We start from the raw sequence: 57,671 nt of genomic DNA on the forward strand, positions 1-57,671 counted from the left end.
TTCCTGATTTTTATTTATCGGCCTCTACTCGCTCTGGGCAGGTATGAGGTTTGTCATTAGTCTGAAGCCGCATACGCGGCTTTTTTTGTGGCTGAAAACGGTGCTCCATCCCTGGTTTTAACCATTCAAATTTATTGAAAATCATCATCATGGTTATCCGGCTGTTTTACCCCGGTAAACGGCGTAGTCTGGTCCACAGAATGTATTGTGACCAACCAAGGATCCTGTATGAACACCTCTCGTATGCCAGCACTTTTCCTCGGCCACGGTAGCCCGATGAACGCGCTGGAAGAAAACCGCTACACCCGTGCATGGCGTACGTTGGGTGAAACCTTGCCACGCCCGAAGGCCATCGTTGCCGTTTCAGCGCACTGGTATACTCATGGTACTGCGGTTACCGCGATGGAAAAGCCGAAAACCATCCATGACTTTGGTGGTTTCCCACAGGCGCTGTTTGATACCCAGTATCCGGCTCCTGGTTCACCTGAACTGGCCGCGCAGATCCAGCAAGTGTTGGAGCCAGTTCGCGTCAAGGCTGACGTCAGTGAATGGGGTTTGGATCACGGTACCTGGGGCGTGTTGATCAAAATGTATCCTGAGGCGGACATTCCGGTCGTGCAGCTCAGCATCGACGGCACTCAGCCGGCGGAATACCATTATGAGCTGGGCCGCAAGCTGGCGGAGCTGCGCGATCGGGGAATTATGATCGTGGCCAGCGGTAACGTGGTGCATAACCTGCGGATGGTGAAATGGCAGGGTGACGCGACGCCTTATCCGTGGGCCACGTCGTTTGACAAGTTCGTGCGGGATAACCTGAATTATCAGGGCGATAACCACCCACTGGTGAGTTTTATGCAGCATGAAGGCGCGGCGCTGTCGAACCCGACGCCGGAGCATTACCTGCCGCTGCTATACGTACTTGGCAGTTGGGACGGCAAGGAAGCGATAACCGTACCGGTTGATGGCATTGAGATGAGCTCATTGAGCATGCTGTCGGTGCAGGTCGGTTAAATAAAAAACGCCAGTCTCAGACTGGCGTTTGCATTTCAGGTCTCTGGCGAGTTTTCGTCAGCCGAGGATGATGTGCGGGTAGAAGCGCGACAGATCTTGGGTGATCAGCTCACGATCTTCACGCAGGCCGATACCGCAGGGTTGATCGTCAACCAGCCAGCTGCCGATCAACGTATAGCTGCCTTCGAACTGTGGCAGCGGGTGGAACTGCTGCACGATCATGCCTTCTTCGCCGTAAGGGCCGTCGACGCTGGCAACCTGCTGACCATTCTGCACGATCTGGATATTGGCACCTTCGCGCGAGAACAGCGGCTTGGTGACGTAGTGATCGAGCTGTGGATGATCGTCTTCTGCAAAGTACGACGCCAGCAGGTTGGGGTGATCCGGGAACATTTCCCACAGCATCGGCAACAGGGCCTTGTTGGAAATAATGCTTTTCCACGCCGGTTCCAGCCAGCGCACGCCGGCATCTTCCAGCTTGGTGGAAAACATCTCGCGCAGCATGAATTCCCACGGGTAAAGCTTGAACAGGTTACCGATGACCTGATTCTGCAGGTCGGTAAACTGGCCTTTTTCACCCAGACCAATCTCTTCCATAAACAGGAATTCGGTCGGGACTCCGGCTTCCAGCGCGCAGTCCTGCAGATATTGCACGGTGCCGCGATCTTCCTCGCTGTCCTGGCAACAGGCCAGGTGCAGCAGACCGAAACCGTGGTGTGCTTTCAGCTCGGCGAAACGCTCGATCAGTTTTTCCTGCAGACTGTTGTACTGATCGGACTCCGGGCTGAGCTTGCCGGCGTTAATCTGGTCTTCCAGCCACAGCCATTGGAAAAAGGCCGCTTCATACAGTGAGGTCGGGGTATCGGCGTTGTTCTCCAGCAGCTTGGGCGGATTGATACCGTCGTAGGCCAGATCAAGACGTGAATACAGCGACGGCTGGCTGGTCCGCCATGAACTGCGGACAAACTCCCAGGTGTGTTTCGGGATGCGGAACTTGGCCATCAGCGCATCGCTGGCGACCACTTTCTCCACCACCTGCAGGCACATCTGGTGCAGTTCGGCGGTGGCGTTTTCAATTTCTTCAATCTGCGCCAGCGTGAATTGATAATAGGCGTCCTCACACCAGTAGGGTTCGCCATACATGGTGTGGAAGCGGAAGCCGAATTCGGTGGCCTTTTCGCGCCAGTCCGGGCGTTCGGTGATCGCAACGCGTTTCATGCATTAACCGCCCATGCTGCGTGAGCTGGAGGTCGCACTGCTGCGCTGCATGCTGGTCTGTTTGGCGACGGATTCGCCAAAGCCACCACGGGTGACGGTATTGGTCACTGCCGGTTTTGGTGCCATGGCGGTTTTTGGCACCGTCATGGTGCGGCCGCCAGCGGTGGCCGGGCCGTAGCTCTTGCCAGAGGCATCAACGAATTTGCCGTTGGCCGGGCTGGCGGCGTTTTTAGAGGTGAACAGCGGCTGTTGAGCAAAGCCGGAGCCGCCCATCATGCGGCCCATCATGTAGCCTGCCATCAATGGCATCCACATGCTGCCGCTGCTCTGTGACTCGGCTGCCATACCGGCCTGTGCCGGGGCGGGTGCCTGAGTACACTGCGCTTCACCGAACTCGGCGACACAGTCTTCGCGAGTCGCGTATTTTGGCGCGGTTTTTGCGGCTTCTTTCAAGGCGTTGTTATAGGCAGTGGTGCACTGCTCGCTCATTGAAGGGTTGGTGCGCGAACAGTCGTCGGCATTTTGATACATAGAGACCGTTTCATCGCTCTTCTCGCAGCCGGCGAGCATAAAGACTGCGCTGATCGCCAAGGCTACGGGCGCAACACGGTAGTCGCGCCAGGACTTGCGGAACGTCTCTCGGTTGATGTTTTTTGTCCGTTTCATCGTTATTCATCCCATCAGTCGGGCTGTATTCGCCCATTCCCAGTAATGGCGGTAAGGATAGGGTAAAGATGGTCAAAATTAAAGCTGAAATGCCTACAGAATCCACTCTTTACGCAGCTATACGTTGGGTTGTGCGCCAGTTCGCTTTACCGGCTAAAAAAGCCTCGGCAGAGTTTCATTATGAAACGCCATGGGTAAAGTAATGTTCCATAATGAAACAAAAATGCCGGAGGTCGCAAAGCCTTCGGCAAGCCCTATAGTCAGTCCATAACAACGCGACGGCACAAGACCGACGCACCATCACCTGATATCTGAACGTTACCATCGCCAATTTCCCTACAAGGATCCGGTTATGTTGAGAATCATCCAGTCTCCAGGCAAGTACATCCAGGGCGCCAACGCATTGGCCGCCGTGGGCAAATACGCGAAAGCCCTTGCCGACCATTATTTCGTGATCGCCGACGACTTTGTGATGAAGCTGACGGGCGATACCCTGATGGGCAGCTTGCACCAGCACGGGGTGAGGCATCACGCCTGTGTGTTCAACGGCGAATGCTGCCATAAGGAAATCGACCGGCTGGGCCAGGAACTGAAGGCCCATGGCTGTCGCGGTGTGATTGGCGTCGGTGGCGGTAAAACGTTGGACACCGCCAAGGCTATCGCCCATTACCAGCATCTGCCGGTGGTGCTGATCCCGACTATTGCTTCCACCGATGCGCCCACCAGTGCGCTGTCGGTGATCTACACCGAACAGGGCGAATTTGACGAATATCTGATCCACACCAGTAATCCGGACATGGTGATAATGGACAGCGCGATTATCGCCAGGGCGCCGGTGCGGTTGCTGGTTGCAGGCATGGGCGACGCGCTTTCAACCTATTTTGAGGCGCAGGCCTGTTTCGATGCCCAGGCGACCAGCATGGCGGGCGGCAAATCCACGCTGGCGGCATTGAGCCTGGCACGGTTGTGCTATGAGACGCTGCTGGCGGAGGGCGTTAAGGCCAAGCTGGCGGTTGAGGCCGGTGTGGTGACGGAAGCGGTCGAGCGCATTATCGAGGCCAATACCTATTTGAGCGGCATCGGTTTCGAAAGCAGTGGCCTGGCGGCCGCGCACGCCATTCACAACGGTTTTACCGTGCTGGAAGAGTGTCACCACCTGTACCACGGCGAAAAAGTGGCGTTTGGCACGCTGTCACAGTTGGTGCTGCAAAACAGCAGTATGGTGCAGATCGAAACGGTGCTGGAGTTCTGCCAGCGTCTCGGCTTGCCCATCACGCTGGCGCAAATGGGCGTTAACGGCGACCCGGCAGAGAAAATTATGGCGGTGGCCGAAGCCAGCTGCGCGGCAGGCGAAACCATCCACAATATGCCGTTCGAGGTCACGCCTGCCAGCGTACAGGCGGCCATTCTGACGGCAGACCGGCTGGGCAGCGCCTGGCTGCAACAACATTCAAGCTGATACCGCAGGGGCGCAGTTTACTGGCTGCGCCCCGTTGGCCAAACGAGGAAATAACCGTGAAAAAACTGATTAACAAGGTTGAGTCGGTACTGGAAGAGCAACTGCTGGGGTTGGCAGAGGCTCATCCTGAGCTGTTGGTGCATCAGGAACCGGTGTTTGTCACCCGCGCCGATGCGCCGGTGGCGGGCAAGGTGGCGATCCTGTCCGGCGGCGGCAGCGGTCACGAGCCGATGCACTGCGGTTTTGTCGGCGAAGGCATGCTCGACGGTGCCTGCCCAGGGGAAATTTTCACCTCGCCAACGCCGGATAAAATGTACGAGTGCGGCCAGGCGATCGACGGCGGTGCCGGGGTGTTGTTGCTGATTAAAAACTACACTGGTGACGTACTGAACTTTGAAACCGCCACTGAGCTGCTGCATGACAGCGGTGTCCAGGTGGCGACGGTGCTGGTGGATGATGACGTGGCGGTTAAAGACAGCCTGTTCACCGCCGGGCGACGCGGGGTGGCCAATACCGTGCTGATGGAGAAACTGCTCGGTGCGGCAACGGCGCGTGGCGACAGCCTCGATAGCATCGTGACGCTGGGCCACAACATCAATAATCACGGGCATTCGATCGGTATCGCGCTGGGGGCCTGTACCGTACCGGCTGCCGGCAAGCCGTCATTCGTGCTGGCGGAAAACGAGATGGAATTCGGCGTCGGTATTCACGGTGAACCGGGCATTGCGCGTCGCCCATTCACCACCCTGAATGCGGCGGTGGACGACATGTTCCATACCCTGATCGACCATGGTCATTACCAGCGCACCATCCGCGTCTGGGATCGTCAACAGGGCGAATGGCGCGATGAAGTACAGACCAAACAACCGCTGACGCGTGGAGACCGGGTGATCGCACTGGTAAATAACCTGGGCGCAACGCCACTGTCCGAACTGTATGGCGTTTATCACCGATTGGCGGAGCGTTGTGCCGAAGCGGGCATGATTGTTGAGCGCAGCCTGGTGGGGTCCTATTGCACATCGCTGGATATGCAAGGGGTCTCAATCACGCTGCTGAAGGTGGATGACGAACTGTTGTCCCTGTGGGATGCGCCGGTGAAAACGCCTGCGCTGCGTTGGGGTTGCTGAGGAGGAGTCATGGCGTTAACCAAACAACAAGTGGTCGACTGGCTGATGTGTTGCGGCGACGTGTTTGCGCAGCAGCGTGATTTTCTAACCCGGCTGGATACCGAGATCGGGGATTCCGACCACGGGCTGAATATGAACCGTGGCTTCAACAAGGTGGTGGAAAAGCTGCCTTCGGTGGCGGACAAAGACATCGGTTTTATCCTGAAGAACACCGGCATGACGCTGCTGTCCAGCGTGGGGGGAGCCAGTGGTCCGCTGTTTGGCACCTTCTTCATCCGCGCTGCGCAGTCGACCAATGCCAAGCAGAGCCTGGATCTGGCGGAGCTGCATCAAATGATGCAGGAAGGCGTCGAAGGTGTGGTGATGCGCGGCAAGGCGGAGCCGGGTGATAAAACCATGTGTGATGTCTGGTGGCCAGTGGTGGAAAGCCTGGGCCAGTCGGCTCTGCAGCAGCTAAGCGTGGCGGAGGCCCTACAGCGCGCCAGTGAACGGGCGGAGCAGGCGATTGAAAGCACCATCACCATGCAGGCACGCAAAGGGCGTGCCAGTTACCTGGGTGAGCGCAGCATCGGTCATCAGGATCCGGGTGCCACCTCGGTGATGCTGATGATGAAAACGCTGGCAGCGGTCGCCGGTCAATAGCAGGAGGCGAGATGATCAATATCGTTGTAGTTTCACACAGTGCGCTGTTGGCGCGCGGAGTTGAAGAACTGGCGTTGCAGATGATGCGTGGCGATGGCTGCAAGCTGGTGCTGGCGGCAGGGGTCGATGATGCGGAACACCCGATAGGCACCGATGCGGTCAAAGTGATGGAAGCGATTGAGTCGGTGGCTGACGCAGCGGGCATTGTGGTGCTGATGGATTTGGGCAGTGCGTTGCTGAGTGCCGAAACTGCGATCGACTTGCTGGAGCCGTCGGTGGCCGCCAAAGTCCGGCTGTGTTCGGCACCGCTGGTCGAAGGGACGCTGGCTGCGGTGGTGGCTGCCAATGCCGGTGCCGGGCTGGAACAGGTACTGGCCGAGGCGCAAGGTGCGTTGCAGGCCAAACAGGCGCAGTTGGGGGAAGCCGCCGCGCCGGTTGCTCAAAGCGCTGAATTGCCGCTGGCTCAGGGGAAAAGCGTCAATTGGACGGTACAGAACCCGCATGGGTTGCACGCCCGCCCGGCCGCCCGACTAGCGGAAGCGTTGGCCCCCTTCGATGCCGAACTGGTGCTGGAAAAGCAGGGCCAGTGCGCCAATCCGCGTAGTCTTAACCAGCTTGCGCTTTTACAGGTGCGCCACGGCGATACCATTCGGCTGATTGCAGGTGGGCCGCAGGCCGAACAGGCACTGGCGGCGTTTAGCGCGCTGGCAGAGCAGCACTTTGGCGAAACGGTATCTGAGCAGAGCCTGCCCTCGCTGCACGGTATTCCGGTAGCGGAAAGCGTAACCAGTGGCCCGGTGTGGCAGGCGCTCAGCTTCTGGCCGACGGTGGTTGAGCGTACCATTGGCGCCGATGACGTGCTGAACGAACAACAGCGGTTGCGCCAGGCACTGCAGCATACGCTGAGCGAATTAAACCGGCTGGCGGAGCGCACCGGCTCATTAATTGGCAAGCCGCAGGCGGCAATCTTCGGTGCGCACAGCATGCTGCTGGATGACCCGGATTTGCAGCAGGCGGCCTATACCCGTATCGCCCGTCAGCAATGCAGCGCCGAGCAGGCCTGGCGACAAGAGATGGAAGCCATTGCCGGTGAGTATCGTGAACTGGACGATGAATACATGCGGGCGCGGGAGTTGGACGTGCGCGACATGCTGCGGCGCACTCTGAGTCATCTGCAACAGCAACCATTACCGGTGATTATGCTAACCGTGCCGTCCATTCTGGTGATGGATGAACTGATGCCGTCTGACGTGGTGATGCTCGATCGTCGTCTGGTGCTCGGCATCTGCTTGAGCGGCGGTAACGCACTGTCGCACAGCGCAATTTTGGCCAAGGCGATGGGCATACCTATGGTGGTGGGCATGAACGACTGCATGAGCAAAACCCGCAGCGGCCAGAAAGCGATGCTGGATGCGGCGCGCGGTGTGTTGCAACTCAGCCACTGACGGCGTGGCCTCAGGGGCGCAGCTTAAACTGGCGGATATCAATCTGATATTGTTTGATTTTTCGCCACAGCGTGGTGCGACCAATGCCCAGCAGCTGCGCCATTTCGTTCAATTGCCCGCGGCTGACGTTAGCCGCATGAATGATCGCCTGACGTTCCATCTCGGCCAGTGTTAATAGCGGCATGCCCGGTTGTGGTTCACTTTCCAGCAGGGGTTGGTGGCTGAGCAGGTGCTCGGGCAAATCCGCCAACTGTAGATGGTGGCCGTGGCACATCATCGCGGTACGCTCCACCACCCCCTTTAGTTCCAGATCGTTGCCGGGCCACAAATACAGACCGAGCTGGACCATCACCTCGTCATCCACCCGAAAACGGCACTGGAAATGCTGTTCCAGCGTGCGTAAGTGGTGCTTCACCAGCAGCGGAATATCGCTCAGCCGTTGGCGTAGCGCCGGGATTTGGATCTCGAATGCTTGCAGGCTGTAGAACAGCTGGCGGCGAAAGCGATTCTGCTGCACCAACAGCGGCAGATCGGCGGCACTGCTGGCGATCACCCGCACATCGACCGGGATCACCCGATTGGAATTGAGTCGCATGACTACGCCGGTTTTCAGCACCTGCAACAGTGCAGACTGCATCTCCGCCGGCAAATACTCGATTTGTTCCAGGTACAGCGTACCGCCATTGGCCAGTTCAAATTTACTGAGCTGGCCCGCTTCTTCCTCGTTGGCATCGCTGCCCAACAGTTCCCGTAGCCCCTGGGCTTCCGGCAATAGCTGGCAGTTGAGGGCGATGTACGGCCCGCTGGCGCGCTCACTGGCATTGTGGATCGCCTGGCTGAGTAGCTCCTTGCCGACACCTTCTTCGCCGCACAGCAGGATCGGGTGCTGGCCTTTCGCCGCCTGTTGGCCATAGCGAATCAGCCGCCGCATCTCCAGCGAGGAGGAAGGCATCTGTTCAAAACTGTGGCTGACACGCCCCAACTGGCTGCTGACATACTGATGCAGTCGCTCGAGGGGATGCAGCAGGGCGATAAAGCTGCAGCGCTCGCCGTCGAGGATCGGTTTAAGGGTTAACAGAGCCGCAATAAACTGCCGCTGGCGTTCGAAGGTCACTTCAACGTGTTGCAGCGGTTGCCGCTGGGCAATGGCCCGGTTGAGCAGGGCAGGCAGCGTCAGTAACTGGGACAGGGGCTTGCCTTGACTTTGTTGTTCATCCAGCTTGAGCAAGGAGGCGGCTCGTTGATTGATGTATTGCAGGTAACCGCGATGGTCCCAGGCCATAACACCGTCATCCACTCCGTCGAGCAGGCCGTAAAGCTGGTTCAGATGGCGGTTGGACTCTGCCAGCAGGCTGTCGGCGTTGAGGGAATTGCCGATCTCGCGTGCCAGCGCCAGCGTCAGTGACAAATCGCCGGCAGCACAGTCGTCAAGCAGGCAGCCTAATGCAATCGAACCGCGTTGACGGCCGCTGTTGTCGTAGACTGGCGTAGCGCAGAATGACCAGTCGTGCAGCGCCTTGCGTACATGTTCACTGCCGCGTACCTGTACCGGGTGCCCCTCCGACATGGCCAGCGCAGGTGCATTGGTGCCGATGTCACCCTCGGCCCAATAAGCGCCAGGCATAAAACCTAACTGTTGCAGATGCTCGCGCGTCGGCATATCGCCGCACATCCACAGCATGCAGCCACTTTCGTCGAGGATCATCAGCAGGCAGCGTCGCTGTTCCATGTACTCGCAAGCGTCTTCCAGTGCCGCCTGGCCGAGCGTCAGCAGATCGTTCTTACGCTGGCAGATGGAGTTAAAGGTAGCACCGAGTGCGCAGTGGGGTTTTTTCCATATCGCAGGCTGCATCAGGCTGCGGCAGCGTAGCCAGGAAGCATAGATTGCCGGTACAGGGCGCTGTGCGGGCGGCAGATCGCCATCGATCAGACGTTGCCAGCTTGGGGTGTTCTCCATCGGATCCCATCCAGACGAGATAAAACGATAACCTTGATGATACCACCCCAGGGAGGGGCAACGGCTGTGAGACGGTGGGCAGAACCGATGAGCAGGTAAAAAAACGGGGTGTGGCAGAAGCCATACCCCGTATTCAGCACAGTGCTGCAATCAATTGCGGAATGGATTACCGCTGTTGCGTACAGGCTGGCTGGTGGTGGTCGCCGGCGCGGAGGCGCGGGTGGCAACCGGTGCTGCGGTTTGCGGCGCAGGTGCGTTGCCGTTATAGCCTTCAGCATTAGCGTCTTGCGCGGTGGTCTGCGGTGCTACCACGTCTTGCGAAGTAGAAATAGGTTTGCCCAATGCGCCGTTCAGCATCATCAGGTCGTTTTCGTTCAGGGTACCGAGCGCCGACTTGATGTTCAGTTGGTTGATCAGGTAGGTATAACGCGCGCTGGAGAGCTGCTGCTTGGCGTTATACAGCGTGGTGGTGGCATCGAGCACGTCGACGATGGTGCGGGTACCTACTTGGTAACCGGCTTCCATCGCATCCAATGAACTCTGGGCAGACACTACCGCTTGTTGGTAGGCGTTGATGCTGCTGATCGAAGCGTTCACGTTGTTGAATGACGAACGCACGGTCTGCACTACGCTGCGGTGGGCGCTTTCCAGTTGCTCACTGGCGCCGACGAAGTTGTACTGCGCCTGCTGCACCTGTGAATTGGTCTGGCCGCCGCTGTACAGCGGGAGATTGAAGCTCAGCCCCACTTTGTTTTCGCCTGCATCGTTGTCCTTAGCAACGTTACTGGAGCCGCTGTACCTGTTGTTGGACACGGCGGTTGAAGCGCTGAAATCAACGGTCGGCATATAGCCGGTCTGTGCTGAACGGATTCGCTCGCGTGCCAAGTCCTGGCTCAGGCGGGCAGAAAGCAGGCTCAGGTTGCGCGCTTCGGCTTCTTTCAGCAGGTTGTTCACCGCTTCCGGACGCTGAGTACTGAAACGGTCGGTATTCAACGAGGCCAGTTCCGGGTAGAAGGTGCCGGTTACCTGGCGCAGTTTTTCCAGCGCGTTATCCAGGGTGTTGCGAGCGGTGACTTCAGCCGCCAGCACGGTGTCATAGTTGGAACGGGCGTTCTGCACGTCGGTGATCGCCACCAGGCCCACGTTAAAGCGTTGGGTGGTTTGATCCAGCGTGCGGTAAACCGCCTGTTTTTGCGCCTGCGTATAAGACAGCGAGTCGATGGCGCTCAGCACGTTGAAATAGGCGGTAGCGGTGTCGAGGATCAGCTGTTGCGACGAGGTCTGGAAGGTCACGTCGGAGATACCGGCGGTTTTTTCCTGCAGCGTCAGCGCACGCCATTTCGACATGTCGAAAATGGTTTGGGTCAGCGCCAGCGAGCCGCTGGTGGTGTTGCCGTTTTGGTCGCGGTTGTCGCGATAGCCATAGCTACGGTTATAACCCGCGCTCAAACCCAACTGCGGCAGCAGCGGGCTGCGCGCTTCGTTGATTTTTTCGAATGCGGCGTCACGGTCAGCGGCGGTTTTGCGCAGATCCGGGTTACTTTCCCTGGCCTGTTTGTAGACCTGCAGCAGGTTCTCAGCCTGGCTCATTGCACTGAAGCCGCCCAGGCTCAGTCCGATAAGAAGGGGGAGCAGTTTCTTCATTTGCATTCCTTGTTGTGCAGCAATATTGCGGAGTTAGCTGACGATAGACGAAATAATTGCCGATTCTAGCAGAGTCTGTTGTTCGCCCGAGTTGGCTGAATGTGCCATCTCGCGTAACTTTTACCTTTCAGGCTGCCTGTTTACCGTAGTTCAACTGGTCGCACACGTCACACCTGATATCATGGCTCACATTACAGGCAATGGCGGGAAACAGCCTAACATAAAGCTACGGAAGATTATCCCGCCGTTTCTGTCATCAAAACTGTTTATTTTATCGGCATACTCATGCAGGAGAATTCACTTATGAGCCACTCGCAACCGTCGCCCGTTACTCTTGATGAAAATGATGTAGAAATTATTGCACGTGAGACGCTTTACCGTGGTTTTTTTTCACTCAATTTATACCGTTTCCGCCACCGCCTGTTCAACGGTGACATGAGCCCCGAAATTAAACGCGAAATTTTCGAGCGTGGGCACGCCGCGGTGTTACTTCCCTATGACCCGGTGCGTGACGAGGTGGTGCTGATTGAACAACTGCGGATCGCCGCGGTCGATACCAGTAGCTCCCCCTGGCTACTGGAAATGGTGGCGGGTATGATCGAAACCGGCGAGAGCGTTGAAGACGTGTGCCGCCGTGAAGCGCAGGAAGAAGCCGGCGTCGAGGTCGGGCGGTGCAAGCCGGTGCTGAGCTACCTAGCCAGCCCCGGCGGTACCAGCGAGCGCTTGTCGATTATGGTGGGCGAAGTGGACGCGACTACCGCGGTTGGCATCCATGGACTGATCGAAGAGCATGAAGATATCCGTGTTCATGTGGTCAGCCGCGAACAGGCTTACCGCTGGGTTGAAGAGGGCGCGATTGATAACGCGGCATCGGTGATTGCATTGCAGTGGCTGGCGTTGCACCATGAATCGTTAAGAAAAGAGTGGGCCAATTAATGAAACAGCGCTATACCCCTGATTTCCCCGAAATGATGAGATTGTGCGAAACCAACTTCGCGCAATTGCGCCGCTTGATGCCGCGTAATGATGAAGTGGGTGAAACGGTGACTTATCAGGTGAGCGGCGCCAGTTATCGTCTGACAATTATTGAATCCACCCGTTATACCTCGCTGGTGCAAATTGAACAGACCGCTCCGGCGGTCAGCTACTGGAGCCTGCCTGCCATGACGGTGAGGCTGTATCATGACGCGATGGTTGCGGAAGTGTGTTCAAGTCAGCAGATCTATCGCTTTAAAGCGCGTTATGATTATCCCAACAAAAAGTTGCATCAACGCGACGAAAAGCATCAAATTAACCAGTTTCTTGCTGATTGGTTGCGCTACTGTTTGGCGCATGGAGCAATGGCGGTTCCGGTTTGTTAAACAGACTGAGATAACAAAGGACACCATTTGGAAAGCCTGTTTAAACCGACCGTGGCAAGTGGGGCCAGGGTCAGGATCCTGCAAATAACAGATACCCACCTTTTTGCCGGCGAAAATGAGACTTTGCTTGGCATTAATACCTATCGCAGCTACCACGCGGTGTTGGACGCTATCCTGGCGCAGCAGCGTGATTTTGATCTGGTCGTCGCCACCGGTGATTTGGCACAGGATCATTCATTGGCTGCCTACCGGCACTTTGCCGAAGGTATTGCACGACTGCCGGCACCTTGCGTTTGGCTGCCGGGCAACCATGATTTTCAGCCGGCGATGGTCGACGCACTGGCAGACGCCGGGATTGCCCCGTCAAAACAGGTACTGGTGGGTGACCACTGGCAGGTGCTGTTGCTCGATAGTCAGGTGTTTGGCGTGCCCTACGGTGAGTTGAGCGACTATCAGCTCGAGTGGATGGAGCGCTGCCTGCAAGCCTATCCCGAGCGCTATACCTTAATGCTGCTGCACCATCATCCGCTGCCTTCCGGCTGTACCTGGCTCGATCAACACAGCCTGCGCAACCCGCATATGTTGGGCGCGGTGCTGCTGCGTTACCCGAAAGTGAATACCCTGCTGTGCGGGCATATTCACCAGGAGCTGGATCTGGAGTGGCAGGGCAGGCGCCTGCTGGCCTCGCCGTCCACCTGCGTGCAGTTCAAGCCGCACTGCACCAATTTCACCATCGACGAGGTTTCACCCGGCTGGCGCTATATTGATTTATTGCCGGACGGCCGCGTCGAAACGCAGGTTTTCCGGTTGGAAAACGACGATTTCCGCCCCGATATGGATTCGGATGGGTACTGATGCCTTCGACACTGCTCTATCTGCACGGTTTTAACAGTTCGCCGTTCTCGGACAAGGCGACGTCTTTCAAGGCGTGGCTGGCCGAACATCATCCGCATATCGAGGTATTGGTACCACAGCTGCCGGTTTTCCCGGCGGAGGCTGCCGAGATGATCGAGAACATGGTGATGGAGCGCGCCGGGCAGACGATAGGCCTGGTCGGTTCCTCACTGGGCGGGTACTACGCCACCTGGCTTTCGCAGTGTTTCTCACTGCCTGCAGTAGTGGTTAACCCTGCTGTGAGGCCGTTTGAGCTGCTGATTGACTACCTCGGCAAAAACGAGAACCCCTACACCGGCCAGCAATATGTGTTAGAGTCTCGACACGTTTACGATCTGAAAACGATGCAGATCGATCCCTTGGAGTCGCCGGATTTAATCTGGTTACTGCAACAAACGGGCGATGAAATTCTCGATTATGGGCAGGCGGTGGCGTATTACACCGCATGTCGACAGACGGTGGAGTCGGGTGGAAATCACGCCTTCGTCGGTTTCGAGCATTACTTCCCCCAGATTGTGGATTTTTTAGGGCTAAACTCTGTCTGAATTAGCGATTTATACCCTATGGCTTTCAAGTCGCAGCCAGGCGCCCAGTTCGCTTATCCCCAGGCGCTTACTCTGGTAAGTTACTGGGGTGAGCGAACGCAGGTAACAACGCTGCGGCTTGAAAGACGACGGGTATCGGCACCTCCTACTAACCACGAAAAATTTCAACGATGACTCAATCCAGCTATAACGCTGATGCCATTGAAGTACTCAGCGGTCTAGAACCAGTGCGCCGTCGTCCCGGCATGTATACCGACACGACGCGCCCCAATCACCTTGGCCAAGAGGTGATAGATAACAGCGTCGATGAAGCGTTGGCCGGTCATGCCAAGCGCATCGACGTGATTTTGCACGCCGATCAGTCACTGGAAGTGATCGATGACGGCCGCGGTATGCCGGTGGATATCCACCCTGAAGAAGGTGTTCCTGCGGTTGAGTTGATCATGTGTCGTCTGCATGCGGGCGGTAAATTCTCCAATAAAAACTACCAGTTCTCCGGCGGCCTGCACGGCGTGGGGATTTCGGTGGTTAACGCCCTGTCGACCCGGGTGGAGGTCAACGTCAAGCGCGACGGCAATGTCTACAGCATTGCCTTCGAAAACGGCGACAAGGTGCAGGACCTGGCGGTGACCGGCAGTTGCGGTAAACGCAATACCGGCACCAGCATCCACTTTTGGCCTGACGAGAAGTTCTTCGACAGCCCGCGTTTCTCGGTTTCTCGCCTCAGCCACCTGCTGAAAGCCAAAGCCGTGCTGTGCCCTGGGGTAGAAATCTACTTCATCGACAAGCTGAACAATACCGAACAACGCTGGTGTTATCAGGACGGCCTGACCGATTACCTGATGGAAGCGGTTAACGGCCTGATTACCCTGCCGGAAGCGGCGTTTGTCGGCAACTTTGCCGGCGACACCGAGGCGGTAGACTGGGCACTGCTGTGGCTGCCGGAAGGCGGTGAACTGCTGACTGAAAGCTACGTGAACCTGATCCCGACCATGCAGGGCGGCACCCACGTTAACGGCCTGCGTCAGGGGTTGCTGGATGCGATGCGCGAGTTCTGCGAGTTCCGCAATATTCTGCCGCGCGGCGTGAAGCTTTCCGCTGAGGATATTTGGGATCGTTGCGCCTACGTGCTGTCGGTAAAGATGCAGGATCCGCAGTTCGCCGGGCAGACCAAAGAGCGTCTGTCGTCGCGCCAGTGTGCGGCCTTCGTATCCGGCGTGGTGAAAGACGCCTTCAGCCTGTGGCTGAACCAGAACATACAGGCGGCAGAACAGCTGGCCGAGCTGGCCATTTCCAGCGCTCAGCGCCGTCTGCGCGCCGCCAAAAAAGTGGTGCGCAAGAAGCTGACCAGCGGTCCGGCACTGCCGGGTAAACTGGCCGATTGCACCTCGCAGGATCTGAACATGACCGAATTGTTCCTGGTCGAAGGGGACTCAGCAGGCGGTTCAGCCAAGCAGGCGCGCGATCGTGAATACCAGGCGATCATGCCGTTGAAAGGTAAAATCCTCAATACTTGGGAAGTGTCTTCGGACGAAGTGCTGGCTTCGCAGGAAGTGCACGACATCTCGGTGGCGATTGGTATTGATCCGGACAGCGAAGATCTCAGCCAACTGCGCTACGGCAAAATCTGTATCCTGGCGGATGCGGACTCCGACGGTCTGCACATTGCCACGCTGCTGTGCGCGCTGTTTGTGCGTCACTTCCGTTCGCTGGTTAAGGGGGGCCACGTCTATGTGGCGATGCCGCCGTTGTACCGAATCGACCTCGGCAAAGAGGTGTTCTATGCGCTGGATGAAGAGGAAAAGGCCGGCGTGCTGGAACAGTTGAAGCGCAAAAAGGGCAAGCCTAACGTTCAGCGCTTTAAAGGGCTGGGTGAGATGAACCCGCCACAGCTGCGTGAAACCACGCTCGACCCCAATACCCGTCGTCTGGTGCAATTGACGGTGAGCGACGAGGATGTGGATCAGACGCTGGCGGTGATGGACATGTTGCTGGCCAAAAAGCGTTCGGAAGATCGCCGCAACTGGCTGCAGGACAAAGGCGATATGGCCGAGCTGTCTGCCTGACAGGTCCGGCGAAAGACTGACTGGCCCGGCTTCCCCGCCGGGTCTTCTTCCCGTAGGGGCGCTGCGTGCGGCACCTGACCACTCTGGGCGGCATGCATGAAAATCACCCTCGAAGAATTACTGGCCTTTACCACCGTCGTTGACAGCGGCTCCATCACTGCCGCAGCTGAACAGCTCGGTCAGACCACCTCCGGCATCAGCCGCGCACTCAGCCGGTTGGAAAAAAAACTCGATACCACCCTGATGCGCCGCACCACGCGTCGACTGGAGCTGACCGAAGAAGGCCAGAATTTTCTCAACCACGCGCGTGAGATTATCCATTCGGTGGAAAATGCCGAAGAGCAAATGGCGCTGCGCAGGTTGATCCCTGCCGGGAAACTGCGGGTCAACGCTGCCGCTCCGTTTATGGAACACGTGATCGTGCCGCTGGTGGCCGGCTTCCGCCAAAGCTATCCGCAGATTGAGCTGGAACTGAATACCGATAACCTGATCATCGATCTGCTGGAAAAGCGCACCGACATTGCCATTCGCATTGGCGCGCTGCGGGACTCGACTATTCATGCACGTCTGTTGGGCTCCAGCCGCTTGCGTATTCTTGCCAGCCCGGAGTATCTCGCGCGCAATGGTACACCGGGCAGCGTGGAAGCGCTGTGCGAGCACTGCCTGCTCGGGTTCACCCAGCCGGAGTCGCTCAACCTGTGGCCGTTGCGCTATCAGCAGGCGCAGCATTTTACCATTACCCCGACAATTTCGGCTTCCAGCGGTGAAACCCTGCGTCAGTTGGCGTTACGGGGGGAGGGGATAGTGCAATTGGCGGATTTCATGACGCGAGACGATCAGCGTGCGGGGCGACTGATACCCTTGCTGGAACAGGAAACGCTGGATGTGCGCCAACCGATTAATGCGGTCTATTACCGCAATACCCAGTTGGCGGCGCGTATTACCTGTTTTCTGGACTACGTCAGTGCGCATATTGATGCGCAGACGCTGTAGGGGCGCAGCCTAAAGTGCGTTACCCAATACGTGAATGGTCACGCCCAGCACGCTGTCTTTGATGGTGTCACGATGACGGTGCATGTGAGCGATATCCAGATGCTTTTCCAGATGCGCCTGACTGGCCCATTTTTCCAGCATAAACACCGAGTCCGGCGACAATTTCTGCCATGGCGCCTGGGTGTGGCTGTCGATCATTGGCGTATATTCACTACAGCCGTCTTCTGCCAGCACCAGCGGGATCAGTTTCTCAATCGCCTTCAGGACCGTTTCACGGTGGCCCGGTTTGGTTTTGATTTCTGCAATTACGGTGATCATCATTACCTCATTAATTGACGTGCATAGTGCCAGTTAAGCAAAAATTTCGGCCAGATGCTCGCGATAACGTGCGATGTCGCTGTCGATATCCGGTTGTTTAATCACGTCATTACAGATAAAGGTCGGCAGCGCTTCCATGCCCAGGAATTCATTGGCCTTGTGGAAGTGCAGATACACGCCGTCAACGCCGACGCCGTGGAAGAACTGTTCCGGGTCGGTAAAGGCCTCCAGCGGGGCGTTCCAGGTCAGGCTCAGCATGTACTTTTTGCCCTGGATCAGGCCACCGGAACCGTATTTCTTGCCGGCGTCCGAGCGGGTGCGGCCATCGCTGGCGTACAGGCTGCCATGCCCGGCAGTGAACACTTCGTCGATGTATTTTTTCAGGATCCACGGCTCGCCCATCCACCAGCCTGGCATTTGATAAATCACCACGTCGGCCCACAGATATTTTTGCACTTCGGCTTCGATGTCGTAACCGTCATCGACCACGGTAACCTGTACCTGATGTTGCACATCGCGCAGATAGGTTTCTGCCACGTCGCTCATGGTTTGGTTGAGTTCGCCGTCGGAATGGCCGAATTGTTTTTTAGCATTGATAATCAGGATATTGCTCATCTTTCACGGCACCTGTGAGAATTAAAATATGTGATGTCCTCCGCATCAGCTACGGAAAACATTTCGCTGACAGGGAGTGTAATGCTTGGCAATGTAAGTAAAAATGGGATCCAGCGCACAACAGTGTTGACTGTGAGTCAATAAATGCGCCGAGGGATAGCGAAATTTTTGCATAAAATCGGCCGATGAACCCGCGACACCGGACGATTGCTGCGCCATCTGTGACAGCCACCCCGCTGATGAGTTACTATCGCGGACAGAATCAACCCTTTGTCGTCCAGGGATTGCCAAGCCACGGTCTGAGGATAATTGAGTAATGAGTGATCTGACTCATGACGGTGTAGAGCGTTTACCGCTGCACACATTCACTGAAAACGCCTATCTGAACTATTCCATGTACGTCATCATGGATCGGGCGTTGCCGTACATTGGTGACGGTTTGAAGCCGGTACAACGCCGCATCATCTACGCCATGTCTGAGCTGGGGCTGAATAACAGCGCCAAATTCAAAAAATCTGCCCGTACCGTGGGTGACGTGCTGGGTAAATACCATCCGCACGGTGACAGTGCCTGCTATGAAGCCATGGTGTTGATGGCGCAGCCCTTCTCTTATCGCTATCCGCTGGTAGACGGCCAGGGGAACTGGGGGGCGCCGGATGATCCGAAATCCTTCGCCGCGATGCGTTATACCGAATCCCGCCTGTCCAAATACGCGGAAGTGTTGCTGGCCGAGCTGGGCCAGGGCACTGTTGACTGGGTGCCAAACTTTGACGGCACCATGCAGGAGCCGAAGATGTTGCCGGCCCGCCTGCCCAACATCCTGCTGAACGGCACCACCGGTATTGCCGTCGGTATGGCGACCGATATTCCGCCGCACAACGTGCGTGAAGTGGCCGCCGCTGCGGTGGCGTTGATCGACAAGCCTGGCGCTTCGCTGGAAGAGTTGCTCGAGTTCGTCCAGGGCCCGGATTACCCGACCGAAGCCGAGATCATTACCCCGCGTGAAGAAATCCGCAAAATTTATCAGAACGGTCGTGGCTCGGTACGCATGCGCGCCGTCTGGAATAAAGAAGACGGCAGCGCGGTGATCACCGCCTTGCCGCACCAGGTTTCCGGCGCCAAGGTGCTGGAGCAGATTGCCAGCCAGATGCGTGCCAAAAAGCTGCCGATGGTTGAAGACTTACGTGATGAATCCGATCACGAGAACCCAACGCGGCTGGTGATTGTGCCACGCTCCAATCGTATCGATCTGGATCAGGTGATGAATCACCTGTTTGCCACGACCGATCTGGAACGCAGCTACCGCATCAACATGAACATGATTGGTCTGGACAACCGCCCGCAGGTGAAAGGGCTGGTGGAAATCCTCACCGAGTGGCTGGCATTCCGTCGCGATACGGTGCGTCGCCGCCTGAACTACCGTCTGGAAAAAGTACTGAAACGCCTGCACATCCTGGAAGGTTTGCTGGTGGCGTTCCTCAATATCGATGAAGTGATCCACATCATCCGTAGTGAGGACGAACCCAAGCCGGTGCTGATGCAGCGTTTTGGTATTTCCGATACCCAGGCCGAAGCGATCCTCGAACTGAAACTGCGCCATTTGGCTAAGCTGGAAGAGTTCAAGATCCGCGGCGAGCAGGATGAGTTGGCCAAAGAGCGCGATCAACTGCAGGCGCTGTTGGCCTCCGAGCGCAAGCTGAACACCCTGATTAAAAAAGAGATCCAGGCCGATGCACAGGCCTACGGCGACGATCGCCGCTCGCCGATTACCGAGCGTGCAGAAGCCAAGGCGATGAGCGAGCACGACTTTGTGCCGTCGGAGCCGGTGACTATCGTGCTGTCTGAAATGGGCTGGGTGCGCAGCGCCAAGGGCCACGATATCGATCCAAGTGGCCTGAGCTACAAGGCCGGTGACAGCTTCCGCAGTGCGGCACGCGGCAAGAGCAACCAACCGGTAGTGTTTATCGACTCCACCGGGCGCAGCTACGCGCTGGATCCGCTGACGCTGCCTTCGGCGCGTGGGCAGGGCGAGCCGTTGACCGGCAAGCTGACGCCACCACCGGGCGCGACCATTGAGCAGGTGCTGATGGCTGCGGACGACCAGAAGTTGCTGATGGCTTCTGACGCCGGTTATGGCTTTGTCTGTACCTTCAACGATCTGGTGGCGCGTAACCGTGCCGGCAAGGTGATGATTACTCTGCCGGATAACGCCAAAGCGCTGGCACCGATGGAGATCCACGGTGACGATGACATGCTGCTGTCGATCACTGCCGCCGGGCGCATGTTGTTCTTCCCGGTTGCCGACCTGCCGCAATTGTCGAAAGGCAAGGGCAACAAGATTGTCTCCATCCCGTCGGCGCAGGTCGCATCAGGTGAAGACAGGCTGGCATGGCTGTTCGTGCTGCCACCGCAGACTTCTGTGACCCTGCACGTAGGTAAACGCAAGCTGACGCTGCGTCCAGAAGATTTGCAGAAGTTCCGTGCGGAGCGTGGCCGTAAAGGCACCTTACTGCCACGTGGTCTGCAGCGAATCGATCGTGTAGAGGTTGATGCCCCGGCACGTGCGCCTACCGGTGACAGCGAAGAATAAACCTGAGAAGGCTGGATAACCCCACGGGCGCAGCATGCTGCGCCCGCTTTATTTCCCACCACCGGCAATTATTTTCAAATAGTTAACATTTACCGGCATAAAATTATTGTGCGTTTCGTCGGCTGGCGGGAAAATAGCAAAAAAAGGCAGGGCAGCTCTTCGAACTCTGCAATCAAAGAATGAGTAAAGGGATCTGCGCAGCGTTTCAGGCTGCGTCGGCAGTGTGCTAATGAGGTTGTTATGTTATTAATTTTACGTGCCGTGCTCGCCACTCTGTATTGTCTTCTGGTGTGCATTTTCGGTTCTATTTACTGTTTGGTATTCCGCCCCCGCGATCCCCGCCACGTGGCGACGTTCGGTCATCTGTTTGGCCGCCTGTCCGGGTTATTTGGTTTGAAAGTGGAAGTTCGGGTGCCGGCCGATGCGGCCAAAAACGGCAACTGCATTTATATTGCCAACCACCAGAATAACTACGATATGGTTACGGCCGCCAAAGCGGTGCAGCCGCGCACCGTGACCGTGGGTAAAAAAAGCCTGCTGTGGGTCCCGTTCTTCGGCCCGCTGTATTGGGTGACCGGTAACTTGCTGATTGACCGGGATAATCGCGCCAAGGCGCACGGCACCATTGCCCAGGTGGCCGAACAGTTTAAAAAACGTGATATTTCGGTCTGGATGTTTCCTGAAGGTACCCGCAGCCGTGGGCGTGGGTTGATGCCGTTTAAAACCGGCGCATTTCACGCGGCAATCGCTGCCGGGGTGCCGATTGTGCCGATCTGCGTTTCCACCACCAGCGGTAAAATTAATCTTAACCGTTGGGATAACGGTCATGCGATCGTAGAAGTGATGGAACCGATCGATATCAGTAATTACGGTAGAGAAAATGTGCGTGAGCTGGCAGCCCATTGCCATGAGCTGATGCTGGCGAAAATTGCCGAGCTGGACGCAGAAGTTGCCCAGCGCAATGCAGCCGGAAAATAATATTCCTACCGGCTTCAAAGAATGAACTTTTAAACGGCGTAAAACGCCGTTAACGCTTGGGCTCCTGCTAATCTGATTAACAGGAGCCCGGTCTTTGCATACGGTTTAGTCATTGCTTTTCATGGAGAAAATATGTCACTCAGTCGACGTCAGTTTATTCAGGCATCGGGCTTGGCGCTGTGCGCAGGAGCCGTGCCGCTGAGGGCTGAGGCGAGCGGAATGCAGACCCCATTACCTATTCCCCCGCTGCTGGAGTCCCGCCGCGGCCAGCCGCTGTTTTTAACCTTGCAGCGCGCCCACTGGGCATTTATGGATAACCGCAAGACGTCGGTGTGGGGCATTAACGGCATGTACCTTGGGCCGACGGTGCGGGTTTACAACGGCGATGACGTCAAGCTGATCTACAGCAACCGCCTGCCGGAGCCGGTGGCGATGACCATCAGCGGTCTGCAGGTGCCGGGAACCCTGATGGGTGGCGCACCGCGCATGATGTCTCCTAACGTTGACTGGTCGCCGGTGCTGCCTATCCGTCAGAGTGCCGCCACCTGCTGGTATCACGCCAGCACGCCTAATCGCATGGCGCCGCATGTTTATAACGGTCTGGCTGGGCTGTGGCTGGTCGAAGATGAAGTCAGCAAGGTATTGCCGCTGCCCAACCACTATGGTGTCGATGATTTCCCGTTGATTATTCAGGACAAGCGACTGGATAACTTCGGCACACCGGAATACGCCCCCCCGTCGCAGGGCGGCTTTATCGGCGATACGCTGTTGGTTAACGGCGTGCAAAATCCTTACGTTGAAGTCTCCCGTGGTTGGGTACGCCTGCGCCTGCTCAATGCTTCCAACTCACGCCGCTACATGCTGCAATTGAGTGACGGTCGGCCGTTCAATGTGATCGCCAGCGATCAGGGGTTCCTGCCGGCTCCGGTAGCGGTGCAACAGCTTTCACTGGCACCGGGTGAGCGCCGTGAAGTGTTGATCGATATGTCAAAAGGCGATGAAGTGACGATCAGTGCCGGTGAGGCTGCGGGCATTATGGATCGTCTGCGTGGCCTGATTGAGCCTTCGAGTATCTTGGTTTCTACCCAGGTTCTGACACTGAAACCGACCGGATTGTTGCCGCTGGTGACCGATAACCTGCCCATGCGCCTGCTGGCGGATGAACTGCTGGACGGCAGTGTCAGCCGCACCCGTGAATTCCGTCTGGGCGATAGCCAGGCCGGGGTCAACGGGGCTATCTGGGACATGAACCGTATTGATGTGCAAACTCAGCAAGGCAGCTGGGAGCGTTGGAATATCCACGCGGATACGCCGCAGGCATTCCATATTCAGGGCGTACGTTTCCTGGTGAAACGCGTCAACGGTGCGCAGCCGATGGCGGAAGATCGCGGCTGGAAGGACACGGTATGGGTCGACGGTGACGTCGAACTGCTGGTTTACTTCAACCAGTCCACTTCGGAACATTTCCCGTTCCTGTTCTACAGCCAGACGCTGGAAATGGCGGATCGCGGCAGCGCTGGCCAGTTTATGGTGCAGCCGGCGCTTTAAGACGGTTGTATAGGCTGCTCCTGGGAAGCCGAATGCAGCATTTTTACATTGTGAAACAGCGTGCGACCGGCCAGCGTCAACGCCTACGATCGCGAACTGCGCGGTCAGTTGGCACAGGTAGCGCAAAGCGTAGGCATTCCGCTGGCCGTGGGGGATCATGTCCGCAACCTGGCCATATTCCCAGTGGGTAGAATCAATCGTCAACTCTGTTTCGTGAAGGTAACTAAATCCACTTTTGTGAAATAACCATGCTCTTTTTGCCACTAGTGCGTATAATCGCCGCCCGGCGATTAATTAACCTGTGAAAGAGCACCAGAATGAGCACGACCAGCCTGATCCAACCCGACCGTGAATTGTTTTCCTATAAGCCTTATTGGGCCGAATGTTATGGCACCGCGCCGTTTTTACCGATGTCGCGCGAAGAGATGGATCAACTGGGCTGGGACAGCTGCGATGTGATCATTATCAGTGGTGATGCCTATGTCGATCACCCAAGTTTTGGTATGGCCATCATCGGCCGTATGCTGGAAGCTCAGGGCTTCCGCGTCGGTATCATTGCGCAGCCGGACTGGAGCAATAAAGAAGACTTTATGCGTTTGGGCAAACCGAACCTGTTCTTCGGCGTCACCGCTGGTAACATGGACTCGATGATCAACCGCTATACCGCCGACCGCAAGTTGCGCCACGATGATGCCTACACCGCCGGCAATGTGGGCGGCAAACGCCCGGATCGCGCGACGCTGGTTTACAGCCAACGCTGTAAAGAAGCCTATAAAGATGTGCCGATCGTACTGGGCGGCATTGAAGCCAGCCTGCGCCGCATCGCTCACTATGATTACTGGTCGGATACCGTGCGCCGTTCGGTGCTGGTGGACTCCAAGGCAGACATGCTGATCTACGGCAACGGCGAACGCCCGTTGGTGGAAGTGGCGCACCGTCTGGCCGCCGGCGAAAAAATCAGTGAGATCCACGATATCCGCAATACGGCGGTGATGCGCAAGGGTGCGTTACCAGGCTGGACTGGCGTAGATTCTACCCGTCTGGATAAGCCTGGCCGTATTGAACCCATTCCAAACCCTTACGGCGACGATCTGCCCTGCGCCGACGGCGGCAAGCCGGAACCAGAAGCCAAACCGGTGACCGTACGCGCTGCCAAGCCGAAGCCGTGGGAAAAAACCTACGTGCTGCTGCCGTCCTTTGAGAAAGTGAAGGCTGACAAGGTTCTGTATGCGCACACCTCGCGTATTCTGCACCATGAAACCAACCCGGGCTGTGCCCGTGCGCTGATGCAGTCACATGGCGATCGCTACGTGTGGATCAACCCGCCGGCCATCCCGTTGACTACGCCGGAAATGGACAGCGTGTTTGCCCTGCCGTACCAGCGTATTCCGCACCCGTCCTACGGCAAGGAAACCATTCCGGCCTATGACATGATCCGCTTCTCGGTCAACATCATGCGTGGCTGCTACGGCGGTTGTTCATTCTGTTCGATCACTGAGCATGAAGGGCGTATCATCCAGAGCCGTTCGGAAGACTCCATCATTCGTGAAATCGAAGAGATCCGTGACAAGGTACCGGGCTTTACCGGCGTGATCTCCGATCTGGGCGGCCCGACGGCCAACATGTACATGCTGCGCTGCACCAACCCGCGCGCCGAGCAGACCTGCCGCCGAGCCTCGTGCGTGTACCCCGAAATCTGCACCTACATGGACACCAACCACGAGCCGACCATCAAGCTGTACCGCCGTGCGCGTTCACTGGAGGGCATCAAGAAGATCCTGATCGCCTCAGGTGTACGTTACGATCTGGCAGTGGAAGATCCGCGCTATATCAAAGAGCTGGCTACCCACCATGTGGGCGGTTATTTGAAGATTGCGCCGGAACACACCGAGGAAGGCCCGCTGTCGAAAATGATGAAGCCGGGCATGGGCAGCTACGATCGGTTTAAACAGCTGTTTGACCATTACTCCAAGCTGGCGGGCAAAGAGCAGTACTTGATCCCGTATTTCATCTCTTCGCATCCGGGCACTCGCGATGAAGATATGGTGAACCTGGCGCTGTGGTTGAAGAAAAACCGTTTCCGTCTCGACCAGGTGCAGAATTTCTATCCGTCACCGATGGCTAACTCCACCACCATGTATTACAGCGGTAAAAACCCGCTGAGTCGGGTCGGTTACAAGAGTGAAGATGTGGTGATCCCGAAGGGTGATCGTCAGCGTCGTCTGCACAAGGCGCTGTTGCGTTATCACGATCCGGCCAACTGGGCGATGATCCGTACCGCGCTGGAAGAGATGGGCATGAAACACCTGATCGGCAACCGTCGCGAGTGTCTGGTACCGGCACCAAGCATCGACGAGCAGCGTGAAGCCAAGCGCTTGCAGCGCCATACCCGTCCGGCGCTGACCAAGCACACTGACATCACCCGTCAGCGTACGCCGACCAATAAGCCGCCGCGCAAGCCAATCCGCAAAAGCAAGCCCTAACGGTTAAGTCAGCGTTAAACGAAAAGGAGAACTTTCGGGTTCTCTTTTTTTGCTTTTAAAATCACAGTTGATCGTAGGCGGCTTCCACTTTCATCAAGTGGCGTGGTGCCTGTGGGGCGGGATGATATTTACGGATATGCCAGTTAAAGGCTTCTGGCGACAGATTGTTAATCATCGAGATAGCCTGCTGGCGGTTGCTGGAGAAGGTCCGTAACAGTGCGCCGGTGCCGTTGACGTAGGCGATGATGGTGGCGTACCGCAGGTTGACAGGATTGTTGATCCCCTTAAGCTGCTGTTTTTGCAACACGGCAATATAGGCGGCACCAAGATCGATATTGGTGTCAGGATCCAGCAGATCGTCTTCGTCCGGGCAGCCGCGTTTTCCTTTGTAACGATAGGCGTCGCAACCTGCGGTATCGGCTTTCAACTGCATTAACCCTATGGCATTTGACCGGCTGATTGCGGCCGGGTTAAAGCCGGATTCCACCTTGATCATCGCAGCGATCAGCTTTTGATCGACATCGTATTTATCCGCAGCATCTTCAATGGCATCATCAAAAGCGTGAGCATTGTAGCTGGTATGTGGTTTTTTGCTGGAACAACCGGCCAGGATCAGCATCAGGCAGACAAGGCCTGCGCGCGAGCAGAGTCGTAGAGTGGGGTTCATGGTGCTCCGTATTGTTTTTGCTGGGATAAAGTCGGACATCATAGCATCTCGGTGAGTGCTTGTTCGACATACAGATAACCAATCCCCGTAACTTGTTGCGCGCGCGTCAGTTGGCCAAAGCCGATATGCGTGGCCTGGGTCTGGATCTGGTCGTGCCGGTCAAAAGGGTTAAATCCGGTCTGACTGATGATGGTGTCCAGCCAGGCCTGACCAAATCCACAGCTGCGCCCGTACAGATAAATACGATTGATATTGAGGATATTAAGGAAGTTATATAGGCTCAGGCCAATCGCCTGGGCGGCGCGTTGCACCAGCACCTGCAACGTAGCATCGCCCTGATGGTAACGGGCAATCAGTTCGGCGGTGGTGGGGGTTTTAATCCTTTCGCCTTCCTGCTGTGTCCAGGGCGCGACCTTGAGCTGAATGCGGGCCTTTTTCTTCAGCGCCGACAGCGAAGCGATGGTTTCCAGACAGCCGTAACGGCCACAGGAACAAAGGCCGCCATCGGGATCGACAATGGTATGGCCAATCTGGCCGCTGCCAAACAGGCTGCCCCGGTAAATCTGCTGATTAATAACAAATGACGAACCTATGCCGTAATCGACGTTAATCACGCAAAAGTCCTGCAAATTGGCGTTATTTTGCCACTTTTCCGCCAGCCCCAGCATCACGCAGTCGTTATCGAGCAAAACCTCGGTCTTCAGGCGCTCTTCCAGCAGGTATTTCATCTCTCCCGGGCCTTCCCACGGGGCCTGCGGCATGCGTTGGGACACCCCGGTCAACGGGTTGACCTGGCCGTGGATCGACAGGGCGATCTTCAGTGGCATACCCTGCTGGCGGCTGTGCAGATGATAGATTTGCATCATTTCCTGCAGCATCGCCTGCGGCGTGGTAGCGACGATCGGCTGCGGGGTGAAGGCGCTGCAAGGCGTCATCAGGCCGTCCACCACGATGCTTTCAATCAGATAAGGAGAGACATTCAGGCACAAAATGTATTGCCCAGCGGCGGCGATGCGGTAACTGCCGCCGCCCAAACCGCGGCTGTGCAGGTTGTGCGGGTCGTGTTCTACCCGCTGCTCTTCCTGCAGTTCGTCGAGAATTTTGCCGACCGCAGGAATAGACAGCTGCGAAAGCCGTGCCAGTGTCGACTTACTGGCGACCTTTTCCCGATACAACAGCGCGCACAACACCCGTTTATTAAAATTACGCACCCGCAGGTTATTCAAACCTTGTAATGCCATTTATTAAACCCCGTTTAGTGTATTGCGTGATGATAGTGCATAAAGTCATCAATAGTGCGGCTTGGCCAGCCTGATCCGCGGCTGCGCACATGAACAATTGGGTGACGACAGCGCGGCCTATGAAGATTTCTACCGTGTCATTTGGAGCGGCAATGGCAAACCGGGCGGCTTCTACGGCCTGGCTCGGGTGGCGGCGCGGCGCGGGGATAATTCGCAGGCGCTGGAGTTTTGCGAAAGCAGCCTGAGCGTTAATGCCAGCCATTATCCGTTGATCGCTCTAAAGGCATGGTTGTTGCAGCACCTGGGACAGGGGGAACAGAGCCTGGCCTATATTGTGCAGCACCTGGCCGCGTTACCGCGTTTCAGCCAGACCTTGCTGCTCGGTTATTCAGCGCTTTAAGCCCGGAAATTAAAATTCGGATCTTCTTCACAGAACCCGCTCAAATCCAGTAACCGGTTACTGAAACCGGTTGCTGTTTTTTTGTTTTTGAAACCATACTCATTTCTCAACTGACTGATTTGCACCTATTGGCTACAGGAGAACGAATGAAAAAAATATTCTTATGCTGCGCCGCCGGTATGTCCACCAGCATGGTGGTGAGTAAAATGAAAAAGTCTGCCGAACAGCAGGGTATTGAGGTGGATATTATTGCCGTGGGCATTGATGAGTTTGAAACCACGCTGGCGAATTACCAATGCTGCCTGCTTGGGCCACAGATTAAATATAAGTTGGCCGATTTTAAAAAGATTGCCGACAGGGAAAATAAACCGATCGCGGTTATTAACAGCATGGATTACGGTATGATGCGCGGCGATAAAATCCTCGCCGAAGCCTTAACGATGCTCACGCAGCACTAATCCCACCTGGGCGCCTGCTGCAGCCTGTTGCCGCCGGCTTTCTCGCCCTGTGACCATTGACTCAGAACGTCCCGAGGGTTGAACCATGAGTATCAGCCAGGCCGCATTCAATTTTATTGAAAACCGCATCAGTCCCATTGCCGGAAAATTATCGACCCAGCGACATATTATGGCGATCCGTGACGGTTTTATTTCCGCGATGCCGTTTATGATCGTCGGTTCATTTTTACTGGTATTTGCCTACCCGCCTTTTTCGGCCGACAGCAGTTGGGGACTAGCCCAATGGTGGCTGGGTGCGGCGGAAAAACACCAGGTCGCTATTCTTACCCCGTTTAATATGACCATGGGGATTATGTCGATTTATATTACTGCTGCCATCGCTTATAACCTGGCGCAGAGTTATAAGCTCGATCCCTTTATGGCGGCGATGCTTGCGCTGATGTCATTTTTGCTGGTCGCCGCACCGCAGAGCGAAAAGATGTTGCCGACCGCTGCGTTGGGTGGCGTGGGGATCTTCACCGCCATTTTGGTGGCGATCTACACCACCGAACTGATCCGTTTTCTCAAACTGCACAATATCGGTATCTCATTACCGGAACAGGTGCCGGCCAAGATCAAACAGTCGTTCGATCTGCTGATCCCGATCTTGGCGGTGGTGATCACGCTGTATCCGCTCAGTCTGCTGGTGCAGCACCAGTTTAATTTACTGTTACCGCAGGCGATCATGGCGCTGTTCCAGCCGTTGATTTCCGCCGCCGACTCGCTGCCGGCGATCCTGCTGGCGGTACTGATCGGCCATTTATTGTGGTTTGCCGGTATTCACGGCGCGGTGATCGTCTCCGGTATGCTGCAGGCATTCTGGCTGACCAATTTGGGCATCAATCAGGATGCCTTGGCCGCCAGCCAGCCAATGCCACATATCTTTATGGAAGCTTTCTGGACCTTCTTTATCGTCATCGGCGGATCCGGCGCTACCTTTGGGCTCGTATTGCTTTACCTGCGCAGTCGTTCGGCGCACCTGCGTTCGATCGGCAAGCTGAGCCTGGTGCCGAGCTGCTTCAACATCAATGAACCGGTGATCTTTGGCACGCCGATCGTCATGAACCCCACCTTCTTTATTCCGTTTATCACCGCGCCGATCGTCAATTCGATCATTGCCTATGCGGCTGTGAAGCTGGATCTGATTGGCCGGGTGATCTCGGTAGTGCCCTGGACGGCACCGGCACCGATTGGCGCCGCCTGGGCCACCGGTTGGGATTTTCGCGCCGCACTGCTGGTGCTGATGCTGGCGGCGGTATCGGCGCTGATTTACTACCCGTTCTTCAAGGTCTATGAGCAGCAGTTACTGGATCAGGAAGTGAGTGAAGCCGAGCAGATTGAACAAACGCAGGGAGTCACTGAATGATGGATATGGAAACGGCAGTCATGGAGTTGATCATCAACGCCGGTGAGGCACGCAGTTGCGCCATGCAGGCGCTGTACGCGGCGCGGAAGTATCAGTGGGATCAGGTAGATATTTTGCTGGCGGAGTCGCAGTTGGCGGCGAAGCGAGCGCATGCCACCCAGACCGAGCTGATCGGTTTTGACGAGGGGGAAGGCAAGCTGCCGGTCAATCTGATTATGGTGCACGCGCAGGACCACATTATGAACGCCATACTGGCGCGCGATCTGGTGGAGGAACTGGTGAGAATTTACCGATTACTGGAGCAGAACGGGGTGCAAAACCAATGAGCGTATTTCCGAAGGATTTCCTGTGGGGGGCGGCTACCGCGTCTTATCAGGTTGAGGGCGGCTTTGATGCCGACGGCAAAGGCCTGTCCAACTGGGACTTGTTCTCCCATTTGCCCGGTACGACCTATCAGGGTACCAACGGTGACGTCGCGGTCGATCACTACCATCGCTTTCGCGAAGACGTGGCGCTGATGGCCGAGCTGGGGATGCAGACCTACCGATTTTCGATCTCCTGGCCGCGATTGTTGCCGCAGGGGCGGGGCGAGGTAAACGAAGCCGGGATCCAATTCTACAGTGATTTGCTCGACGAACTGATCAGGCACAACATCAAACCGATGATCACCCTGTACCACTGGGATCTGCCGCAGGTGCTGCAGGATGAATTTGGCGGTTGGGAATCGCGTGAGATCGTCGATGCTTTCGATGAATATGCCCGTCTGTGCTATCAGCGTTTTGGCGATCGCGTCGAACTCTGGTCCACCTTTAACGAAACCATCGTATTTATTGGTATGGGTTATATCACCGGGGCGCATCCGCCCAAGCTGACCGATCCAAAGAAGGGTATTCAGGCTTGCCACCATGTGTTCCTGGCCAATGCCCGCGCGGTGAAAAGTTTCCGTGAAATGAAGATCAACGGTCAGATCGGCTTCGTCAACGTGCTGCAACCCAACGATCCGATCAGCGACTCGCCAGAAGATCGCCGCTCCTGTGAGTTAGCCGAGGGGATCTTCACCCATTGGCTTTACGATCCGGTGCTGAAGGGGGAATACCCGGCAGAGCTGTTGGCGATGGCGCAGCAGGCTTTTGGTGTACCCTATTTTGCACCGGGTGATGAGGCCTTGCTGAAGGGCAATATCGTCGATTTTATCGGCCTGAATTACTACAAGCGTGAAATGGTGGCACATAACGACGATGTCGAGGGCTACGCGAACAACACCAGTGGCCAGAAGGGTAGCGGACGTGAACTGGGTTTTAAGGGGCTGTTTAAACTGGTGCGCAATCCGAACGGTGTTTATACCGACTGGGATTGGGAGGTTTACCCGCAGGGGTTGACCGATGCTATTGGTCGCATCGTCAAACGCTACGGCAACATTCCGATCTATATCACCGAGAACGGGCTGGGTGCCAAGGATCCGATCGTCGAGGGAGAAGTGCGTGATCAACCGCGCATTGACTATCTGCGCGATCATATTCAGGCGATCGGTGCGGCGATCGAGCAGGGTGCCGATGTGCGCGGTTATTACCCCTGGTCGTTTATCGACCTGCTTTCCTGGCTCAACGGCTATCAAAAGCAGTACGGCTTCGTGTATGTCGATCACGACAACAATTTGGCACGCAAGAAGAAGCAGAGCTTTGGCTGGTATCAGCGGGTGATCGCCACCAATGGCGAGCAACTGTAGCGGGGAATAAAAAGCCCTCTCTTGAAAGAGAGGGCTTTTAAGAGCTAAACCTGTAGGGGGCGAACATGTTCGACTCTATTTAACCCCTGATTATGCTACCGGGCGCGGCATGCCGCGCCCCTACCATTAAACAATAGGGCTGGGTAGCATTACAGTGAGTCGGGATCCGGCCCCAGACGGTTGCCGATATCCAGTTGGGTGATATCGCTCAGTTCGTCTTTATCCAGTTTGAAATCAAACACCTCAAAGTTCTCACGAATGCGGGATGGCGTGACCGATTTCGGGATCACGATCAGACCGCTGTCCAGGTGCCAGCGCACCACGATTTGCGCCGGGGTCTTCTCGTATTTTTCCGCCAGCTGTTTGATCACCGGCTGGTCGAACACCCCTTCGCCGCCCTGTGCCAGTGGGCTCCAGGATTCGGTAGCGATGTGGTGCGTTGCGTTCCAGGCGCGCAATTGGCGTTGTTGCAGCAACGGGTGCAGCTCAATCTGGTTAATTACCGGCGCGATACTGGTTTCGTCCAGCAGGCGTTGCAGATGCGGGGTATGGAAATTGCAGACCCCGATACTCTTCACCAGCCCCTGTTCACGCAGCTTAATTAGCCCTCGCCAGGCTTCCACGTATTGATTCTGCTGCGGTTTCGGCCAGTGGATCAGGTACAGATCGACGTAGTCCAGCTTGAGTTTTTCCAGGCTGGTTTCCAGGGCGGCCTGTGGATCCCCCTGCTCGTCGTTCCACAGCTTGGTAGTGATAAATAGCTCATCGCGTGGCACCGAGGCGGATTGCAGTGCAGCACCGACCCCTTCCTCGTTCTTGTAAATTGCAGCGGTATCGATCGAACGATATCCCACTTCCAGCGCCTTGAGCACCGCCTGGTTGGTGTCTGGAATACTCGCCTGCCAAACGCCGAGACCCAACTGCGGCATCAGATTACCATCGTGGAGTTTGATGATGGGTTGTTGCGTTGTCATGCGCATCTCCTTGTTAACGGATTGCCCGGTGCTGCATGCACCAGGAACAGCTATACCCGTCATACTTCAAGCTGCAGGTGTGTTGGCTGCGAGCGCTTACCCGAATCACTTACTTGAGTAAGCTCATCGGGATGCTCGCTCTTGCCTCCTTCCTGCAACTCGAATTATTTAGGCTATATCAGTAGATTCTAGTTGGCAAACTGGGGTGGTGCTGAGTTTGCTAAGCAAATTGCAGCGATATCAGAATAGTGCTTAGGACTGCGCCCGATGACAGCTCGGGCGCAAGAGACTGAAATTAAAGCCTGACAGGCAAGCGCGAGTTTGCGATTAACGTGCCGCCTCATAAATACGCTGGCTGACTTCCAGGGTGATGTCCTGATGCTCGCCCAGAGCGGTCATGCCGTGCTGATGCAGCTTATCAAGCAGTGCCGGGATCGAGCTGCCGTCGAACTGGTAATCGGCCATGCGGGTTGGCACGCCCATTTGTTCGAAGAAGGCGCGGGTGGCGGCAATGGCACCGTCAATGCGGCTGTCTTCGCTGCCCTCACGCAGACCCCAGACGCGGTCGGCGTACTGCAGCAGTTTTTCGCGTTTCTGCGTTTTTTTCTCGTTCAGCAGTGCCGGCAGGACGATGGCCAACGTCTGGGCATGATCCAGACCGTGCATGGCGGTTAACTCGTGGCCCAGCATATGGGTTGCCCAATCCTGCGGCACACCGGCACCGATCAGACCGTTCAATGCCATGGTGGCGCTCCACATCACGTTGGCGCGCACGGCATAGTTTTCCGGTTCGGCCAGCGCACGCGGACCATCTTCCAGCAGCGTCAGCAGCAGGCCTTCGGCAAAGCGATCCTGTACTTTTGCATCGACCGGATAGGTCAGGTACTGCTCAATGGTGTGGACAAAGGCATCGACCACGCCGTTGGCGATCTGGCGCGGTGGCAGCGAATAGGTCACGACCGGATCCAGTACTGCAAACAGTGGCTGAACGTATGGTGAGAAGAAATGCTGTTTGTCGCCGCTGCTTTTACGGGTGATCACCGCGCCGCTGTTGGATTCAGAACCGGTTGCCGGCAGTGTCAGTACGCAACCCATCGGCACTGCGCCTTTGATTTCGCAACCGACGGTTTTCAGGATATGCCATGGGTCGCTATCTGCCTGATAGTGGGCCGCTGCGGCGATGAACTTGGTGCCATCAACCACTGAACCGCCACCGACGGCCAGCAGGAAATCGATGTTCTCTGCACGCACCACCTCGACCGCTTTCATCAGCGTTTCGTAGGTTGGGTTAGGTTCAATACCGGAGAACTCTTGCACGTTACGCCCCGCCAGTGCGGAATAAACCTGATCCAGCACGCCATTTTTCTTCACGCTGCCGCCACCGTAGGTGATCAGAATACGTGCATCGGCAGGGATCTGCTGAGCCAGGCCGGTGATTTGGTCTTGGCCGAACAGGATTTTGGTTGGGGTATGGAGAATAAAGTTTTGCATGGCTGATTTCTCTTCTGCATAAGGCAAGCGCCGGATGGCGCAAAATATCTGGGGTGTATTGTCAGTAACCTGGCCCCGCAGCACAATGCTCATTCCTGCCCGAGTCTTGCCTATTCCTACAAAATGTTGTAGGAAATTCGAGTTTTAAACTATTATTTATGCCGAATTATTCTTAGTGTAAGAGGGTTTTCCCGTGAGTGAAATCGATGAACTGCGCGGTCGTATGGCGCGCCAGGCGGCCTGCTTTGCCGAGAGTAACGGTTATACTCCCTCGCCGGTACCCCTGGTGAAAATCCTCTATGTGGATCGTCATTGCCCGCGTCAGCCGGTGATGTACGAACCTGGGGTGGTGATCATTTTCCAGGGCCACAAAGTGGGTTACTGCGGCAATCGGGTGTTCCAGTACGATCCGCGCAACTACCTGTTGATGACGGTACCGCTGCCGTTCGAGTGCGAAACCTTTGCCAGCCCGGAATTGCCGCTGGTGGGGCTGTCGGTGAATATCGACAGCCAGATGCTGCAGGATCTGTTGATCGACATCGGCGATGACGACTACCTGATAAAACCACGCAGAGAAAGCAGCGGGGTTAATCTGGCGGAGCTGTCGGAAGAGCTGTTGTGCGCCACCGAACGCCTGCTGGACGTGATGGCCAAGCCGCTCGATGCACGGGTATTGGGGCCGCAGATTGTGCGCGAAATTCTGTACCATGTGTTGCGTGGCAGCTGCGGAACGTCATTGCAGGAACTGGTCAATCGCCATACCCACTTCAGCCAAATCGCCAAGGCGCTGCGACGCATCGAGAACCAATATGCCGACAGCCTCAACGTTGAGAAGTTGGCGGGGGAGGTGAATATGAGTATTTCGGCGTTTCACCATAACTTTAAGGCGGTGACCAATACCTCGCCGTTGCAGTATGTGAAGTCCTATCGGCTGCACAAGGCGCGCCTGTTGATGGTGCATGACGGTCTGAAAGCCAGCACCGCAGCGATCCGCGTCGGCTATGAGAGCGCTTCGCAGTTCAGTCGTGAATTCAAACGCTTCTTTGGCGTGACGCCCAGCGACGAAGTGGCCCGACTGCGCGATAACCCTCCTTTAATGATGGAAGGCTAATCCCGCAGCCGGGGCGGTAATTCAGCGCGTCAGTACAATTTTGCCAAACGCCCCGCGATCGAGATGATCGAGTGCCTGCTGCAGTTGGTCAAAGCGATAGCGTTGATCAATCACCGGTTGCAAGCCATTGGCATCCACCGCCCGTACCAGATCTTCCAGTGCGCGGCGGTGGCCGACGCCAATCCCCTGGATCACCGGCGATTTTAGCAGCAGCGGTCCGGCAGGAGCCGAGACCTCAAAGCCCTCCAGCGCACCAATCACCGAGATGCGTCCCTGCACGGCGACGGCGCGAACCGAATTACTGAGGTTAGGGCCGCCAACGGTGTCGACCACGTGGTCGATGCCGTGATCCTGTGTTAACCGATACAGCGTCTCTACCCAATCGCCCTCCAGGCGATTAATGCCGTGATCGGCCCCCAACGCCTTGGCTCGCGACAGTTTTTCGTTGCTGCTGGAAGTGACGTACACTTCGGCACCGTGCAGTTTGGCGATTTGCAGCGCGAACAGTGCCACCCCGCCGGTGCCCTGTACCAGCACTGATTGGCCAGAGAACAGGTGACCCTGTTCCACCAGCGCGAACCAGGCGGTCAGCCCGGCGCAGGGCAGGGTGCTGGCTTGCGCGTCGTCCAGCGAGGCGGGGGCGGCCACCAACCAGTCCTCATGCAGCACCACATATTCCGCCAACATGCCCTGATAAAAACCGCCCAGCGTACGGTAAGGCGGGATGCGCGCATTACCATAGGGCTTCTGTTTGCCATCTATCCAACCAGGGCTGAAGGTGGAAATTACCCGCTCGCCCGGTTGGAAACGGCTGACTCCGCTGCCAATTGTATCTACTTCACCGGCCATGTCGGAAGCAGGAATAAACGACGGTGGCAACTCCAGCCCCATGCCGGTTTCGATCATCAACTTATCGCGGTAATTAAGCGATACCGCATTCACTTTCACCCTAATCTCATGTGGCCCCGGTTGCGGAATGATGCTTTCGCTCAGTTTCAGGTGTTGACGCCCGAGGACATTCATTGTCCAGCGTTGCATTGTTTCGGCCATGATTGACTCCAAAGTCAGTGATAAACAGACCTGTAGATATTATCGTTGATTAATGTTCGCCAGTGGCGATAAGATTTCCTTTGATTGTTTCTCTAAAGGCTACAAATCATGACCGACCGATTGAACGGTATTTCGGTGTTTGTCACCGTCGTGGAGGCGGGCAGCTTCGCGCTGGCGGCCAGTCGGCTGCACCTTTCACGTTCGGCGGTGGGGAAAACCATTGCCCGTCTGGAGCAGCGATTGGCTGTGCGCCTGTTCCACCGAACCACCCGCAGTTTGAGTCTGACCGATGACGGCGCTCTGTTTTATGAACGTTGCTTACGGGCGCTGGAGGAGATCCGCACCGCAGAAACTCTGCTGGAGTCGGGCAAACAGCAGGTCAGCGGCAGGCTGAGGGTGTCGATGCCGGTGCTGTTTGGCCGCATGTGCATTGCGCCGCTGTTAACCGCCCTGGCGCGTGAGCACCCGGGGCTGGAGCTGGAGCTGTCATTCAACGATCGCATCGTGGATTTGATTGAGGACGGTTTTGATCTGGCTGTCCGTAACGGGGCGTTGCCCAGCAGCAGCGGACTAGTGGCGCGGAGCATCGGCGATCACCGTATGACGTTGTGTGCGGCACCGGAATACCTGCAGCAGCATGGCGAGCCGAAAAGCCTTGAACAGCTGACTCAACATGATGCGGTGACCTACATGCGCGCCGGTGTGGTGCGTAACTGGCTGATCCCGGATAACGGCGGCAAAGTGCAGGAAGTGATGCCAAACAAGCGGTTGCAGATGGATGACCTACAGGCGATGGCGGATGCCACGGTGGCCGGGTTTGGCATTTCCTGGTTACCTTGTTGGCTGGTGCGGGAATCGTTGTTGAAAGGGGAATTGGTCAGGCTGATGCGCGATCGGCCAGGTATGTCATTTGAAGCTCATGCGGTGTGGCTGCAGACTCCACATTTGCCGTTGAAGGTACGGTTGGCGGTGGATACGCTGGTGAGCAAGTTGCCCCCGAGCCTGGCGCTGGTTGAGAAAGCCTTGTAGGGGCGGCTATTGCCGCCCGCAAGCCGATCAGGAAGAGGCGGCGCGCTTTTTACGCCAGATAACCAGCATGGCGCCCAGCAGCCCCACCAGCAGCAGTAGCAGCGGCAGGATCATCAGCCCGGTCATTACCTGACTTTCGTAACGTTTCACCAGTGGGATCTGGCTGAAAGCATAGCCAAGACCGACCACCGCACCAACCCAAATCACGGCGCTCAGCCAGTTAAAGATCTGAAAACGCGTGCTGTTCAGGCCGGAGATACCGGCCATGGTCGGTAGCAAGGTACGAACAAAGCCCAGAAAACGGCCGATCACCAAAGCCATCAGGCCATGGCGGTTAAACAGATTATGTGCACGTTGATGATATTGAGCAGGCAGCTGTAGCAACCAACCTTTGACCAGACTGGTGTGACCCAGCCAGCGTCCCTGTATGTAGCTCAACCAACAGCCGAGGCTGGCGGCAACGGTTAAAATGATCAGCGTTGGCACAAAGGCCATCACGCCTTTGGCTATCAGGGCACCCGATAACAGCAGCAGGCTGTCGCCGGGCAAGAAGGAGGCGGGCAGTAGTCCGTTTTCTAAAAACAGGGTGGTGAAAAGTACCGCATAAACCACCCAAATTACGCTTGGATTGGCAAGGGCAATAAAGTCCTGCTGCCAAAGCGCATGAACAATCTCTCGTAATACATCCATTATATATCCTGTTGCATGCCGGTTGCGCCTGGAGTTACGACCCCAGGATGCGGTGTTGACCGTATCTGACAGTTACCCGGCTAGTGTAACGCTAATAGCTTAAGCACACATTAAACAAGGTGAATAAAGTTGCCATTGCAACAGGTGGCGCGTCAGTGCGTGTTGGCGATACGCTCGAATCCGGCGGCGAGGTCGTCAATCAGATCCTGCACGTTCTCCAGACCGATATGCAGGCGCACCAGGGTGCCGGAGAAGTCGATGCCGCCGGCCGGGCGGATGGCTTCCAGCTCCTCCGGTTGGTTAGCCAGGATCAGAGACTCATAGCCGCCCCAGGAATAGGCCATGCTGAAGTGGTTGAAGTTGTCGAGATACTCGGCCAACTGCGCGTCGCTCAGACGCTGTTTCAGCACGAAAGAAAACAGGCCGTTGCAGCCGCTGAAATCACGGCGGTAAAACTCGTGGCCCTTGCAGCTGGGCAGCTCCGGGTGATTGACCACCGCTACCTCCGGCCGTTTGGCCAGCCAGTTGGCGACTTCGATGCTGCCTTGCTGATGCTGCTTCAGGCGGACGCCCAGCGTGCGCAGGCCACGGCTGGCCATATAGGCTGTATCGGCGTCTACCATCTGGCCCATCAGATAAGAGTATTCGCGTAGTTGATCCCAACAGCGCTGGTTTGCCACGGCGGTGCCGAGCATGTAATCGGAGTGGCCGATAATGTATTTGGTCCCGGCCTGAATCGAAATATCAATGTCGAAGTCCAGCGCCTTGAACAGCACACCGGCCGCCCAGGTATTGTCGATCATGATCACCACTTCAGGTGCCACCGCGCGAATTGCCTGCACCATGGCCGGGATATCCTGAACTTCCATGGTGATCGAGCCGGGGGATTCAAGAAACACCACGCGGGTATTGGGCTGAATAAGCCCGGCGATATCGGCACCGATCAGCGGGTCAAAATAAGTGGTTGCCACGTTCATGCGGCTCAGAATATGGCTACAAAAATCCTGCGTGGGTTCATACACCGAGCCGGTCATCAACAGGTGGTCGCCGGCGCTGACAAAGGACAAAATGGCGTTGGAAACCGCCGCCGCGCCGCAAGGGTAAAGTACACAACCTGCGCCGCCTTCCAGCTCAACCATCGCATCCTGTAACGCGAAGTGGGTCAGGGTGCCGCGCCGGCCATAAAACAGTTCGCCGTGTGCCCGTTTGGCGGTGGCGTGCTTTTTGGCCGCCACCGAATCAAAGACCAGTGAAGAAGCGCGTTGGGTGACGGGATTGACGGAGCCCTGGGTGTAGCGCTTGCTGCGTCCTGCGCCGATCAGGGTGGTTTCGATGTTTTTTGACGTCATAGGAGCTGGCCCACCTTTGGCTTGGTCTTCACGGGGTATTTGCGATAGCCCTTAAGTTAGCATGATGCATGATAGCCATCCAGACGTTTTAACTGCTAAATGTAAAAGCAATGGCAATTTACCCGTTCGGGCGGCGTCGTTTTGCCGATTATTTGGTAAATAATAATGAGAACTACTATCAATCCCTGATTGGTTTGATATGATCGCACGCTGAATTATTCTTCAATTTTGTTCGGTAACGGGTGGAGGCACAGCGTGAAAACGGCTGGCAAGCATTTAAATCAAGGATCGTTCGGTCAGGGCCGGGCGCAATGGGGCCAGGCATTTGGCCGTGGTCTGTTAGCTTCAATGGTATTGGTAGTGGGTCTGGCCGGTAGCGCTCAGGCTGCACCGGCGACTAATCCGGCCGTTACCCAGAGCGTTGCTCCGGCCTCTGCGCCTGCCGCAGCCGTGCCTGAAAGTATCACCCCGCTGAATCCGCAACCGACCATCCAGCCGCCGGAAACTCGCGGTATGGACTTGTCCGTATGGGGCATGTACCAGCATGCGGACATCGTGGTGAAAATCGTGATGATCGGTTTGGTGTTGGCGTCTATCGTCACCTGGACCATCCTGTTTTCCAAGGGCAGTGAACTGATCCGCGCCAAGCGCCGCCTGCGCCGCGAACAGCTGGCGTTGGCCAACGTCCGCTCGCTGGATGAAGCCTCCGAGCTGGCACAGAACTTCTCGGACGAGAGCATCAGTTCTGTATTACTCAGCGATGCGCAGAACGAGCTGGAACTGTCGGCAGAGTCTAACGACAACAACGGTATCAAGGAACGTACCGGTTTCCGACTGGAGCGTCGCGTTGCGGGCTACAGCCGTAACATGGGGCGTGGCAATGGTTTCCTGGCGACTATCGGTGCCATCTCGCCGTTTGTCGGTCTGTTCGGCACCGTCTGGGGCATCATGAATAGCTTCATCGGCATCGCTCATTCGCAGACCACCAACCTGGCCGTGGTTGCTCCCGGCATCGCTGAAGCGCTGCTGGCAACCGCATTGGGGCTGGTTGCCGCGATCCCGGCGGTGGTGATTTATAATATCTTTGCCCGTGTAATCAGCGGTCATCGCGCTCAGGTTGGCGACGTGGCTGCTCAGGTGCTGCTGCTGCTGGGTCGCGACTTGGATCTGGCCGCCACGGCACAAGCCAAACGTTCACAGCATTCACAGCAATTGCGGGTGGGGTGAGTTATGGCGATGCGCTTAAATGAAGATCTGGACGACAGCGGCGAATTGCATGAAATCAACGTGACGCCGTTTATCGACGTCATGCTGGTGCTGTTGATCATCTTTATGGTGGCCGCGCCGCTGGCAACGGTAGATATCCGTGTCGATCTCCCGGCTTCCTCAGCCAAACCGCAGCCGCGCCCGGAAAAACCGGTGTTCTTGTCGGTGAAAGCGGATAAGCAGCTCTACGTTGGCGAACAGGTGGTCAGTGCCGATCAACTGATGTCGGTGCTAGATCAGCGAACTCAGGCGAACAAAGAGACCACCATCTTCTTCCAGGCGGACAAGACCGTGGACTACGAGACGCTGATGAGCGTGATGGATACGCTGCGTAAAGCCGGCTACCTGAAGGTGGGGCTGGTGGGGATGGAAGGCGCCGCCAAGTAGCGGGCTGACATCAGCAAGGTTAAGAGGGGCGCTCGGGCGCCCTTAGGTTGCTGACAAAGCAGGAAAAAGCGTGGTTTTTCCTGCTTTGTGGTGATCGGCCGAAAATCAATAAATTGATTTTCCTGATTTTTCTTTATCGACCTCTACTCGCTCTGGGCAGGAATGAGGTTTGTCATCAGTCTGGGGCGCTCGGGCGCCCTTTTTTATTTTTGAAGTTTGAAAAGATTCAGCCGCGAGCATGGGCCGCCGCGCGGGCGATCTGCTCATCGGTCGGGCGCACGCCGGTATAGAGCACAAACTGTTCCAGCGCTTGCAGCGCAATCACTTCTGCACCGGTAATCACCCGTTTGCCTTGCTCACGCGCTTTGCGGATCAGCGGGGTTTCCGCCGGCAGTGCCACCACGTCAAATACAATTTTCGCCGCAGCAATAGTCGCGGGTGCAAAGGCCAACTGCTCGGCTTCTGTTCCCCCAGCCATGCCGATGGGCGTCACGTTGATGACCATATCTACGCTTAAATCACCGACCTCTGCCTGCCACTGATAGCCGTAGGCCTTTGCCAGCGACTGACCGGCCTGCGGGTTACGGGCGATGATATGACCATTTTTGAAACCGGCATCACGCAGCGCAGCGGTGACCGCTTTCGCCATACCGCCGCTGCCGCGCAGGGCGAAGGACGTTTCCGTTGGGATCTGATACTGCGCCAGCAGCTTGGCGATGGCGATATAATCGGTGTTGTAAGCCCATAGGAAGCCCTGGTCATTGACGATAGTATTGACCGATTCAATCGCGGTGGCGGAAGCATCCAACTGGTCGAGGAAAGGAATGCAGCTCTCTTTGAACGGCATCGATACCGCGCAGCCGCGAATGCCCAGCGCCCGCACGCCACCCACCGCCGCCTGAATATCCTGGGTGGTGAAGGCCTTGTAGATAAAGTTGAGATCCAGCTCCTGATACAGATAGTTGTGGAAACGGGTGCCAAAGTTACCTGGGCGACCGGCCAGCGACATACAGAGTTGGGTATCTTTATTAATCTCACGGCTCACTATGAGCTCCTTAACCTGGAAGAGGAAAAACCTAAGGCTGGCCGTGCAATGCCTTCGAACCGGCGTGGCGCCAGTGGATGCTGCCCGGCAGGTAGAGCGCGTTTTGCTCTAATGGCCGCTCGTCAATCAGCGCACTAACCATGTCGAAACTGTGTTGGGCCAGGGCGCGACAGTCCTGCGCCACGGTATCGATTTTCAACGTCAGGCCATCGAACAGGTAGTGATCGTCAAAGCTGCACAGATGGAGATCGCTTTCCATCAACTGGTGCTGATTCAGATAACGAAGAACCCCTTCCAGCAGGCCGCAGGCGGCGGTAAACAGCGCCTTGGGCGGACGACCAAGTTGCGCGCAGAGTTGGGCGAACATTTCGTAACCGGAACTGGGGTGATAATTACCGTTGATGATCCACTCCGGTTTACACACCACCCCGGCACGTTCCAGACCGAGTTGGAAACCGGCCAGACGATCGCGTGTGGGTGAAATGCGGGGTTGGCCACCAAGGAAATAGAATTCGTCCGGATGCTGACGCGCGACGTTTTCCACCAGCGTGGCGGTCGAGGTTAGCGAGTCGGTGATCACCAGCGGCAGGTCGGAGCCGATGATCAGCCGGTCCATCTGCACCACCGGCAGACCGGCGTTAATTTTTTGGTATTCCGCATCGTTAAGCTGGCTGGAGGCGACAATCAGGCCGTCGACCTGGCGTTGTACCAGACTGTTCACCGCCATCATTTCCTGCGCCGGGTTCTCATCGGTACAGGCGATCAGCAACTGCAAACCGGCCTCGCGGCACAGAGTTTCCAGCTCGCGTGAAATCACCGCAAAACCGTAGTTGGTCATTTCCGGCACCACCAGCCCCAGGGTATGGCTGCGGGAGGATCGCAGTGAACGGGCGTGGAAGCTGGGCTGGTAGTGGTGCTCGCCGGCCAGTGCCAGGATACGATCGCGGGTGTCGTCAGACACCCGATATTCCTTGCTGCGACCGTTAAGCACCAGGCTGGCGGTCGATTTTGACACGCCGGCCAGTGCGGCAATATCACTGATGGTAATGCGTTTATTTTTTTTCACTGACGGCATCTGAATTCATGGAAGGATGCGTCATTCTAGCATGCATGGCGTCAGCGACCAGTACTCGAGCGCCAGTGGGGTTTCACCGCCCAGCTGCAGTTGCGGTTGTGGGCCGGGGAAGTAGCGTGCGCTCATCACCGCCTCGCCGTGGTTGATAAAAATCTCCACGCTGGAGCGGTCAAACAGGATCTGAAGTTGGCTCAGGTTGCCGTGCCAGTAGCGATGTTCCGGCTGCCCGTTACGCAGATTATTACGCGTCAGTCGCAGCAGGGTGCCGTCCCACAGCAGCGTCATCGCCCCGTCAAAGTCGGCGCTGAATGCCCCTTCTGGCGTCAGCAGCAGTTCCGCGCTGCCGACTGGCCAACATGGCGCTTCGTCGGCGATCCCCTGCCATTGCCGGCTTTTACCACGCAATTGTTGCAGTTCGCGCGCCGGTTGTTGGTAAAGCTTGCCGTGATGCAGCGACAGTTCACGTGGGCAGGTCATGATGTGGATCCAGCCGTACTGCAGCGTCGGGTGATAATCCTCGTCCTGTTCCGGCACGCCCATCCAGCCGACCAGCAACCGGCGGCCGTCTTCGGCCTGGGTGGTTTGCGGCGCATAGAATTCAAACCCGAGATCCAGTTCGTTAAAGGCCCCATGTTCGAACCTGGCCTGCCGATAATCCAGCTTGCCGGTCAGATAGCCCGCCTGATAAACGTTGAGATAACGCTCGGCCTGTGCCGCCAGCCCCTGTGGGCAGCAGATCAGTACCTCGGTGTCGTCCAGCGTGAACAGGTCCGGGCATTCCCACATATAGCCGAAGTCACCGATGCCGTTCAGCTGTGAACCGGCAATTTCCCCCAGCCACTGCCAGTTGCGCAGATCGGCGGAGCGCAGCAGCAGCACTTTGCCGCAGTCTTGCAGGTCACGAGCGCCGAGCACCATGTACCAGTCTTCCTGATGACGCCAGACTTTGGGATCGCGCACGTGGCCGCTATAGCCCGTCGGCAGCGGTAATACCGGGCCGAGTTTGTCATAACCACCTTGAGCATTTTCTTGAGCCAGGCACTGATAAGCGGTGCGGGAGCCATCGGGGTATTTGACGTTGCCGGTATACGCCAGCGTGATTTTGCCCTCGGCCACCACTGCCGATCCGGAATAACAGCCGTGGCTGTCGTAGCAGGCTCCCGGCACCAGTGCCACCGGCTGATGCTGCCAGTTGACCAGATCCGTCGACTGCCAGTGCCCCCAACACTTGTTGTGGTGATCGCAACCCAGCGGGTTCCATTGATAGAACAGGTGGAAGACGCCGTTATGCTGAATAAAACCATTGGGATCGTTGAGCAGCCCAACGCTGGGCGCCAGGTGCCACGCCGGCCGGTGCGGATCGCGCAGCGCCTGTGGTATGCCGCTCATCAACGCCTGTGCGGCCTGCTTCATTAAATTCAGTTCTTCCATTATTCGCTGTCCGTTTTGTATTTCAGCAGCAACGAGATAATAAAGGCGCTGCCGAAGGCGATCACCAGACCAATAATATAGCTGACCAGCGAACTGGCCTGCACAATGGCCAGCCCCGGGATCGCCGTCAGACCGACCGCGTTCATGCCGACGTGATTGGCCACTACCCAGGCCCCGCCGAGCGCACCGCCTGCCAGCGCCGCCAGGAAGGGTTTCACAAAGCGCAGGTTAATGCCGAACAGCGCCGCCTCGGTAATGCCGAGCATGGCGGAAAAGGCCGAAGGCACCGCAATGGCTTTGATCTTGGCGTCGCGGGTTTTGAAATAGACCGCCAGACAGGCGCCGCCCTGAGCGATATTGGCCATCGACCAGATCGGCAGCAGGAAGTTAACGCCGATGTTCGGGTTGCCGAGCAGCCCGGCTTCGACGGCATGGAAGCTATGGTGAATGCCAGTGATGACGATGGCGGAATACAGGCCACCGAACAGCAGGCCGGCAGACCAACCGGCGTGGGCGATCAGCGTGCTGAGCACCAGGGAGATGCCATCACCCAGCGCGCGACCGGCCGGGCCGATAAACAGCATGGCGACGAAGCCGGAGATCACCACCGTCAGGAACGGTGTCAGGATCAGATCCAGCGAGTTGGGGATCGCTCTGCGCAGCTGTTTTTCCAGCGTGCTCATAAACCACACCGTCAGCAGCACCGGGAACACCGTGCCCTGATAGCCGATCATGGCAATCTGCAACCCAAAGAAATCCATGGTGTGAAAACCGCTGGCGACGCCCCAGGCATTGGTCAGCGCCGGATGGGTCAGAATGCCGCCGAGCGTAGCGCCCAGATAGGGGTTACCACCAAATTCACGCGCGGCGGTGAAGCCGATCAGGATCGGTAAAATAATAAATGCCGCCGAACTGAACATATCCAGCATCACAAATACGGCGCTGCCAGCATCGACCCAGCCGTAGGTTTTTACCATGCCGAGCAGGCCCATCAACAGGCCGGAGGCGACGATAGCCGGGATGATCGGCACAAAGATATTCGACAGCAGGCGAGCAATACGCTGCAGTGGGTTGAGTTTTTTCGCCGCAATGTCGGCGGCCTCAGACTTGCTGGATTCGCTGACGCCAGCCGCCTTGATAAACTCCGCGTGTACCTTGTTGACCAGCCCGGTACCGAAAATCACCTGGATTTGCCCGGCATTGCTAAAGCAGCCTTTCACCCCCTCCAGTTTGCCGATGGCTACTTTGTTCACCTTGCTGTCATCGAGCAGTACCAGGCGCAGGCGCGTGGCACAGTGGGCGGCGCTGGCAATGTTGTCTTTGCCGCCGAGCAGCGGCAATAGCGCGTTAGCGGTTGCGGTAATGTCCATGTTCACTCCCTTAATAAATAAAAATGCCGCCGCAGTGTTTTGCGGCGGAAATCAGCTCATCAGCGTCAGAAGAAGTACTTGAACCGGGCACGCACGCCGTAGCGCTGATCGTTGTTGGCGTTGGCAATTTTGTTATCTGCATTGGCCTCCAGCATCGAGACGTAGGCCCCGAGATACAGGTTAAAGTTCTTCATATTCATGATGTTTGGTATTTGGTACGAGGTATGAATGGTATGAATGTCATATTTGCCCGGCTCGCTGAGTGGGTTGCTGATGTCGGTACTCATACCGGCGGTATTGAACTCTTTGATGTTGTTGTGGGCATAGATATAACCCACTTCAAAGCGACGCCACAGTACGTTGATGCCGGCGGTCAGGTCCTGCTCGCCGGAGGCGTCCAGGTAGGCGGTGCTCAGGTTGGCGACCACGCCGTTGTCCGGATTGGCGGCGGTGTTGTTCCAACTGAGGGTCATGCCGTAGCCGTTACGTTTGGACTGGTCGACGAATTGCCCCTGGCTGTCGTGATAGCCATAGGCATTGTTGACCACGTTGCTTTCCATCGCCACCGCCACGCTGAGCTGGTCTTTTTTCCAGGCGATCACCGGCCGCAGATAGGCGACATTTCTCTTATTATCCAGGCTGTTGCCGTGGTAGGCCTGATCCTGGAACAGTGAGGTACCGTCTTCCACCAGCGTATTGAGTTCGAAGTAGAAGTTACCGGCGTACTTGCTCAGCATCAGGTTGCCGCCGCTGCTGCTACGCCCACGGCCTTCTTTCATCATGTAGATATAGCCAAAACCGTCGGCATACAGATCGTTGGCGGTATTGCCGGAATACTGGATGAAGGTGTCCTGATTGAGCGGGAACATGTCGTAGGCTTCAAAACGGCCAATCTTGGTCTGCCAGTTCTTTTCATTACCGAAGAAGAAGGCGGCATCGTCGAGGTTCATTTTACCGGTCATGTCGGCCAGCGGCTGCACGCTGAAACCGGAGAAGTTGCCGTCCGGGTTGCGTCGGTAGCCGTCTACACCGACCAAAATGCGGCCGTTGATATCCCAACGTTCTTTATTGCCCGGCTTCCAGTCCTTGTTGTCGCTGCTTTTCAGCGAGGTGAGCTGGCCGCTGCGGCTGGCGCCGTCCAGGTTGAACTCGACGTCGCCGTATAGTTTCAGGTCGGTTAAGCCAGTGAGTTGCAGCTTGGAGGCCGGTGCGGCGTGGGTTTCCAGCGTCGCGGTGCGCTGAACAACCTGTTGGGTTTGCTGCTCGGTGTTGGCGGTGCGTAATTCCAACTGTTGTACCTTGCGTTCCGCCGCCGTAGCACGCGTTTCCGCCTGAACCGCTCGCTGTTCGGCCTGTTGCAGCCGTTGTTCCAGCGCATTCAGACGGGCTTCGATACTGGTATTGGTGCCAGTTGCTGCCGCAGAGGTAGAGATGAGAAGCCCTGTAGTGACTGCCAGATAGCCTAGTTTTTTCATGATGTTCTATCATCCGGGAAAGTTGTTATTATTTTTTGCTAAATTGCTAAACCGGTTTTCCAAGAGGAAAGATAGAGAGTTGAAAGACGACTGGCAATCAAGTTTGCTAACCCGATTCAGCTATTGTGATCGAGTCCGCAAATTACATACCGGAGATGAAAGTAGGGGAGGCACCCAATGCCCGGTGGCATTGGGGCAGACTCACCGCCATCGGGTTAGCGACGCAGGAAGTCCTGCAACTCGTCGGCATGCGGCAGGGCGGTCATCGCGCCTTTGGCGGTGGTAGCCAGCGCCCCGCAGGCCTGGGCCTGGGCGATCACTGCCGGCCATTGCTCTTCCTGCGGTAAAGCGCCCAGGTGTGCCAGTGCGGCCAGCAGACCGGCGACAAAGGCGTCACCTGCACCGGTGGTATCGACCGGGGTGATTGAAGGGGCGCGGAAGTGGCGGATCTGTTTGCCGTCATGCACGCAGACGCCGTCGCTGCCCAGCGTCACCAGCAACAAACGCAGTGGGTAACGCTGCATCATCCAGTCGATACCGCTCTCCAACTCACCGATATTGCTGATAAAACTCAGCTCTTCCAGCGAGATCTTCACCACGTCAGCCAGCAATAACGCCTTTTGCAAGCAGGGGCGCAGCGCTTCCGGCTGGCGCCAAACGTCTTCGCGAATGTTTGGGTCAAAGCTGACCCAGCCGCCAGCCGCCCTGATGTTCTCCATCGCGGTGAAGGTGGTGCTGCGGCTGGGTTCCTGCGACAGCGTGATAGAGCAGACGTGCAGCCATTCATCTGCTTTGAAATCAGGCAGATCCTCGGGTTGCAGGAACAGATCGGCGCTCGGGCTGACCATAAAGGTGAAGGAGCGTTCACCCATCAGATCAAGATCCACCACCACAGTAGAAGTGTGGTGGTCTGGGTCCAGTGACATATGGCCGACGTCCACCCGTTCTTCGCTCAATACCTGCTGCAGGAAAGCGCCGAAACTATCCTGACCCACCCGGCCGATAAAGGCACTGTTGCCGCCCAGGCGGGCGATACCGACCGCCACATTGGCCGGAGCGCCACCGGGGCATTTAAGGTAACTGTTTGAATTTTCAGGTACCAGGTCGACGACTGCATCACCCAGCACCCATACGCGATTAACCATGTTCGATCCCCGTGTTCATCGGTGTCTGATGGTGAGCTAAAATAGAAGAACCGGTTTAGCAATGCAATAAAATAATATTTCGTGTGGCGAAAGGGTGGGTGTAAAGAGTAGCGCAGCGAGCTAAAACGCAGGAGGGAATGCCCGCCCTGATGTTGTTCAAGGCGGGGTCAGCCGGGTTACCCCATCTTCGGATAGACCCCCGGGCCAATCGGCAGGCCGAGCGCGTACCAGGCCAGCAGCAGCAAAATCCACACGGCAAAGAACACCAACGGATAGGGCAGGATAAGCACGTAATAGGTGCCGAGCTGGGCATCTTTGCGGTAACGCTGCAGGAAACCGAGGAACAGTGGCTGGAAGGGCGACATCGGTGCCAGAATCGACCAGATGGCCGAGCCGCTGGCGATAAACATGCACAGGAAGGCAGAGAGGAACATCAACCCAAGAAATGCCGGGGCACCGCTCATACCTGCGGCCTCCAGCATATCGGTCAGGCCGATGGCCATAAACTTGCCCATATTGCTCCAGTTAAAGAACGCCACGAACTGCGACAGCGGGAACACCATCACGATAAAGCCGGCCATGCTTTTCATCGGCTCTATCAGGTGGTTGGGAATATCGTCCGGCCGCTTGATCTGTTTGATGACCACACCATAGGTAATGCCGACGGTGAAAAAGAACAGGATGATGATCGGCACAATACCTTTAATAAACGGCGATGGGATCACCGAGCCGCTTTTCGGATCGCGCAGCGGGGCCGCTTCCGGCACCAGCCTGGTGGCGTCAAGCGAATTTGTCAGCATTCTGCCGGTGGACGTGATTTCCGACCCGATATTGGGTAAACATCTGGTGCCGCTGGCGTTGGAGGAAAGCCTGCCAAAGGCGACGTTTTATCTGATCCAGCGTAAAGACACCACGCTGACGCGGATGGGCGCACACCTGGCGCGTTTTTTCCGCTTGTACTGCCGGTAAAAGGATGCCTCTCACAGGGTATTCCCCCTTTGAACAGCCTGCGCGGCTATCTCAGGCTTTGCCCATTAACGGATCGCTGACGCTGTGGTCACCGTTCTCCAGCCGACCTGCCAGTCGGCGTTGCCAGCCGTGTGTATCCTGCAATGAAAGATCGTACCAGCCACCGCTGGCCTGGGTAGCAAAGGCCTGCTGATGACGGCCACCTGCCAGCAGTTCAATTTGCCAGGGGCCTTGTTGCGTATAGGGACAGCGGGCGATGGTCACCGTTGTTGCCTGGCTGCCCGCGTTGGTTAGCGTTAGCGATAAATGGTCGCCCTTCGGGGTGAGTTGTACTTCCGGCTGCGGCTGCAGAACGCTGCCACCCAGCTCACGATGGAAACCGTTGGGGCCTAGCAACCACAGGTGGTAGCGATCCGCCGTTAGCCAGTTATCACTGACTGCTTTACCGGCCTCGACGGTATAGCGCCGTGGGATCTGCTCCAGACTCAGCAGGTCGTACACATGAAAGACCGCACCCTGTTCGCCAGTGTTGTACAGGTTGAGCGTCAGCATTTTTTGCTCGGGGTTGCTGCTGGCCTCAACGTGCAACTGGTAAGGCAGCGCACGCGATGGGCGCGCCAGTCGCGACTGATGCGGTAACTGTTGCCTGTCTACCGGCGGCAAGGGCACCTGCGGTAACTGTTCCTGTCGCTGGCGCAGGTTATCGGCGGCGTGGCGGCTGGTGGTGGGCAGGCGGGGCAAGGTTTCCTCATTAGGGTCGACGAAGTTGAAGGCCGAAGTGAGGTCACCGCAGACCGCACGGCGCCAGGCGCTGATGTTCGGTTCATGCACCTGGAAGCGTTTCTCCAAAAATTGCAGTACTGAGGTGTGGTCGAATACCTGTGAATTGACCCAGCCGCCACGGCTCCAGGGCGATAACACCAACATCGGTACCCGCGGACCAGGGCCGTAAATGCGGCCGTCCGGTGGGGGTTGCTCCTGAGAACCGGGTGGGGCCACATGTTGGAAGATTTCGCTGTCGAACGGCACCGTCGATTTGCCGGCGAAACTGCCGTCTTCGCGCAGTGACGGCGCCGAGGGCGAAGGCATATGGTCGAAGAAACCGTCGTTTTCGTCGTAATTGACCAGCAGCACGCTCTTGCTCCACACCTCTGGGTTATCCGTCAGCGCATTGAGGATTTCCTGGGTAAACCAGCCGCCCTGCACCGGGCTGGAAGGCCCGGGGTGTTCCGAGTAGGCCGCCGGGGCGATAATCCAGCTCACCTGCGGCAACTTGCCCTGCTGAACGTCGTTACGAAAGCCGGCCAGCATCGCGTCCAGGTCGTTACCGTTGGCTGCCGGCAGCGTATTGCCATTGCCCTTATACAGCGGCGCGTCGGCGTTCAGTTCATCGCGGTAAGGCACAAAGGCGGTGAAATCCTTCGGCGGTTGCGCCGGGTTGCCAACCTTAACGCTGGCGGCGCGATACTGGCGGAAACCCGCCAGCGGGTTATCGGTGAAGTTATCCGGCAAGAATTGATAGACCTTCCAGGTTACGCCACTGGCTTCCAGCCGCTCCGGATAGGTATGCCACTGGTAGCCGACGTTTACCGGGCCGGGGCTGTCCCACTCATTGACCACCACCGCGACCTCGGCCGCTGTCGGGCCGTTGGTCCCTGTCCAGTGAAACAGGCGGTTGGTATTGGTCCCGGCGTGGATCGAGCAATGATAGGCGTCACACAGGGTGAAGGTTTCGGCCAGCGCAAACTGGAACGGCAACTCGTGCTGGCGGTAATAACCCATCGAGGTGGGTGTTTTATAGGTCGGCCAGGCGCTCATACGGCCGCTGTCCCAGGCTGATTGCTCATCTACCCATGAATGCGGCGTGCCGCTAACCCGTTGGGCATTGCCGCGTTTGCTGTCCAGATGGTAGGGCAACACCAGACGATCTTCCCCCTGCTGCTGCCACACGTGACGGTCGCCGGGCAAGGGAATGGTGATGCGATCGCTAAAGCCGCGCACGCCGGGCAGGGTGCCGAAGTAATGGTCGAAGGAGCGGTTTTCCTGCATCAGGATCACCACATGTTCGACATCGTTAATCGTGCCGGTGCGGTTATTGGCGGGGATTGCCAGCGCTTTGCGGATCGAGGCGGGTAACAGTGAAAAAGCCGATCCGATGGCGGCAGCCCGCAGTATTTCTCTGCGCGAAAAATCAGGCATGCGTCGTTAATCTCCCTGAGGGTTGTTTTGAAGATAGTTGTTAACGACGGTAATGGCGAAAAATAACAAAAAGATGACGGGGAAAATAATGCCCCCGGGCGGGGGCAAGACAAGACGAACGCTTATTGCCTGATCAAACGGCCCAGGGTCGGCGCCGTTTCGAAATCGCTGCGGAACGGGTTGATGTCCAGACCGCCGCGGCGCGTATAGCGGGCGAACACGCTGAGTTTCTCCGGTTGGCAGCTTTGTTTGATGTCGTTGAAAATACGCTCGACACATTGCTCGTGGAACTCGTTATGCTGGCGGAAGGAGATAAGATAGCGCAGCAGGCGCTCGCGATCGATTTTACGGCCCTGATAGTGGATCACCACGCTGCCCCAGTCCGGCTGATTGGTCACCAGACAGTTGGATTTCAGCAAGTTTGAGGACAGCGTCTCCGTCACCATTTTCGCCTGTTCGCTGGTGGCACCAATCAGATATTCAGGTTTGAAATCAAAGTCATCCACGGTGATATCCAGATCGTCGATATTGATGCCCGGCAGGGCGTCTATCTGTGCCGAATAACCGTCTAACCCCGGATACAGCTTCACCCCAACCTGACCATTGGCGGCCTGCGACAGATCTTTTTGCATCGCGGCACTGACCTGTTCCACGCTGTTGAAGCGCGTCTGGTTAAAACTGTTGAGATACAGCTTGAATGATTTGGACTCGATAAGATTGGTGGAAGAATGGGGCAGGGTAAATTCACCAATGCCCACTACCGGCTTGCCTTTGGCGTTGAGCCAGGAAAGTTCGAAGGCGGTCCACAGGTCAAAACCGTGGAACGGCAGCTGCTGTTCATCCACGCCGATCAAATCGCGACCGCGTGCGCGCGGCAGGGCTTCGAGCAATTCGGGAGCATACTGTTCCGGGTAATCGGAGTTGGTGCCAAGATGGGTGATTTTATCTTGTTTTTTGATATGCATATTCATTGCTCCTTGCATGATCGGTATTGATATAGCGGTTAAACAGGTTGCGAGCGGCGTAAATCGGCCCGACACCCACCAGGGCGTAGACCACCTTGATCAAGAATTGTGACAGGATCATGGTCTTGATGATATCCCAGCTCAGAACGTTGTAGAACGCCAGCGTGCAAAACACCACGCTGTCGATGGCCGAGGCGACCACGGTGCTGGTGATCACGCGCACAAACAGGTAGCGGGAGTTGGTCAGCTCTTTGATTTTGCACAGCAGGTAAGAGTTGACGTTCTCGGAGATTAAATAGGCGGCAGATGAGGCCACCAGCACCGCCATGATGCTGTGGACGATACCGTCATAAGTCTTGCTGAACTCCCACTGTGGAATGCTCGGTACCAACGTGGTTGCCCAAACGCCCAGCACAAAAATCAGGTTGGCCATAAACGAGATGATAATCGTGCGCCTGGCCAGCCGCAGTCCATAAAATTCGTTCAGAATATCCACTAGGATAAAGGTCAGGGGATAAATAAATATCGCCGGGGGAGTAATGATGTTCAACGCTGCAATTTCAATCGGCTTGACGCCGCACAGGGTTGAGAAGATATAAATCACGCTGAGTGCCACGGTAATGATCAGATAGGCGTACCAGGATCTTTCATGGCGATCGCTGAGCTCATAGGCGGTTTGCTGCTGGTTGTTACCGTAGATTTTGCGATACAGCGCCTGTAGCTCATGTCGGCTCAAATCTTCCGATATGTCGCTGTCGGCCAACTCATTGAGCCCCATGGTAATGGTTTTGCCGGTGGCTAATACCATGACATTGGCAGCCAGAGTGCCATGCCGGGTAAAGCCCAATAGCTTGAACTTTTGATTCGGTTCCATTTATAGCCTTTCTCCAATGATATAACCCAGGAATTGCACGGTATCCTGATGATTTTTCTCCATGCTATTTTCTTCTTTGTCATTAACCACAAAGAAGCCGTATTTTCCCGAGTGATACAATAAAGGCGAATCGCAAACTAATACCGGCGGGCGTTTTATAATAATGACCTCGCCTGGGATAAATGAACCTTTTATTTCGGTCTCTATGCGCATTGCTACCATATTTGACTCATCGCCGAAGAAATAAGTCAAAGGGAACTCTGTGACCAGTTGGCCAATCTTCTTGCCGGCAACCGCTAAATAACGCGACTGCGGAATAACAGGAATTGCGGAAGGGTTTTTATTGCCTTCGGTGGACAGGGTTTCATTGAGCAGCTCCAGCTTTTCCAGATCATAGTCTTCGATCTCTTCGCAGGAAACGCCAAAGAAATCTGAAATCCGGTTAACCGTGGCTTGCTGCACGTTGTTGACCTTTCCATCGAGGATCTTGTAGATAGTGGTGCGTGTCAGGCCAGTACGGTTAGAGAAGGACGCCTTGGTTTCGCCGCGGGTACGCATCAGATATTCAATATTCTTAATGATGTTGCTTTTGCGCTGGGCGTTAGTGGTCTTCATAAGCATTCCTTACAATATTCTGGCCGGCTTTACTATATCGCACGCGCTGACATTGTCCAGAACTGCCACCGGAAGTGGGGCGGTAACCGGCTGATTAATCGTTGAAAACGTATGTTCAATTGCCTGGTATCACATCCAATAATGCTTTCACCCGATAGAGCCTAAAGTGGAGTGAAATTAATTAAATAAAAATCAATTGCTTAGACGGAGAGCTCATTAAAGTGAACACAAAAGTGAATTTTGTGTCTACTTTTGTGTTGACCACGCTGCTTTTTGTGAGCTACTGTTCATTCATACTGAAGTGTTTCTTGACGGTCAAAATAATTAACTAGAGATTGTCCAACAACTTCTATAATAAAAGCCTAGGGAGGGAGGCGTTTCCATTCTCTGGGTATTAAAGGATGTTTTAGCTATCGACACCAGGGAATTCCAATTACGTCTTCAGTTTTAAAACCACAGTTTTCATTGCGTCAGATCCCCAGTTTATTGTTTTGCCACTCCCCAGTTGCTGGAGAATGGCGATGACATTTTGCCGCTAGCGATCGGCTCAGCCTTGCGCCGGGGCCGGTTTCTGCGAACGATTCAGCGCCAACTTGAATACCCAATACAGCAGGCTGGCGGCCAGTAATGAGTTGATGGTCGGCACGCCCCATTCGGTCACTAACCCGACGATGCTGCCGGCAATGCTGGCGACGATCGCTGTCCAACCAATGGTCGGCGTCTGGCCGGGCAGTTTGCCTTCCCGGCGACTGTCATCGAGAATTTTACGGTGAGTGCGCAGCAAGTAATAATCCACCAGCATCACGCCGATAATCGGTGGGAACACCACGCCCAGTACCGTCAGGAAGTCGACGAACCTGTCCAGGATCCCCAGCACCGAAAGCGTGGTGCCCAACACGCCAATCACCAGCGTGGTGGCGGTATATTTCAGCCTTTTACCGGTCATGCCCTCAACCGCGTTGACGATGCCCAGGGAAGATGAGTACAGGTTGAGGTCATTGACCCTTAAGGTGGAGAACACCACCACCAGCAGGCCTGCGCCCCCGGCGACCTGCGACATGATGGTCACGACGTCCGCCGTGCCGAGCGTTTTGGCGATCAGCAGCGCCAGACCGTTAACCACGAACTCCCCGGCGACAATGGTGAGCAGGGTCACGCCAAACACGTGCTTGCCGTTTTTAGAGTAACGCGTCAGATCGGGGGTCATCAGGCTGGCCACGATGGCACCACCGACCACGATGGTGATGCCGGCACTGATCGACAGTGGCTCACCTGGCGGCATTAATTGAATAATTTCCGGCAGATTATGGCCGGTGAGGGTGATGTAAGAGATATAGGCTACCAGCATAATAAACATCGGTACCGCAATTCGGGCGGCGATACGCAATGCCTTGAAGCCAAAGGCCACCAGTATGGTCAGCAGGGTACCGGACATGCCGGCCGCCAGACCAAAGCCCAGCTTATTGCCCAGCGCGAAATCCAGTGACTTGGCGAAAATGGCGTTCTGTATGCCAAACCAGCCCAGCAGGCTGACGGCCACCACCACGCCGATCAGCACCGAACCCAGCCGGCCAAAACCGCACCAGCGGGCCAGCAGGCTGCCGGAGATCCCTTCGCGCATCCCTGCCAGCCCGAGGCCATAGGTCACTACGCCAAAGATCAGGCTGCCGACGAAAATGGCGGTAAAGGCATCGAACAGCGTCATTGAGTGGCCCAATACGGCGCCGAGCATAAACTGATCCAGCGCGGTCAGCATGCCCATATGCACAATGGCCACGCTTAAAAACGAGACTCTTTTATCCTGAGGTACCCGGGTTAACGGATAGTCTTCAATTTTGATCACGGTGAGATATTCCTTGCTGTTAAATAAACTGGATGCCTTTAGCTATCAGACGATCGGGAATGTAATTGTCCAGATGCGCATATTTGCAAAATTCTTCAAACTGCTGCTGTGTATGGACGTCAGATTTTTGATAGATGTTATATATTCTATTTTCTATGGTTTTATTGCTGATGTTGTATATTTTGGCGATCTCTTTTACCGACAGCCGTTGCAACATTAAAAATATTACGTCAAGTTCGGCTCGGGTGAAAATCGTGCTATTGGTTTCTGTGGTCAGAACGCTGGGTTTTTGTTGATTGATAAATTTCAGCGGAGATAAGGTGTTGAGCGGTTTGGCGTTCCACATCACCCCAACCACTTCTTTTTTATCGTTGTAGATCGGCAGTTTTTCGCTGATAAACGGGGCCAGACTGTCTTTTCCGTACCAATAATGCGTTTCTATTACTGCAACCCGTTCCCGCGAGACCTCTGTCATTTTGTCATGTTCGACAAAATCAGCCGCGCATTCGGCCCAGTCGGCGGGAAACTCGCCGTCCAGCTTACCGGCTACATCAAAATCAAGCGGCGTATTGGTATAGAGGTAGGCGGCATGGTTCATGTAAATATGACGGGATGCCAGATCCTTAATGCCCCATGGCTCACTTAAGTGCTCCATCATGGCAATCAGACCTTTCAAATAAAATTCATTATTTTTATCGGGCGAATCCATTCTGACCTCTCCGATGACAACCGGATTAAATCTCTTTTGCCAGGTAGTGGCGCGTATGCTTCTTGGCATAGCCATCTAGGTTGCCGTACAACTGATAGCCCAATTTTTCGTAAAAGCCGCGGGCCTGGAAATCGAAGGTATCGACATAGGCCATGTGGCAACCGCGCTTCTTGGCTTCTTCTTCTGCCTGGAGCATCAGTTGACGGCCATAGCCGCTTTTACGATGCTGGCCGCTGACCCAAAGATATTGCACTTCAAGCCCGCCCCACCAGGTTCTGGCCACCAGTCCGGCAACGATTTTACCTTCATCATCGGTCACGGTCAGGAACAAGGGGTGGATATCAACGTGTTCGGTTTTTTCATTATGAGCCCAAAGGCTGTCGATAACGAACTTTTCATCCTGCGGATTTGGCTGGTCGGTAATATTGATTTTCATAGATGTGATATAATTCCCTTTGATAATAATGTTTTATGGCAACCAAATTAAGGCTTGTCAACGGGTTTAACTATCACTTTTCGTAATGTATTACAAGGGTGTTTTTCACCCGTTCCCGTCAGGGAGCCAAGGGTTTATATTAACTGTGACAAGGCTAGAAAATAGCGTAATACGCGGTAATAAATAGCGGTTTGCCTTGCTCAGTCAATCTATTCCTATTGTGCCTCACCAGGGCCTCATCCAAGAAATACATTAGCCTTTCAGGCTCCACCGGTAGAGCAAGTCAACTTGCCAAAGGGGAGCCGCTATCTTCAGCCTTCTGATGAATCTGCGTTGAAATTTGCTACTGTGCATTGTCGATCGTCGGTCGACAGAGTGGAGGGTCTTAGCGGCGGTTTGTCAGAGGGTGGGAGCAGAGGAGGTTGAGGCTACTGGGTTGTTTTAATGCGGGGATAACACCGACGGCTCAATTCAGCTCGCCGTATTTCAAAACAACCTGTGTGGCTTGATCAATCAGGGCCTTAACGAGGTGTGATTCAATCCTTTTCTTTTCCTCCAGTCTTCCAGTTTAAAATCTATATCAATATCCATGGAGCACCACCTTATATTGATAATATAAGGGAATGACGCTTATTAGTAATAGAAGCTACTTTGGGTTAATGCAAAAAAATATCATATTAACACCGTTAATTAGGAATAATCTTAATTGTGGGTTT

The 57,671-nt window shown here is 56.0% G+C and carries 52 protein-coding genes and 2 pseudogenes; 27 read left to right on the forward strand and 27 right to left on the reverse strand.

Translation table 11 applies throughout. The features are described from left to right. Positions 1 to 228 precede the first annotated feature (228 nt). A complete protein-coding gene (gene ygiD, locus ACUTSU_RS20770; protein WP_445652484.1) occupies positions 229 to 1,011 on the forward strand; it encodes a 4,5-DOPA-extradiol-dioxygenase in 783 nt (260 codons plus the stop codon). A gap of 57 nt (positions 1,012 to 1,068) precedes the next feature. On the opposite strand, the gene ACUTSU_RS20775 is transcribed toward ygiD, so the two are convergent. Together ACUTSU_RS20775 and ACUTSU_RS20780 are read right to left on the reverse strand one after the other, a co-directional pair. Beyond that, entirely contained in the window at positions 1,069 to 2,229 is a 1,161-nt protein-coding gene (locus ACUTSU_RS20775) for a glutathionylspermidine synthase family protein (protein WP_445652485.1), read from the reverse strand. Positions 2,230 to 2,232: 3 nt separating this feature from the next. Continuing rightward, positions 2,233 to 2,895 (reverse strand): DUF1190 family protein, encoded by a 663-nt coding sequence (locus ACUTSU_RS20780; protein WP_135318104.1) that lies wholly within the window; start codon positions 2,893 to 2,895, stop codon positions 2,233 to 2,235. 68 nt (positions 2,896 to 2,963) lie between these two features. Here ACUTSU_RS20780 and ACUTSU_RS20785 point away from each other — a divergent pair, with 68 nt between their 5' ends. From ACUTSU_RS20785 to dhaM, 5 genes are all read left to right on the forward strand, one after another. Next, a complete protein-coding gene (locus tag ACUTSU_RS20785; protein ID WP_261092679.1) occupies positions 2,964 to 3,098 on the forward strand; it encodes a hypothetical protein in 135 nt (44 codons plus the stop codon). A 149-nt stretch (positions 3,099 to 3,247) separates the two neighbouring features. Continuing rightward, positions 3,248 to 4,354 carry a glycerol dehydrogenase gene (locus ACUTSU_RS20790; RefSeq protein WP_445652486.1) on the forward strand — a complete coding sequence of 369 codons (1,107 nt, stop codon included), beginning with the start codon at positions 3,248 to 3,250 and terminating at the stop codon, positions 4,352 to 4,354. Between the two features lie 56 nt (positions 4,355 to 4,410). After that, positions 4,411 to 5,481: a dihydroxyacetone kinase subunit DhaK gene (dhaK, locus tag ACUTSU_RS20795; protein ID WP_445654668.1), complete on the forward strand. Its 1,071-nt coding sequence runs from the start codon at positions 4,411 to 4,413 to the stop codon at positions 5,479 to 5,481. A 9-nt stretch (positions 5,482 to 5,490) separates the two neighbouring features. Then, positions 5,491 to 6,123 (forward strand): dihydroxyacetone kinase subunit DhaL, encoded by a 633-nt coding sequence (gene dhaL, locus ACUTSU_RS20800; RefSeq protein WP_445652488.1) that lies wholly within the window; start codon positions 5,491 to 5,493, stop codon positions 6,121 to 6,123. Positions 6,124 to 6,134: 11 nt separating this feature from the next. Next, entirely contained in the window at positions 6,135 to 7,568 is a 1,434-nt protein-coding gene (gene dhaM, locus ACUTSU_RS20805) for a dihydroxyacetone kinase phosphoryl donor subunit DhaM (protein ID WP_445652489.1), read from the forward strand. A gap of 10 nt (positions 7,569 to 7,578) precedes the next feature. Here dhaM and dhaR read toward each other — a convergent pair whose 3' ends face one another. Both dhaR and tolC read right to left on the reverse strand, forming a co-directional pair. Then, on the reverse strand, positions 7,579 to 9,525 hold the full coding sequence (gene dhaR, locus ACUTSU_RS20810; protein ID WP_445654669.1) for a dihydroxyacetone kinase operon transcriptional regulator DhaR: 1,947 nt from the start codon (positions 9,523 to 9,525) through the stop codon (positions 7,579 to 7,581). A 150-nt stretch (positions 9,526 to 9,675) separates the two neighbouring features. Then, positions 9,676 to 11,169, reverse strand: a complete 1,494-nt coding sequence (tolC, locus tag ACUTSU_RS20815; protein ID WP_445652491.1) for an outer membrane channel protein TolC — start codon at positions 11,167 to 11,169, stop codon at positions 9,676 to 9,678. Between the two features lie 303 nt (positions 11,170 to 11,472). On the opposite strand from tolC, the gene nudF reads away from it, so the two are divergent. The 6 genes from nudF to ACUTSU_RS20845 all read left to right on the forward strand — a co-directional run bounded on the left by nudF (position 11,473) and on the right by ACUTSU_RS20845 (position 17,028). After that, on the forward strand, positions 11,473 to 12,105 hold the full coding sequence (gene nudF / locus ACUTSU_RS20820) for an ADP-ribose diphosphatase (RefSeq protein ID WP_445654670.1): 633 nt from the start codon (positions 11,473 to 11,475) through the stop codon (positions 12,103 to 12,105). Then, positions 12,105 to 12,530, forward strand: a complete 426-nt coding sequence (locus tag ACUTSU_RS20825) for a DUF1249 family protein (RefSeq protein WP_445652493.1) — start codon at positions 12,105 to 12,107, stop codon at positions 12,528 to 12,530. The genes nudF and ACUTSU_RS20825 overlap by 1 nt, the downstream gene beginning before the upstream one ends. A gap of 27 nt (positions 12,531 to 12,557) precedes the next feature. Beyond that, positions 12,558 to 13,385, forward strand: coding sequence for a 3',5'-cyclic-AMP phosphodiesterase (gene cpdA, locus ACUTSU_RS20830; RefSeq protein ID WP_261111915.1), 828 nt, complete (start codon positions 12,558 to 12,560; stop codon positions 13,383 to 13,385). Then, positions 13,385 to 13,969 carry an esterase YqiA gene (gene yqiA, locus ACUTSU_RS20835; protein ID WP_445652494.1) on the forward strand — a complete coding sequence of 195 codons (585 nt, stop codon included), beginning with the start codon at positions 13,385 to 13,387 and terminating at the stop codon, positions 13,967 to 13,969. The genes cpdA and yqiA overlap by 1 nt, the downstream gene beginning before the upstream one ends. 170 nt (positions 13,970 to 14,139) lie before the next feature. Beyond that, a complete protein-coding gene (gene parE / locus ACUTSU_RS20840) occupies positions 14,140 to 16,035 on the forward strand; it encodes a DNA topoisomerase IV subunit B (protein ID WP_218216693.1) in 1,896 nt (631 codons plus the stop codon). 96 nt (positions 16,036 to 16,131) lie between these two features. Beyond that, complete coding sequence (locus ACUTSU_RS20845; RefSeq protein ID WP_445652496.1) at positions 16,132 to 17,028, forward strand: LysR substrate-binding domain-containing protein; 897 nt, start codon at positions 16,132 to 16,134, stop codon at positions 17,026 to 17,028. 9 nt (positions 17,029 to 17,037) lie between these two features. Here ACUTSU_RS20845 and ACUTSU_RS20850 read toward each other — a convergent pair whose 3' ends face one another. Both ACUTSU_RS20850 and ACUTSU_RS20855 read right to left on the reverse strand, forming a co-directional pair. After that, a complete protein-coding gene (locus ACUTSU_RS20850; RefSeq protein WP_012146960.1) occupies positions 17,038 to 17,346 on the reverse strand; it encodes a putative quinol monooxygenase in 309 nt (102 codons plus the stop codon). Positions 17,347 to 17,379: 33 nt separating this feature from the next. Further along, positions 17,380 to 17,961, reverse strand: a complete 582-nt coding sequence (locus ACUTSU_RS20855; protein ID WP_445652497.1) for an NAD(P)H-dependent oxidoreductase — start codon at positions 17,959 to 17,961, stop codon at positions 17,380 to 17,382. 316 nt (positions 17,962 to 18,277) lie between these two features. Between ACUTSU_RS20855 and parC the strand changes: the two genes are divergently transcribed. The 5 genes from parC to ACUTSU_RS20880 all read left to right on the forward strand — a co-directional run bounded on the left by parC (position 18,278) and on the right by ACUTSU_RS20880 (position 25,560). Continuing rightward, positions 18,278 to 20,551, forward strand: a complete 2,274-nt coding sequence (gene parC / locus ACUTSU_RS20860; RefSeq protein WP_445654671.1) for a DNA topoisomerase IV subunit A — start codon at positions 18,278 to 18,280, stop codon at positions 20,549 to 20,551. Positions 20,552 to 20,791: 240 nt separating this feature from the next. Next, positions 20,792 to 21,529, forward strand: a complete 738-nt coding sequence (locus tag ACUTSU_RS20865) for a 1-acylglycerol-3-phosphate O-acyltransferase (RefSeq protein WP_012146957.1) — start codon at positions 20,792 to 20,794, stop codon at positions 21,527 to 21,529. Between the two features lie 132 nt (positions 21,530 to 21,661). After that, a complete protein-coding gene (ftsP, locus tag ACUTSU_RS20870) occupies positions 21,662 to 23,077 on the forward strand; it encodes a cell division protein FtsP (protein ID WP_445652499.1) in 1,416 nt (471 codons plus the stop codon). Between the two features lie 60 nt (positions 23,078 to 23,137). Beyond that, positions 23,138 to 23,323 (forward strand): hypothetical protein, encoded by a 186-nt coding sequence (locus ACUTSU_RS20875; RefSeq protein WP_445652500.1) that lies wholly within the window; start codon positions 23,138 to 23,140, stop codon positions 23,321 to 23,323. A gap of 71 nt (positions 23,324 to 23,394) precedes the next feature. Beyond that, positions 23,395 to 25,560, forward strand: coding sequence for a YgiQ family radical SAM protein (locus ACUTSU_RS20880; RefSeq protein ID WP_445652501.1), 2,166 nt, complete (start codon positions 23,395 to 23,397; stop codon positions 25,558 to 25,560). A gap of 61 nt (positions 25,561 to 25,621) precedes the next feature. On the opposite strand, the gene ACUTSU_RS20885 is transcribed toward ACUTSU_RS20880, so the two are convergent. Together ACUTSU_RS20885 and ACUTSU_RS20890 are read right to left on the reverse strand one after the other, a co-directional pair. Beyond that, positions 25,622 to 26,227, reverse strand: a complete 606-nt coding sequence (locus ACUTSU_RS20885) for a transglycosylase SLT domain-containing protein (RefSeq protein ID WP_445652502.1) — start codon at positions 26,225 to 26,227, stop codon at positions 25,622 to 25,624. Positions 26,228 to 26,265: 38 nt separating this feature from the next. Continuing rightward, positions 26,266 to 27,468 (reverse strand): ROK family protein, encoded by a 1,203-nt coding sequence (locus tag ACUTSU_RS20890; RefSeq protein ID WP_445652503.1) that lies wholly within the window; start codon positions 27,466 to 27,468, stop codon positions 26,266 to 26,268. Positions 27,469 to 27,529: 61 nt separating this feature from the next. Here ACUTSU_RS20890 and ACUTSU_RS20895 point away from each other — a divergent pair, with 61 nt between their 5' ends. The 5 genes from ACUTSU_RS20895 (at position 27,530) to ACUTSU_RS20915 (ending at position 31,457) form a co-directional block, all read left to right on the forward strand. Then, positions 27,530 to 27,868 carry a hypothetical protein gene (locus tag ACUTSU_RS20895; RefSeq protein ID WP_445654672.1) on the forward strand — a complete coding sequence of 113 codons (339 nt, stop codon included), beginning with the start codon at positions 27,530 to 27,532 and terminating at the stop codon, positions 27,866 to 27,868. 146 nt (positions 27,869 to 28,014) lie between these two features. Continuing rightward, positions 28,015 to 28,326: a PTS sugar transporter subunit IIB gene (locus tag ACUTSU_RS20900; RefSeq protein WP_445652505.1), complete on the forward strand. Its 312-nt coding sequence runs from the start codon at positions 28,015 to 28,017 to the stop codon at positions 28,324 to 28,326. 85 nt (positions 28,327 to 28,411) lie between these two features. Further along, the gene (locus ACUTSU_RS20905; RefSeq protein WP_445652506.1) at positions 28,412 to 29,731 is read left to right on the forward strand and encodes a PTS sugar transporter subunit IIC; all 1,320 of its coding nucleotides are present in this window, start codon (positions 28,412 to 28,414) and stop codon (positions 29,729 to 29,731) included. Beyond that, positions 29,728 to 30,057: a PTS lactose/cellobiose transporter subunit IIA gene (locus ACUTSU_RS20910; RefSeq protein WP_445652507.1), complete on the forward strand. Its 330-nt coding sequence runs from the start codon at positions 29,728 to 29,730 to the stop codon at positions 30,055 to 30,057. Before ACUTSU_RS20905 ends, ACUTSU_RS20910 begins: the two co-directional genes overlap by 4 nt. Further along, positions 30,054 to 31,457, forward strand: a complete 1,404-nt coding sequence (locus tag ACUTSU_RS20915) for a GH1 family beta-glucosidase (protein WP_445652508.1) — start codon at positions 30,054 to 30,056, stop codon at positions 31,455 to 31,457. Before ACUTSU_RS20910 ends, ACUTSU_RS20915 begins: the two co-directional genes overlap by 4 nt. Positions 31,458 to 31,606: 149 nt before the next feature. Here the strand turns inward: ACUTSU_RS20915 and dkgA are convergent, their stop codons facing one another. Next, entirely contained in the window at positions 31,607 to 32,431 is an 825-nt protein-coding gene (dkgA, locus tag ACUTSU_RS20920) for a 2,5-didehydrogluconate reductase DkgA (protein ID WP_445654673.1), read from the reverse strand. Positions 32,432 to 32,758: 327 nt separating this feature from the next. Next, on the reverse strand, positions 32,759 to 33,922 hold the full coding sequence (yqhD, locus tag ACUTSU_RS20925; RefSeq protein ID WP_445652510.1) for an alcohol dehydrogenase: 1,164 nt from the start codon (positions 33,920 to 33,922) through the stop codon (positions 32,759 to 32,761). A gap of 223 nt (positions 33,923 to 34,145) precedes the next feature. Here yqhD and ACUTSU_RS20930 point away from each other — a divergent pair, with 223 nt between their 5' ends. Beyond that, positions 34,146 to 35,033, forward strand: coding sequence for an AraC family transcriptional regulator (locus tag ACUTSU_RS20930; protein ID WP_445652578.1), 888 nt, complete (start codon positions 34,146 to 34,148; stop codon positions 35,031 to 35,033). Positions 35,034 to 35,054: 21 nt separating this feature from the next. Here ACUTSU_RS20930 and ACUTSU_RS20935 read toward each other — a convergent pair whose 3' ends face one another. Beyond that, entirely contained in the window at positions 35,055 to 36,083 is a 1,029-nt protein-coding gene (locus ACUTSU_RS20935; RefSeq protein WP_445652511.1) for a zinc-dependent alcohol dehydrogenase family protein, read from the reverse strand. Between the two features lie 108 nt (positions 36,084 to 36,191). On the opposite strand from ACUTSU_RS20935, the gene ACUTSU_RS20940 reads away from it, so the two are divergent. Continuing rightward, a complete protein-coding gene (locus tag ACUTSU_RS20940; protein ID WP_445654674.1) occupies positions 36,192 to 37,112 on the forward strand; it encodes a LysR substrate-binding domain-containing protein in 921 nt (306 codons plus the stop codon). Between the two features lie 27 nt (positions 37,113 to 37,139). Here the strand turns inward: ACUTSU_RS20940 and ACUTSU_RS20945 are convergent, their stop codons facing one another. Beyond that, on the reverse strand, positions 37,140 to 37,802 hold the full coding sequence (locus ACUTSU_RS20945) for a DedA family protein (protein ID WP_445654675.1): 663 nt from the start codon (positions 37,800 to 37,802) through the stop codon (positions 37,140 to 37,142). A 152-nt stretch (positions 37,803 to 37,954) separates the two neighbouring features. Then, positions 37,955 to 39,151, reverse strand: coding sequence for a cystathionine beta-lyase (metC, locus tag ACUTSU_RS20950; protein WP_445652514.1), 1,197 nt, complete (start codon positions 39,149 to 39,151; stop codon positions 37,955 to 37,957). A 255-nt stretch (positions 39,152 to 39,406) separates the two neighbouring features. Between metC and exbB the strand changes: the two genes are divergently transcribed. Next, positions 39,407 to 40,378, forward strand: a complete 972-nt coding sequence (exbB, locus tag ACUTSU_RS20955) for a tol-pal system-associated acyl-CoA thioesterase (protein WP_445652515.1) — start codon at positions 39,407 to 39,409, stop codon at positions 40,376 to 40,378. A gap of 3 nt (positions 40,379 to 40,381) precedes the next feature. Continuing rightward, entirely contained in the window at positions 40,382 to 40,804 is a 423-nt protein-coding gene (gene exbD / locus ACUTSU_RS20960; protein WP_445654676.1) for a TonB system transport protein ExbD, read from the forward strand. Between the two features lie 226 nt (positions 40,805 to 41,030). Here exbD and ACUTSU_RS20965 read toward each other — a convergent pair whose 3' ends face one another. From ACUTSU_RS20965 to ACUTSU_RS20995, 7 genes and pseudogenes are all read right to left on the reverse strand, one after another. Beyond that, the gene (locus ACUTSU_RS20965; RefSeq protein WP_445652517.1) at positions 41,031 to 41,849 is read right to left on the reverse strand and encodes a shikimate 5-dehydrogenase; all 819 of its coding nucleotides are present in this window, start codon (positions 41,847 to 41,849) and stop codon (positions 41,031 to 41,033) included. A gap of 31 nt (positions 41,850 to 41,880) precedes the next feature. Then, the gene (locus ACUTSU_RS20970) at positions 41,881 to 42,924 is read right to left on the reverse strand and encodes a substrate-binding domain-containing protein (RefSeq protein ID WP_445652518.1); all 1,044 of its coding nucleotides are present in this window, start codon (positions 42,922 to 42,924) and stop codon (positions 41,881 to 41,883) included. Positions 42,925 to 42,945: 21 nt separating this feature from the next. Continuing rightward, positions 42,946 to 44,355, reverse strand: a complete 1,410-nt coding sequence (locus tag ACUTSU_RS20975; RefSeq protein ID WP_445652519.1) for a glycoside hydrolase family 32 protein — start codon at positions 44,353 to 44,355, stop codon at positions 42,946 to 42,948. Then, positions 44,355 to 45,725 (reverse strand): sucrose-specific PTS transporter subunit IIBC, encoded by a 1,371-nt coding sequence (locus ACUTSU_RS20980; RefSeq protein WP_445654677.1) that lies wholly within the window; start codon positions 45,723 to 45,725, stop codon positions 44,355 to 44,357. Before ACUTSU_RS20980 ends, ACUTSU_RS20975 begins: the two co-directional genes overlap by 1 nt. A gap of 65 nt (positions 45,726 to 45,790) precedes the next feature. Continuing rightward, positions 45,791 to 47,200, reverse strand: coding sequence for a carbohydrate porin (locus ACUTSU_RS20985; RefSeq protein ID WP_445652521.1), 1,410 nt, complete (start codon positions 47,198 to 47,200; stop codon positions 45,791 to 45,793). A gap of 215 nt (positions 47,201 to 47,415) precedes the next feature. Further along, positions 47,416 to 48,345: an aminoimidazole riboside kinase gene (locus tag ACUTSU_RS20990; protein ID WP_445654678.1), complete on the reverse strand. Its 930-nt coding sequence runs from the start codon at positions 48,343 to 48,345 to the stop codon at positions 47,416 to 47,418. A gap of 176 nt (positions 48,346 to 48,521) precedes the next feature. Next, positions 48,522 to 49,184, reverse strand: a pseudogene (locus tag ACUTSU_RS20995) (AbgT family transporter); the annotation flags it as partial. Here ACUTSU_RS20995 and ACUTSU_RS21000 point away from each other — a divergent pair. After that, positions 49,111 to 49,314: pseudogene (locus ACUTSU_RS21000) on the forward strand (LysR family transcriptional regulator); the annotation flags it as partial. The pseudogenes ACUTSU_RS20995 and ACUTSU_RS21000 overlap by 74 nt on opposite strands. Before the next feature lie 51 nt (positions 49,315 to 49,365). Here ACUTSU_RS21000 and ACUTSU_RS21005 read toward each other — a convergent pair. The 7 genes from ACUTSU_RS21005 to ACUTSU_RS21035 all read right to left on the reverse strand — a co-directional run bounded on the left by ACUTSU_RS21005 (position 49,366) and on the right by ACUTSU_RS21035 (position 56,955). Further along, the gene (locus tag ACUTSU_RS21005) at positions 49,366 to 51,513 is read right to left on the reverse strand and encodes a phosphocholine-specific phospholipase C (RefSeq protein ID WP_445654679.1); all 2,148 of its coding nucleotides are present in this window, start codon (positions 51,511 to 51,513) and stop codon (positions 49,366 to 49,368) included. A 122-nt stretch (positions 51,514 to 51,635) separates the two neighbouring features. Further along, the gene (gene queF / locus ACUTSU_RS21010) at positions 51,636 to 52,478 is read right to left on the reverse strand and encodes an NADPH-dependent 7-cyano-7-deazaguanine reductase QueF (protein WP_445654680.1); all 843 of its coding nucleotides are present in this window, start codon (positions 52,476 to 52,478) and stop codon (positions 51,636 to 51,638) included. Next, positions 52,456 to 53,352: a queuosine precursor transporter gene (locus ACUTSU_RS21015; protein WP_445654681.1), complete on the reverse strand. Its 897-nt coding sequence runs from the start codon at positions 53,350 to 53,352 to the stop codon at positions 52,456 to 52,458. Before ACUTSU_RS21015 ends, queF begins: the two co-directional genes overlap by 23 nt. Further along, on the reverse strand, positions 53,353 to 53,967 hold the full coding sequence (locus tag ACUTSU_RS21020; RefSeq protein WP_261092620.1) for a helix-turn-helix domain-containing protein: 615 nt from the start codon (positions 53,965 to 53,967) through the stop codon (positions 53,353 to 53,355). A gap of 547 nt (positions 53,968 to 54,514) precedes the next feature. Further along, positions 54,515 to 55,810, reverse strand: coding sequence for a cytosine permease (locus ACUTSU_RS21025; protein WP_445652526.1), 1,296 nt, complete (start codon positions 55,808 to 55,810; stop codon positions 54,515 to 54,517). Positions 55,811 to 55,829: 19 nt separating this feature from the next. Further along, positions 55,830 to 56,519, reverse strand: coding sequence for a helix-turn-helix transcriptional regulator (locus tag ACUTSU_RS21030; RefSeq protein ID WP_445652579.1), 690 nt, complete (start codon positions 56,517 to 56,519; stop codon positions 55,830 to 55,832). 25 nt (positions 56,520 to 56,544) lie between these two features. Beyond that, a complete protein-coding gene (locus ACUTSU_RS21035; protein WP_445652527.1) occupies positions 56,545 to 56,955 on the reverse strand; it encodes a GNAT family N-acetyltransferase in 411 nt (136 codons plus the stop codon). Positions 56,956 to 57,671 lie beyond the last annotated feature (716 nt).

Source organism: Serratia sp. NA_13, from assembly GCF_052691735.1.

Coding starts and splice junctions, on each gene's coding strand:
- ygiD (WP_445652484.1), top strand. CDS start 229: ATGAACACCTCTCGTATGCCAGCACTTTTCCTCGGCCACGGTAGCCCG.
- ACUTSU_RS20775 (WP_445652485.1), bottom strand. CDS start 2,229: ATGAAACGCGTTGCGATCACCGAACGCCCGGACTGGCGCGAAAAGGCC.
- ACUTSU_RS20780 (WP_135318104.1), bottom strand. CDS start 2,895: ATGAAACGGACAAAAAACATCAACCGAGAGACGTTCCGCAAGTCCTGG.
- ACUTSU_RS20785 (WP_261092679.1), top strand. CDS start 2,964: ATGGTCAAAATTAAAGCTGAAATGCCTACAGAATCCACTCTTTACGCA.
- ACUTSU_RS20790 (WP_445652486.1), top strand. CDS start 3,248: ATGTTGAGAATCATCCAGTCTCCAGGCAAGTACATCCAGGGCGCCAAC.
- dhaL (WP_445652488.1), top strand. CDS start 5,491: ATGGCGTTAACCAAACAACAAGTGGTCGACTGGCTGATGTGTTGCGGC.
- dhaM (WP_445652489.1), top strand. CDS start 6,135: ATGATCAATATCGTTGTAGTTTCACACAGTGCGCTGTTGGCGCGCGGA.
- dhaR (WP_445654669.1), bottom strand. CDS start 9,525: ATGGAGAACACCCCAAGCTGGCAACGTCTGATCGATGGCGATCTGCCG.
- tolC (WP_445652491.1), bottom strand. CDS start 11,169: ATGAAGAAACTGCTCCCCCTTCTTATCGGACTGAGCCTGGGCGGCTTC.
- nudF (WP_445654670.1), top strand. CDS start 11,473: ATGAGCCACTCGCAACCGTCGCCCGTTACTCTTGATGAAAATGATGTA.
- ACUTSU_RS20825 (WP_445652493.1), top strand. CDS start 12,105: ATGAAACAGCGCTATACCCCTGATTTCCCCGAAATGATGAGATTGTGC.
- yqiA (WP_445652494.1), top strand. CDS start 13,385: ATGCCTTCGACACTGCTCTATCTGCACGGTTTTAACAGTTCGCCGTTC.
- parE (WP_218216693.1), top strand. CDS start 14,140: ATGACTCAATCCAGCTATAACGCTGATGCCATTGAAGTACTCAGCGGT.
- ACUTSU_RS20845 (WP_445652496.1), top strand. CDS start 16,132: ATGAAAATCACCCTCGAAGAATTACTGGCCTTTACCACCGTCGTTGAC.
- ACUTSU_RS20850 (WP_012146960.1), bottom strand. CDS start 17,346: ATGATCACCGTAATTGCAGAAATCAAAACCAAACCGGGCCACCGTGAA.
- ACUTSU_RS20855 (WP_445652497.1), bottom strand. CDS start 17,961: ATGAGCAATATCCTGATTATCAATGCTAAAAAACAATTCGGCCATTCC.
- parC (WP_445654671.1), top strand. CDS start 18,278: ATGAGTGATCTGACTCATGACGGTGTAGAGCGTTTACCGCTGCACACA.
- ACUTSU_RS20865 (WP_012146957.1), top strand. CDS start 20,792: ATGTTATTAATTTTACGTGCCGTGCTCGCCACTCTGTATTGTCTTCTG.
- ftsP (WP_445652499.1), top strand. CDS start 21,662: ATGTCACTCAGTCGACGTCAGTTTATTCAGGCATCGGGCTTGGCGCTG.
- ACUTSU_RS20880 (WP_445652501.1), top strand. CDS start 23,395: ATGAGCACGACCAGCCTGATCCAACCCGACCGTGAATTGTTTTCCTAT.
- ACUTSU_RS20885 (WP_445652502.1), bottom strand. CDS start 26,227: ATGAACCCCACTCTACGACTCTGCTCGCGCGCAGGCCTTGTCTGCCTG.
- ACUTSU_RS20890 (WP_445652503.1), bottom strand. CDS start 27,468: ATGGCATTACAAGGTTTGAATAACCTGCGGGTGCGTAATTTTAATAAA.
- ACUTSU_RS20900 (WP_445652505.1), top strand. CDS start 28,015: ATGAAAAAAATATTCTTATGCTGCGCCGCCGGTATGTCCACCAGCATG.
- ACUTSU_RS20905 (WP_445652506.1), top strand. CDS start 28,412: ATGAGTATCAGCCAGGCCGCATTCAATTTTATTGAAAACCGCATCAGT.
- ACUTSU_RS20910 (WP_445652507.1), top strand. CDS start 29,728: ATGATGGATATGGAAACGGCAGTCATGGAGTTGATCATCAACGCCGGT.
- ACUTSU_RS20915 (WP_445652508.1), top strand. CDS start 30,054: ATGAGCGTATTTCCGAAGGATTTCCTGTGGGGGGCGGCTACCGCGTCT.
- dkgA (WP_445654673.1), bottom strand. CDS start 32,431: ATGACAACGCAACAACCCATCATCAAACTCCACGATGGTAATCTGATG.
- yqhD (WP_445652510.1), bottom strand. CDS start 33,922: ATGCAAAACTTTATTCTCCATACCCCAACCAAAATCCTGTTCGGCCAA.
- ACUTSU_RS20930 (WP_445652578.1), top strand. CDS start 34,146: ATGGCGCGCCAGGCGGCCTGCTTTGCCGAGAGTAACGGTTATACTCCC.
- ACUTSU_RS20935 (WP_445652511.1), bottom strand. CDS start 36,083: ATGGCCGAAACAATGCAACGCTGGACAATGAATGTCCTCGGGCGTCAA.
- ACUTSU_RS20940 (WP_445654674.1), top strand. CDS start 36,192: ATGACCGACCGATTGAACGGTATTTCGGTGTTTGTCACCGTCGTGGAG.
- ACUTSU_RS20945 (WP_445654675.1), bottom strand. CDS start 37,802: ATGGATGTATTACGAGAGATTGTTCATGCGCTTTGGCAGCAGGACTTT.
- metC (WP_445652514.1), bottom strand. CDS start 39,151: ATGACGTCAAAAAACATCGAAACCACCCTGATCGGCGCAGGACGCAGC.
- exbD (WP_445654676.1), top strand. CDS start 40,382: ATGGCGATGCGCTTAAATGAAGATCTGGACGACAGCGGCGAATTGCAT.
- ACUTSU_RS20970 (WP_445652518.1), bottom strand. CDS start 42,924: ATGCCGTCAGTGAAAAAAAATAAACGCATTACCATCAGTGATATTGCC.
- ACUTSU_RS20975 (WP_445652519.1), bottom strand. CDS start 44,355: ATGGAAGAACTGAATTTAATGAAGCAGGCCGCACAGGCGTTGATGAGC.
- ACUTSU_RS20980 (WP_445654677.1), bottom strand. CDS start 45,725: ATGGACATTACCGCAACCGCTAACGCGCTATTGCCGCTGCTCGGCGGC.
- ACUTSU_RS20985 (WP_445652521.1), bottom strand. CDS start 47,200: ATGAAAAAACTAGGCTATCTGGCAGTCACTACAGGGCTTCTCATCTCT.
- ACUTSU_RS20990 (WP_445654678.1), bottom strand. CDS start 48,345: ATGGTTAATCGCGTATGGGTGCTGGGTGATGCAGTCGTCGACCTGGTA.
- ACUTSU_RS21005 (WP_445654679.1), bottom strand. CDS start 51,513: ATGCCTGATTTTTCGCGCAGAGAAATACTGCGGGCTGCCGCCATCGGA.
- queF (WP_445654680.1), bottom strand. CDS start 52,478: ATGCATATCAAAAAACAAGATAAAATCACCCATCTTGGCACCAACTCC.
- ACUTSU_RS21015 (WP_445654681.1), bottom strand. CDS start 53,352: ATGGAACCGAATCAAAAGTTCAAGCTATTGGGCTTTACCCGGCATGGC.
- ACUTSU_RS21020 (WP_261092620.1), bottom strand. CDS start 53,967: ATGAAGACCACTAACGCCCAGCGCAAAAGCAACATCATTAAGAATATT.
- ACUTSU_RS21030 (WP_445652579.1), bottom strand. CDS start 56,519: ATGGATTCGCCCGATAAAAATAATGAATTTTATTTGAAAGGTCTGATT.
- ACUTSU_RS21035 (WP_445652527.1), bottom strand. CDS start 56,955: ATGAAAATCAATATTACCGACCAGCCAAATCCGCAGGATGAAAAGTTC.